The organism is Allobosea sp. P4_E12, from assembly GCF_056401655.1.
On record NZ_JBFUIY010000003.1, the window covers coordinates 1 to 57,671 of the forward strand.

49 protein-coding genes (1 of these 49 running past the window's edge) are annotated in these 57,671 nt (G+C 65.9%); 27 read left to right on the top strand and 22 right to left on the bottom strand.

From position 1 onward, the window contains the following. The 5 genes from AC1DW9_RS03820 to AC1DW9_RS03840 all read left to right on the top strand — a co-directional run. On the top strand, positions 1-159 hold a 159-nt coding region (locus AC1DW9_RS03820), incomplete at its 5' end, for an aldehyde dehydrogenase family protein (RefSeq protein ID WP_476855047.1). 102 nt (positions 160-261) lie between these two features. Further along, complete coding sequence (locus tag AC1DW9_RS03825) at positions 262-1,281, top strand: putative 2-aminoethylphosphonate ABC transporter substrate-binding protein (protein ID WP_441509085.1); 1,020 nt, start codon at positions 262-264, stop codon at positions 1,279-1,281. A 156-nt stretch (positions 1,282-1,437) separates the two neighbouring features. Further along, on the top strand, positions 1,438-2,529 hold the full coding sequence (locus AC1DW9_RS03830) for a putative 2-aminoethylphosphonate ABC transporter ATP-binding protein (RefSeq protein WP_441509086.1): 1,092 nt from the start codon (positions 1,438-1,440) through the stop codon (positions 2,527-2,529). Next, positions 2,526-4,241: a putative 2-aminoethylphosphonate ABC transporter permease subunit gene (locus AC1DW9_RS03835; RefSeq protein WP_441509087.1), complete on the top strand. Its 1,716-nt coding sequence runs from the start codon at positions 2,526-2,528 to the stop codon at positions 4,239-4,241. The genes AC1DW9_RS03830 and AC1DW9_RS03835 overlap by 4 nt, the downstream gene beginning before the upstream one ends. Positions 4,242-4,426: 185 nt before the next feature. After that, positions 4,427-6,091, top strand: coding sequence for a Na/Pi cotransporter family protein (locus AC1DW9_RS03840; protein ID WP_476775933.1), 1,665 nt, complete (start codon positions 4,427-4,429; stop codon positions 6,089-6,091). A gap of 338 nt (positions 6,092-6,429) precedes the next feature. Here AC1DW9_RS03840 and purU read toward each other — a convergent pair whose 3' ends face one another. The 3 genes from purU to AC1DW9_RS03855 form a co-directional block, all read right to left on the bottom strand. Further along, the gene (gene purU, locus AC1DW9_RS03845) at positions 6,430-7,332 is read right to left on the bottom strand and encodes a formyltetrahydrofolate deformylase (protein WP_441507402.1); all 903 of its coding nucleotides are present in this window, start codon (positions 7,330-7,332) and stop codon (positions 6,430-6,432) included. Positions 7,333-7,336: 4 nt separating this feature from the next. Next, positions 7,337-9,766 (bottom strand): GcvT family protein, encoded by a 2,430-nt coding sequence (locus tag AC1DW9_RS03850; RefSeq protein WP_476855033.1) that lies wholly within the window; start codon positions 9,764-9,766, stop codon positions 7,337-7,339. A 73-nt stretch (positions 9,767-9,839) separates the two neighbouring features. Next, on the bottom strand, positions 9,840-10,610 hold the full coding sequence (locus AC1DW9_RS03855; RefSeq protein WP_441507400.1) for a DeoR/GlpR family DNA-binding transcription regulator: 771 nt from the start codon (positions 10,608-10,610) through the stop codon (positions 9,840-9,842). A gap of 473 nt (positions 10,611-11,083) precedes the next feature. Between AC1DW9_RS03855 and AC1DW9_RS03860 the strand changes: the two genes are divergently transcribed. The 3 genes from AC1DW9_RS03860 (at position 11,084) to AC1DW9_RS03870 (ending at position 14,528) form a co-directional block, all read left to right on the top strand. After that, the gene (locus AC1DW9_RS03860; protein ID WP_441507399.1) at positions 11,084-12,028 is read left to right on the top strand and encodes an ABC transporter permease; all 945 of its coding nucleotides are present in this window, start codon (positions 11,084-11,086) and stop codon (positions 12,026-12,028) included. After that, positions 12,025-12,894 (top strand): ABC transporter permease, encoded by an 870-nt coding sequence (locus tag AC1DW9_RS03865; protein WP_441507398.1) that lies wholly within the window; start codon positions 12,025-12,027, stop codon positions 12,892-12,894. Before AC1DW9_RS03860 ends, AC1DW9_RS03865 begins: the two co-directional genes overlap by 4 nt. 74 nt (positions 12,895-12,968) lie before the next feature. Continuing rightward, the gene (locus AC1DW9_RS03870) at positions 12,969-14,528 is read left to right on the top strand and encodes an ABC transporter substrate-binding protein (RefSeq protein WP_476775934.1); all 1,560 of its coding nucleotides are present in this window, start codon (positions 12,969-12,971) and stop codon (positions 14,526-14,528) included. Here AC1DW9_RS03870 and AC1DW9_RS03875 read toward each other — a convergent pair. Then, positions 14,506-15,432 (bottom strand): LysR substrate-binding domain-containing protein, encoded by a 927-nt coding sequence (locus AC1DW9_RS03875; protein ID WP_441507396.1) that lies wholly within the window; start codon positions 15,430-15,432, stop codon positions 14,506-14,508. The genes AC1DW9_RS03870 and AC1DW9_RS03875 overlap by 23 nt on opposite strands. A gap of 211 nt (positions 15,433-15,643) precedes the next feature. Between AC1DW9_RS03875 and AC1DW9_RS03880 the strand changes: the two genes are divergently transcribed. Further along, positions 15,644-16,711, top strand: coding sequence for an NAD/NADP octopine/nopaline dehydrogenase family protein (locus AC1DW9_RS03880; RefSeq protein WP_476775935.1), 1,068 nt, complete (start codon positions 15,644-15,646; stop codon positions 16,709-16,711). 203 nt (positions 16,712-16,914) lie between these two features. Here AC1DW9_RS03880 and AC1DW9_RS03885 read toward each other — a convergent pair whose 3' ends face one another. Further along, complete coding sequence (locus AC1DW9_RS03885; protein WP_441507394.1) at positions 16,915-17,253, bottom strand: carboxymuconolactone decarboxylase family protein; 339 nt, start codon at positions 17,251-17,253, stop codon at positions 16,915-16,917. A gap of 147 nt (positions 17,254-17,400) precedes the next feature. Between AC1DW9_RS03885 and AC1DW9_RS03890 the strand changes: the two genes are divergently transcribed. The 8 genes from AC1DW9_RS03890 (at position 17,401) to mnhG (ending at position 24,582) form a co-directional block, all read left to right on the top strand. Next, a complete protein-coding gene (locus AC1DW9_RS03890; protein ID WP_476775936.1) occupies positions 17,401-17,634 on the top strand; it encodes a TRIC cation channel family protein in 234 nt (77 codons plus the stop codon). Positions 17,635-18,039: 405 nt separating this feature from the next. Next, positions 18,040-18,585, top strand: coding sequence for a GreA/GreB family elongation factor (locus tag AC1DW9_RS03895; RefSeq protein WP_476775937.1), 546 nt, complete (start codon positions 18,040-18,042; stop codon positions 18,583-18,585). Then, positions 18,585-21,491, top strand: coding sequence for a monovalent cation/H+ antiporter subunit A (locus AC1DW9_RS03900; RefSeq protein WP_476775938.1), 2,907 nt, complete (start codon positions 18,585-18,587; stop codon positions 21,489-21,491). The genes AC1DW9_RS03895 and AC1DW9_RS03900 overlap by 1 nt, the downstream gene beginning before the upstream one ends. After that, positions 21,482-21,823, top strand: coding sequence for a Na+/H+ antiporter subunit C (locus AC1DW9_RS03905; RefSeq protein WP_476775939.1), 342 nt, complete (start codon positions 21,482-21,484; stop codon positions 21,821-21,823). The genes AC1DW9_RS03900 and AC1DW9_RS03905 overlap by 10 nt, the downstream gene beginning before the upstream one ends. Then, positions 21,823-23,457 carry a monovalent cation/H+ antiporter subunit D gene (locus AC1DW9_RS03910; protein ID WP_476775940.1) on the top strand — a complete coding sequence of 545 codons (1,635 nt, stop codon included), beginning with the start codon at positions 21,823-21,825 and terminating at the stop codon, positions 23,455-23,457. The genes AC1DW9_RS03905 and AC1DW9_RS03910 overlap by 1 nt, the downstream gene beginning before the upstream one ends. Further along, entirely contained in the window at positions 23,454-23,939 is a 486-nt protein-coding gene (locus AC1DW9_RS03915; protein WP_476775941.1) for a Na+/H+ antiporter subunit E, read from the top strand. Before AC1DW9_RS03910 ends, AC1DW9_RS03915 begins: the two co-directional genes overlap by 4 nt. Then, positions 23,936-24,217, top strand: a complete 282-nt coding sequence (locus tag AC1DW9_RS03920) for a K+/H+ antiporter subunit F (RefSeq protein WP_441491347.1) — start codon at positions 23,936-23,938, stop codon at positions 24,215-24,217. Before AC1DW9_RS03915 ends, AC1DW9_RS03920 begins: the two co-directional genes overlap by 4 nt. Next, positions 24,214-24,582: a monovalent cation/H(+) antiporter subunit G gene (mnhG, locus tag AC1DW9_RS03925; protein WP_441507389.1), complete on the top strand. Its 369-nt coding sequence runs from the start codon at positions 24,214-24,216 to the stop codon at positions 24,580-24,582. The genes AC1DW9_RS03920 and mnhG overlap by 4 nt, the downstream gene beginning before the upstream one ends. Before the next feature lie 186 nt (positions 24,583-24,768). On the opposite strand, the gene AC1DW9_RS03930 is transcribed toward mnhG, so the two are convergent. Genes AC1DW9_RS03930 through AC1DW9_RS03945 form a run of 4 tightly spaced genes read right to left on the bottom strand, consistent with a single transcriptional unit; the run spans position 24,769 to position 29,670 of the window. After that, positions 24,769-25,605, bottom strand: coding sequence for an ABC transporter permease (locus tag AC1DW9_RS03930; protein WP_441491345.1), 837 nt, complete (start codon positions 25,603-25,605; stop codon positions 24,769-24,771). Then, complete coding sequence (locus AC1DW9_RS03935) at positions 25,602-26,582, bottom strand: ABC transporter permease (protein WP_441491344.1); 981 nt, start codon at positions 26,580-26,582, stop codon at positions 25,602-25,604. Before AC1DW9_RS03935 ends, AC1DW9_RS03930 begins: the two co-directional genes overlap by 4 nt. 58 nt (positions 26,583-26,640) lie before the next feature. Then, complete coding sequence (locus AC1DW9_RS03940; protein ID WP_441491343.1) at positions 26,641-28,251, bottom strand: ABC transporter substrate-binding protein; 1,611 nt, start codon at positions 28,249-28,251, stop codon at positions 26,641-26,643. A gap of 48 nt (positions 28,252-28,299) precedes the next feature. Then, a complete protein-coding gene (locus tag AC1DW9_RS03945) occupies positions 28,300-29,670 on the bottom strand; it encodes a M20/M25/M40 family metallo-hydrolase (RefSeq protein WP_441491342.1) in 1,371 nt (456 codons plus the stop codon). A 115-nt stretch (positions 29,671-29,785) separates the two neighbouring features. Between AC1DW9_RS03945 and AC1DW9_RS03950 the strand changes: the two genes are divergently transcribed. Next, a complete protein-coding gene (locus AC1DW9_RS03950) occupies positions 29,786-30,685 on the top strand; it encodes a LysR substrate-binding domain-containing protein (protein ID WP_441491341.1) in 900 nt (299 codons plus the stop codon). A gap of 32 nt (positions 30,686-30,717) precedes the next feature. On the opposite strand, the gene AC1DW9_RS03955 is transcribed toward AC1DW9_RS03950, so the two are convergent. Beyond that, the gene (locus AC1DW9_RS03955) at positions 30,718-31,728 is read right to left on the bottom strand and encodes a 2-hydroxyacid dehydrogenase (RefSeq protein WP_476775942.1); all 1,011 of its coding nucleotides are present in this window, start codon (positions 31,726-31,728) and stop codon (positions 30,718-30,720) included. 34 nt (positions 31,729-31,762) lie between these two features. Beyond that, positions 31,763-33,124 carry a (R)-1-hydroxy-2-aminoethylphosphonate ammonia-lyase gene (gene pbfA / locus AC1DW9_RS03960; RefSeq protein ID WP_476775943.1) on the bottom strand — a complete coding sequence of 454 codons (1,362 nt, stop codon included), beginning with the start codon at positions 33,122-33,124 and terminating at the stop codon, positions 31,763-31,765. A 206-nt stretch (positions 33,125-33,330) separates the two neighbouring features. On the opposite strand from pbfA, the gene AC1DW9_RS03965 reads away from it, so the two are divergent. Both AC1DW9_RS03965 and AC1DW9_RS03970 read left to right on the top strand, forming a co-directional pair. Then, on the top strand, positions 33,331-34,194 hold the full coding sequence (locus AC1DW9_RS03965; protein ID WP_476855034.1) for a LysR substrate-binding domain-containing protein: 864 nt from the start codon (positions 33,331-33,333) through the stop codon (positions 34,192-34,194). A 114-nt stretch (positions 34,195-34,308) separates the two neighbouring features. Further along, a complete protein-coding gene (locus AC1DW9_RS03970; RefSeq protein ID WP_476775945.1) occupies positions 34,309-34,845 on the top strand; it encodes a hypothetical protein in 537 nt (178 codons plus the stop codon). A 219-nt stretch (positions 34,846-35,064) separates the two neighbouring features. Here the strand turns inward: AC1DW9_RS03970 and AC1DW9_RS03975 are convergent, their stop codons facing one another. The 11 genes from AC1DW9_RS03975 to AC1DW9_RS04025 form a co-directional block, all read right to left on the bottom strand. Continuing rightward, positions 35,065-35,616: a cysteine hydrolase family protein gene (locus AC1DW9_RS03975; RefSeq protein ID WP_476775946.1), complete on the bottom strand. Its 552-nt coding sequence runs from the start codon at positions 35,614-35,616 to the stop codon at positions 35,065-35,067. A 65-nt stretch (positions 35,617-35,681) separates the two neighbouring features. Then, a complete protein-coding gene (locus tag AC1DW9_RS03980; RefSeq protein ID WP_476775947.1) occupies positions 35,682-36,617 on the bottom strand; it encodes a pyridoxal-phosphate dependent enzyme in 936 nt (311 codons plus the stop codon). Between the two features lie 66 nt (positions 36,618-36,683). Further along, positions 36,684-37,733 carry a LacI family DNA-binding transcriptional regulator gene (locus AC1DW9_RS03985; protein ID WP_476776027.1) on the bottom strand — a complete coding sequence of 350 codons (1,050 nt, stop codon included), beginning with the start codon at positions 37,731-37,733 and terminating at the stop codon, positions 36,684-36,686. Between the two features lies 1 nt (position 37,734). Then, positions 37,735-38,946 carry an alanine racemase gene (gene alr, locus AC1DW9_RS03990; RefSeq protein ID WP_476775948.1) on the bottom strand — a complete coding sequence of 404 codons (1,212 nt, stop codon included), beginning with the start codon at positions 38,944-38,946 and terminating at the stop codon, positions 37,735-37,737. Next, positions 38,943-40,802, bottom strand: a complete 1,860-nt coding sequence (locus tag AC1DW9_RS03995; protein ID WP_476775949.1) for a hydantoinase B/oxoprolinase family protein — start codon at positions 40,800-40,802, stop codon at positions 38,943-38,945. The genes alr and AC1DW9_RS03995 overlap by 4 nt, the downstream gene beginning before the upstream one ends. Before the next feature lie 4 nt (positions 40,803-40,806). Beyond that, entirely contained in the window at positions 40,807-42,915 is a 2,109-nt protein-coding gene (locus tag AC1DW9_RS04000; RefSeq protein ID WP_441491333.1) for a hydantoinase/oxoprolinase family protein, read from the bottom strand. Further along, positions 42,912-43,904 (bottom strand): ABC transporter ATP-binding protein, encoded by a 993-nt coding sequence (locus tag AC1DW9_RS04005; RefSeq protein WP_476775950.1) that lies wholly within the window; start codon positions 43,902-43,904, stop codon positions 42,912-42,914. The genes AC1DW9_RS04000 and AC1DW9_RS04005 overlap by 4 nt, the downstream gene beginning before the upstream one ends. A 1-nt stretch (position 43,905) precedes the next feature. After that, a complete protein-coding gene (locus AC1DW9_RS04010) occupies positions 43,906-44,787 on the bottom strand; it encodes an ABC transporter ATP-binding protein (RefSeq protein WP_476775951.1) in 882 nt (293 codons plus the stop codon). Between the two features lie 64 nt (positions 44,788-44,851). Then, entirely contained in the window at positions 44,852-45,817 is a 966-nt protein-coding gene (locus AC1DW9_RS04015; protein ID WP_476775952.1) for an ABC transporter permease, read from the bottom strand. Then, on the bottom strand, positions 45,810-46,745 hold the full coding sequence (locus AC1DW9_RS04020; RefSeq protein WP_476775953.1) for an ABC transporter permease: 936 nt from the start codon (positions 46,743-46,745) through the stop codon (positions 45,810-45,812). The genes AC1DW9_RS04015 and AC1DW9_RS04020 overlap by 8 nt, the downstream gene beginning before the upstream one ends. A gap of 11 nt (positions 46,746-46,756) precedes the next feature. Beyond that, on the bottom strand, positions 46,757-48,325 hold the full coding sequence (locus AC1DW9_RS04025) for an ABC transporter substrate-binding protein (RefSeq protein WP_476775954.1): 1,569 nt from the start codon (positions 48,323-48,325) through the stop codon (positions 46,757-46,759). Positions 48,326-48,773: 448 nt separating this feature from the next. Between AC1DW9_RS04025 and AC1DW9_RS04030 the strand changes: the two genes are divergently transcribed. From AC1DW9_RS04030 to AC1DW9_RS04060, 7 genes are all read left to right on the top strand, one after another. After that, positions 48,774-50,024, top strand: coding sequence for an MFS transporter (locus AC1DW9_RS04030; protein WP_476775955.1), 1,251 nt, complete (start codon positions 48,774-48,776; stop codon positions 50,022-50,024). An 11-nt stretch (positions 50,025-50,035) separates the two neighbouring features. Beyond that, a complete protein-coding gene (locus AC1DW9_RS04035; RefSeq protein WP_476775956.1) occupies positions 50,036-53,209 on the top strand; it encodes an amino acid adenylation domain-containing protein in 3,174 nt (1,057 codons plus the stop codon). Further along, positions 53,194-53,967: a 4'-phosphopantetheinyl transferase family protein gene (locus AC1DW9_RS04040; RefSeq protein WP_476775957.1), complete on the top strand. Its 774-nt coding sequence runs from the start codon at positions 53,194-53,196 to the stop codon at positions 53,965-53,967. Before AC1DW9_RS04035 ends, AC1DW9_RS04040 begins: the two co-directional genes overlap by 16 nt. Positions 53,968-54,183: 216 nt before the next feature. After that, positions 54,184-55,020, top strand: coding sequence for a DeoR/GlpR family DNA-binding transcription regulator (locus AC1DW9_RS04045; protein WP_476775958.1), 837 nt, complete (start codon positions 54,184-54,186; stop codon positions 55,018-55,020). A 19-nt stretch (positions 55,021-55,039) separates the two neighbouring features. Continuing rightward, on the top strand, positions 55,040-56,089 hold the full coding sequence (locus AC1DW9_RS04050) for an ABC transporter ATP-binding protein (protein ID WP_476775959.1): 1,050 nt from the start codon (positions 55,040-55,042) through the stop codon (positions 56,087-56,089). 40 nt (positions 56,090-56,129) lie between these two features. Continuing rightward, positions 56,130-57,428, top strand: coding sequence for an ABC transporter substrate-binding protein (locus AC1DW9_RS04055; RefSeq protein ID WP_476775960.1), 1,299 nt, complete (start codon positions 56,130-56,132; stop codon positions 57,426-57,428). 34 nt (positions 57,429-57,462) lie between these two features. Beyond that, positions 57,463-57,671 carry the beginning of a carbohydrate ABC transporter permease gene (locus AC1DW9_RS04060; protein WP_476775961.1) on the top strand. Its footprint extends 667 nt past the window's final position, so the window shows 209 of its 876 coding nt (coding positions 1-209); it begins with the start codon at positions 57,463-57,465; its stop codon lies off the right edge, out of view.

Sequence of the window (57,671 nt, forward strand, 5' to 3'; positions counted from 1 at the left end):
GTCGGCACCGTCAACCTCTGGGAGGTTCCCGGCTACCGCATCGAGATGTCGCCCTTCGGCGGCATCAAGGATTCAGGCCTCGGCTACAAGGAGGGCGTCGTCGAAGCCATGAAGAGCTTCACCAACGTCAAGACCTGGTCCCTGCCCTGGACCGCATGACGAAGAAGACCAGCACAGGCGGAGCGATCCGCCTGTGTTTTACGATCTCAGGGGAAAACGCCGAAAGAGCGCTCTAATCGATCACCACGAGGGGATGAGAAGATGAAGAACTGGCTTGCTTCCTGCGTCATCGGGGCATTCGCGCTCGCACTGCCCGGCGTCGCCCTGGCGCAGAAGACGAAGGTAACGATCTACACAGCACTGGAGAACGACCAGCTCGGACCGTTCAAGGCCTCGATCGAGAAGGCCGTGCCGGACGCAGAGGTGGTCTGGGTCCGCGACTCCACCGGCGTCATCACCGCCCGCTTCCTGGCCGAAAAGGACAATCCGCGGGCTGATATGGTGATGGGGCTCGCGGCGTCCAGCCTGCTGATGTTCGAGAAGGCCGGGCTGCTGGAAACCTACAAGCCGGCCGGCGCCGATGCGCTGAAGCCGGTCTTCCGCGATCCCAACAGCCCCTATACTTGGACCGGCATGGACGCCTATCTCGGCGTCGTGTGCTACAATACGGCCGAGGCCAAGGGCGTGCCCGTGCCGGCCTCGTGGAAGGACCTGCTCAACCCGGCGTTCAAGGGCAAGATCGTGATGCCCCATCCGGCCTCCTCCGGCACCGGCTATCTGATGGTCGCCGGCTGGCTGCAGAGCATGGGCGAAGCCGAAGGCTGGAAGTTCATGGACGGGCTGCACGAGAATATCGGCGCCTATCTCCATTCCGGTTCCGCCCCTTGCGTCCAGGCAGCCCGCGGCGAGCGCACCATCGGTCTGGCGCTCGACATGCGCGGCGCGTCCGAGAAAACCAAGGGCGCACCGATCGAGGTCGTGATTCCGAAGGAGGGCGTGGGCTGGGAAATGGAAGCCAGCGCCATCGTCAAGGGCAGCAAGAACCTCGCCGTCTCCAAGAAGATCGCCGACTGGTCGACGACCAAGGCGGCGAACGAGCTCTACTCGCAGACCTACGCCATCGTGGCTGCGCCGGGTGTCGAGAACAAGCCGGCCAACTATCCCGTCAATGCCGAAGCGGGGATGATCAAGAACGACCTCAGCTGGATGGCCGATAATCGCGAGCGCGTGCTCGCCGAATGGTCGAAGCGCTACGAGTCGAAGTCGGCGCCGAAGAACTGAGCCTTTGCCACGCCGCCGGCCCGCGCGAGCGGCCGGCGGCGTGGTCTGTGCAAGACGCAAGTCCGTGCACGAAGCAAGTCCGTGCACCACGCAAGAGTGCGGCCTCGCCGTTGCCGGCGAGCCTGATCACTGCCTGTTCAGATGAAGGTCGGCATCATGTCCACGACTGCGCCCCCGTTTCTCTCGATCCGCGACCTCGCCAAGAATTACGGCGCGTTCCGGGCGTTGCACGATATCGATCTCGACATCCGCCGCGGCGAGTTCGTCTGCTTTCTCGGACCGTCGGGCTGCGGCAAGACGACATTGCTGCGGGCCATCGCCGGCCTCGACCAGCAGGATGGCGGCACCATCCTCATGGGCGGGCGCGACGTGTCGCGGGCCAGCCCGTCGGAGCGCGACTTCGGGATCGTCTTCCAGTCCTACGCGCTCTTCCCCAATCTCACCGTCACCGACAATATCGGCTACGGCCTCGTCAACCGGCGTCGCTCGTCTGCCGAGATCGCGCGCCGCGTCGAGGAGCTGCTGACGCTCGTCGGCCTGCCGGAGCAGGGCAAGAAATATCCGGTCCAGCTTTCCGGCGGGCAGCAGCAGCGCGTGGCGCTGGCGCGCGCGCTTGCCACCTCGCCGGAGCTGCTGCTGCTCGACGAGCCGCTTTCGGCCCTCGACGCCAAGGTCCGGGTGCGCCTGCGCGACGAAATGCGCTCGCTGCAGCAGCGGCTCGGCGTGACCACGATCATGGTGACGCATGACCAGGAGGAGGCGCTCGCGATGGCAGACCGCATCGTCGTGATGCGGGACGGTGAAGTCGAGCAGGTCGGCACGCCCGAAGAGATCTACCGGCGCCCCGCCACGCCCTTCGTCGCCGACTTCGTCGGGCACATGACCTTCATGGATGCGATCGTGACCGGGCCGGGCCGGGTCCGTGTCGACGAGCTCGACCTGCTCGTCGCCAATGCCACCCCCTTCGCCGTGGGGACGCCGGTGCGGCTGGCCATGCGACCGGAGGAGGTTCGCACCCGCAGCATCGGTGAGGATACGCCCAACCGATTCGAGGCGCGGATCGGGGATCTCGCTTTCCTCGGCTCCTATTGCCGGGCGCATCTCGAGCCGACCAGCTCCCGTTCGACCCGGATCGCGGCCGATTTCTCGACCAATGCGATGCGCGATCTCGGCATCACGGCGGGACAGGTCTGCACCGTCGCTTTTCCGCCCGAGGCCCTGCATGTCTTTGCGGGGGGCGCACGATGAGCGACCTCGCACCACGGCTGACGATGATCGATGCGTCCGTGAAGGTATCGCCGGTGCGGATTAGCGAGCGCCATGTCGCCGGGGTCCTGATCGTCGCGCTCTGCGCGGTCCTGGTCCTGATCATCGCCCTGCCGCTCTGGGCGCTACTCTCCAAGAGTCTCGAGGATACGCACGGGAACTTCGTCGGCCTGGCAAATTTCGTCAGCTATGCGACGACGCCGACGCTGTTCTTTTCGCTGCTCAACAGCCTCGCGGTCGCCAGTACGACCACGGTCATCGTGGTGCCCCTCGCCTTCCTCTACGCCTATGCGCTGCGCCGCAGCTGCATTCCCGCCAAGGGCGTCTTCTATGCGGCGGCGATGATCCCTGTCTTCGCGCCGTCCCTGCTGTCGGGCCTCGCGCTGATCTATGTCTTCGGCAACCAGGGACTGCTCAAGTCCTGGATGATGGGCGCCTCGCTCTACGGCCCGGTCGGCATCATCGCGGCGGAGACGCTCTACAGCTTTCCGCACGCCATGCTGATCCTCGTCACGGCGCTCGCCCTTTCGGACGGCCGGCTGCGCGAAGCGGCCGACGCGATGGGCACCTCGCGCTGGCGCATTTTCCGGACGATCACCCTTCCCGGCGCACGCTACGGCGTGATCAGCGCCGTCTTCGTCGTCTTCACGCTGGTCATCACCGATTTCGGCATTCCCAAGGTGATCGGCGGGCAGTTCAACGTGCTGGCGACCGATGCCTACAAGCAGGTCGTCGGCCAGCAGAATTTCCCGATGGGCGCCGTGGTCGGCATCATCCTGCTGGTGCCGGCGGTGCTGGCCTTCTTCGTCGACCGCGTGGTGCAGCGGCGCCAGGGCGCCATGCTCTCGGCCCGCGCCGTTCCCTATGTGCCGCGCCCTGACCGGCGCCGCGATCTCGCCCTGCTCGGCTTCGTCGGCGTGATCGCCTTCGCGATCGTCAGCCCCTACGCGATCGCCTTCTGGGGCTCCTTCGTCAAGTATTGGCCCTACAACCTGTCCCTGACCTTGAGCAATTACAACTTCGCCGCGGTCGAGCCGGATGGCTGGAAGACCTATGCCAACTCGTTGCTGCTCGCGTCCCTGACGGCGGTGATCGGCACGGCACTGATCTTCACCGGCGCCTATCTGATCGAGAAGGTGAAGCTCTACCCGCGGCTGCGCGCCTTCGCCCAGTTCCTGGCCATGCTGCCGATGGCCGTGCCCGGCCTGGTGCTCGGCCTGGGCTATGTCTTCTTCTTCAATGCGGGCTGGAATCCGCTCGGCTTCCTGTACGGGACGCTGACGATCCTCGTGATCAACACCATCGCCCATTTCTACACGGTCGGGCACATCACGGCGCTGACGAGCCTGAAGCAGCTCGACAGCGAGTTCGAGTCGGTTTCCGCCTCGCTCAAGGTGCCGTTCTGGTCGACGTTCCGCCGGGTGACGGCGCCGATCTGCATGCCGGCTATCCTCGACATCGCCGTCTATGTCTTCGTCAACGCATTGACCACGGTCTCCGCCGTGATCTTCCTCTATGGCGCCGACACCAAGCTCGCCTCGATCGCGATCGTCCATATGGATGAGGCCGGCGCCATGGCGTCGGCGGCGGGCATGGCAAGCATCATCATGTTCACGGCCATTGCCGTGAAACTCGCCCATGCCGGCCTCGACCGCCTGGTCTTCGGCCGCCTGCAGCACTGGCGGCAACGCTAGATCATCGGGCCGGATATCGTATCCGGTCCGATGATCCAGCCTTCTGTGGCGCATCGGCTTTCCCGAAAACAGCAATCCACTTTTCGGGCCGATGATCCAGCCTTTCTGTGTTCGCATCGGCCTTCCCGAAAACTGCAATCCACTTTTCGGGCCGATGGTTTAGCGGCGCGCGGGAGAACGTGATCATGGCAGCGCAGACGCCAACCCAGATCCTGCTCGCGCTCGCCGGCGAGGTCGCCCTGCTGCTCTGGAGCGTGCAGTTGGTGACGGCAGGCGTTTCGGCCGCCTTCGGCAGCCGCTTGCGCGCGTTGCTGGCGACAGGTCTCGACAGTCGCTGGCGGGCCTTCGGCGCGGGTCTCATGGTGACGGCCGGCCTGCAATCCAGCACGGCGACCGCGATGATGATCGCCTCGTTCTCCGGCGCCGGTTTGATCGCGCTGGCGCCGGCCCTGGCGATGATGCTCGGCGCCAATGTCGGGACGACGCTGATCGTCCAGTTCGTCGGCTTCGACACCAGCATGATGGTGCCGCTCCTGCTCCTCGTCGGCTATCTCGGCATGCGCCGCTTCGGCCGGTTGGCCGCCAATGAAATGGCGAAGGCGCTGTTCGGGCTGGGCCTGATGCTGCTGTCGCTTCGCCTGATGCAGGCCACCATGGCGCCGGTCGAGCACTCGCAGGTGCTGCGCGCGGTTCTCGGCGCGCTCTCGGGCGATCCGCTGATCGCCCTGCTCCTGGCCGCGGTGCTCAGCTTTGCCGCCCATTCCTCGCTTGCGGCGATTCTGGTCGTGATGAGCCTTGCCGCGACCGGGGTCGTGGGAACCCAGACCATGCTGGCGATGGTGATGGGCTGCAATCTCGGCACGGCGCTCAATCCCCTGGTTCAGGCCATGAACGGGAATGCCGCGGCCAGGCGCGTGCCGGTGGGCAACCTCGCCAACCGCATCCTGGGCTGCACGGCCGGCCTGCTGCTTCTGCCCGTGCTGACACCGGTCGTGCAGCGGTTCGCGAGCCATCCGGCGCAATCGGCGGCGCTGTTCCACCTTGCCTTCAACATCGTGATGGCTGTGCTCTTCCTTGTCCCGCTGCCGGCTTTCGCGGGCATTCTGACACGCCTGCTGCCCGATCCCGCGCCGGAAGCCGACCCCTCGCGCCCGCGCTATCTCGATGCCGCAGCGCTCACCACGCCGACGCTCGCGCTCGCCAATGCGACCCGCGAGGTGCTGCATATGGCCGATGTCGTCGACGGGATGCTGAAGACGTCGCTGATGGCGTTCGAGGGCGACGATCCGGCCCGGGTGGCCGAGGTCAGCCGTGCCGACGACGTGCTCGACAACCTCTATAACCAGATCCAGCTCTATGTCGGCGCGATCGCGCATGAGACGCTGTCGCAATCCGACGAGCACCGGCTCTCGGAGGTGCTGACATTGGCGATCAATCTCGAGCATATCGGCGACATCATCGAGAAGAACCTGATGCAGATGGCCGGCAAGCGCATCCGCGACCAGCGCCGGTTGCCCGAGGACGCGCTTGCCCGCATCGCCGATACCCATGACCGGTTGCGCGATCACCTGCGCCTGGCGCTCACGGTCTTCATCTCGCAGGACGAAGCCACCGCGCGCCGGATCGTGCGCGAGAAGGAAACCTTCCGCGAACTGGAGCGGGAAGCGATCGAGGCCCATCTCGCCGAGATGCGCACCGGCAGCCGCGAAGCGGTGATCGTCAGCGCGCTCCAGCTTGATATCGCGCGCGATCTGAAGCGCATCGACGCCCATATCGCCGCCACCGTGCACGGACTTCTCGAACAGCGGGGAGCCCTGATGGGAAGCCGCCTGATGCGGGCGGCCGAGTGAGCGCACTTGCGGCTTGCCCACTCTTCGGGTGCGATGAAATCATCCTGTTCCCGCACTCCACCGTGTTCACAAGCAGCATGGTGACCGTTACCGGACCGCCGACGCCCGGAACGGGCGTGATGGAGGGGCTCCTGGAGCAATGCCAGCAAGACTGCGTCGCGGCTTTGCCTCCGGAATTGCGTGAAGACAAAGAGCTAAGGGATTGCAGGTGAATCCGATTTTCACCGGAAACGCTCTAGATCATCGGACCGGATATCGTATCCAGACCGATGATCTAACCCTTTGTCTTTGCATCGGCTTTGCCCCGAAAACCGCAATCCACTTTTCGGGCCGACGCTCTAGCGGAAGATGACGGTCCGGCGGCCGGCCAGCATCACCCGCCGCTCGATATGCAGGCGCAGCGCGCGTGCCAGGACGACCGCCTCGATGTCACGCCCGACGCTGACGAGATCGTCGGGAGCGAGCGAATGATCGGCGCGCGCGACGTCCTGGTCGATGATCGGGCCTTCGTCGAGATCCGGGGTGACGTAATGGGCCGTCGCGCCGATCAGCTTCACGCCGCGGTCATAGGCCTGATGGTAGGGCTTGGCGCCCTTGAAGCTCGGCAGGAAGGAATGGTGGATGTTGATCGCCCGTCCGTCGAGCGCGCGGCAGAGATCGTTGGAGAGCACCTGCATATAGCGGGCGAGCACGACGAGCGACGCATCGGTCTGCGCCACCAACTCCAGCAGCCTTGCCTCCTGCTCTGCCTTGGTCTCCGCCGTGACCGGCAGATAGTGGAACGGGATGCCGTAATTCTGCGCCAGCGGCTCGAAATCCCGGTGGTTCGAGACGATCGCGGGAATCGTGATGTTGAGGTTCCCCGTCGCCTGGCGGAAGAGCAGATCGTTCAGGCAATGGCCAAAGCGTGACACCATCAGCAGGACGCGGGCCGGACGGGCCGTATCGACCGCGTCCCAGCTCATCTGAAAGGTGCCGGCCACGCCGTCGAACTCACGCCGGAACGCCGTGTCGTCGAAGCGGTCGCCGGCGGCGAAGGCGACGCGCATGAAGAAGCGGGCATCGCGCGGATCGCTGAACTGCGCGCTTTCCAGGATGTTGCAGGCGTGCCGATAGAGCACGCCGCTGACGGCATGCACGATTCCCGGCCGATCCTCGCAGGCGAGGTTGAGGACACGGGCGGGCGTGCGCAGGACGATATCCCTGGGAATGGCGGGGGCCAGCGGCGTGAGATCGGTCATCCCCTCAGGCTCCGCGCGCCTGCCCGCGGTCGAGCGGTGCGGCGAGGCTCGCCGTCACGGGGATCGCCGTGCCCGCGAGATCGATCGTCCAGTTGCGCGCGTCGAGCCAGGCCTGGTCGATCGGCTCGTGACTTTGGGCCCAGCCGAGTGCGACGATTCCGCCGAGGGTTGCGCCGAAGGCCGCGGAGGTGATCTCGCCGACCGGCCTGCCATCGGCCAGGATCGCCTCGCCGCCCCAGGCCATCTGACCGTTCGGACGGGGGCCGACAAGCGCGACCAGCCGCTTGGTGCGCGGCGCCGCGCGGGCAATGGTGAGGGCGTCGCGGCCGATGAAATCGCCCTTGTTCAGCTTCACCGCGAAGCCGAGGCCGGCCTCGTAGGGATTGATGTCGGGCGTCAGCTCGCGTCCCCAGGCGCGGAAGCCCTTCTCGATGCGCAGCGAGTCGACCGCATAATATCCGACATCGACAAGCCCGAGATCGGCTCCGGCCGCGTGCAGCAGATCGTAGATCGCGGCTGCGAATTCCGCGGGCACGTAGAGTTCGAAGCCCTCCCCCAGATAGGAGCGGCGGCAAGCCCAGGTCGTGGCATAACCGATGGTGATCTGCCGGATCGCGTTGGCGGGGAAATCGACGGGATCGAAGGAGACGGGCGAGACGCGAGCGAGGATCTCGACGACCTTCGGGCCGGCCAGCGAGAGCACGGCATAGGCCGATGTCACGTCCGTCAGCGTCGCTCCCTCCGGGAGCTGGCGCCTGATCCAGTGCGCGTCGCGCGTCACCTGGGCGGTGCCGGTCAGAAGCAGGTAGGTGTCGGGCGCAATGCGGGCGGCCGTGAGGTCGCTTTCGAAGGTGCCGCGCGCGTTGAGCAAGGCCGTGTAGACCGAGCTGCCCACCGGAACCGCGACATCGTTGGCGGAGAGGCGCTGCAAGGCCGCTTCGGCCTGCGGACCCTGCAGCAGGAATTTGGCGAAGCTGCTCATGTCCACGAGCCCCGCCGTCTCGCGGCAGGCTCGATGCTCCGCAGCGACCGTTTCGAACCAGTTCTGCTGCCCGAAGGAATAGCGGATCGTGCGCTCATCCTCGGTGCGGGCGAAATAATTCGCGCGCTCCCACCCCATCTTGGAGCCGAAGACAGCCTGTTTGGCGGCCAGGCGCTCATAGAGCGGCGAGCGGCGGAAGGGCCTTGCGGTATCGAGTTCGCGGTTCGGCCAGGGCATGGCGTAGTGAAGGCCAAGCGTCTCCTTGATGCGATCCTTCAGCCAAGCCGGATTGTTGTTGAAGCTCGCGAAGCGGCGAATGTCGACGGGCCAGAGATCGCTCGTGGCCTCGCCCGCGACGATCCATTCGGCCAGCGCGCTGCCGGCGCCGCCGGCAGAGGCGATCCCCATCGAGTTGAAGCCGGCGCCGATATAGACACCCGCCACTTCCGGAGCCTCGCCCAGAAGGAAATTGTTGTCCGGCGTGAAGCTCTCGGGACCGTTGAGGAAGGTCTTGATCTCGGCCGTCTCCAGGGCCGGCACGCGCTGCAGCGCGTTTTCCATCAGGATGGCGAACTGGTCCCAGTCATCGGGCAGGAGCTGGAACTCGAACGGATAGGGGATGCCGTCCATGCCCCAGGGTTTCGCSTCGGGCTCGAASCCGCCCATCACCAGGCCGCCGACCTCCTCCTTGTAGTAGGTGTAGCCATCGGGATCGCGCATCACCGGCAGGTCCGGCGTCACGCCCTCGATTTTGCCGGTGACGATGTACATGTGCTCGGCCGAATGCAGTGGCACGGACACGCCGCACATCTGCCCGACCGCGCGTGACCATTGTCCCGCGCAGATGACCAGGACCTCGCATTCGACCCGGCCCTGATCGGTCTGCACCGCCCTCACCCGGCCCTTCTCCGTCTCGATGCCGGTCACGCGGATCCCCTCGCGCACGATTGCGCCGCGGCTACGGGCGCCGCGCGCCAGCGCCTGGGTGATGTCGGACGGGTTCGCCTTGCCGTCGCCGGGGAGCCAGACGCCGCCGACGAGATCGTCGGTGCGCATCACCGGCCATTTCTCGCCGGCCTCCTTCGGGCTCAGCTCCTCGATCTCCACCCCTTGAGCGCGCGCCGCCGAAATGGTCCGGCGCAGCTGTGTCATGCGTTCGGGCGTGCGAGCGACCGAAACCGAGCCGCAGCGTTTCCAGCCGGTGGCGAGCTCGGTCTCCTGCTCGAGCGAAGCGTAGAGCTCGGTGGAATAGCGGATCAGGCGCGTCATGCTCGACTGGCTGCGCAGCTGCCCGACCAGGCCGGCCGCGTGCCAGGTGGTGCCCGAGGACAGGCGCCCCTGCTCGAGCAGGAGCACATCGCGCCAGCCGAGCTTGGTCAGATGATAGGCGACGGAGCAGCCGACGATACCGCCGCCGATGATGACGACACGAGAGTGGGTGGGAATGGACATGAGCGCCTCCGCGATGGAGGCAGCCTAGCAGGCAAAATCCACAAAACAACAAAAAACCACAAAACGGGCAAAATCAGGAAACGAGCAGGCGCACTCCGTTCCTGGTCAGGTTCGCCGCGATCGGGTCCGGCGGAAGCCGGTCGACCAGCAGTCCCGCGCAAGCCTCGTCGCCGCCGATCCGGCTGGGAAGGACGAGGCCGAACTTGCTGCTGTCGGCCATCAGGAAGCCTTGCTCCGCCGCGTTCAGGAGAGCGCTTCGGATGGCCGCTCCGGCGCGCGTGTAGTCGGTCAGCCGCCCTTCCATGTCGACACCGCCGACGCTGACGAAGGAGACATCCGCCGAAAGGCGCCCGATCGCCCGCAGGGCCTCCGTGCCCGAGGTCGCATCCTCGTTGGGGTCGAATTCGCCACCGATCAGGAAGACGCGGGCGCCCGGCAGCCGGCTGGCCAGCCGCGCATTCTCGAGCGAGGTGGTATGCACGACCAGCCGCTTCCGGTCCGACCGCGCCAGCGCGCGCACCACGGCCTCGGTCGTGGTGCCGGAATCGAGCAGAATGGTCATGCCGTCGCCCAGCATGGAGGCGGCGAGCATGGCGATCAGGTCCTTGCCTGCGCGGTTCACGGTCCGGCGGCTGGCGAAGGAGGCTTCCGAACGCTCGGCCCGGATCGCTCCGCCATGAACGACAGCGAGCAGCCCCTCGGCCGACAAGGCCTTGAGGTCGCGCCGGATCGTCTCGCGGGAGACGTCGAGCGACAGGGCCAGTTCCTCGACGCTGATCGATTCCTGTCGTTCGAGACTGTCGAGGATGATGCGATGCCGTCGCGCAGCGATGTCGCGGGTCATGGAAACGGAGCCAAAAATCCTGGTCGGCGGAAGAAGCCGTCCCAATCTGCCACATGTCGTCGATTCGCGCTTGGCAATCGAACGGGGATGGCCGGGTTCCACTGTGGCCCGGCCGGACACGCTGAATCACGATCCGGCTGATGTGGAGAGTGGCCGCCAAGGCAGAAGACACCGCGCGGATGCCATAGCTTTGCAGAATGGCTTAGGCAGAAAAACGACTTTGACGAATAATCGACTCCCCTCCAAAGTTCGCTGACACGGTGCAAGCTCAGGTATGGATCGATTTTGGAACCGCTGATCACGAACGGGCATGCGCCAAGGGCGTGTTCTTCCCGATGGGCCGGGCCGCTAAGCCTCATGCATTTTCCGGGCACCATCGGAGCGATTCAAGACGTGGCCTTGCTCTCGCGACCGGGGCGCGGACCGCTGTTTTCCACCAGGTCGCAGCCTTCGACCGAGATCGATCCATCGCCATGACGGGCTTCGTCCTCAGGCGCCTGCTGTTCGCCATCCCGACGTTGCTGGTCATGTTGACGGCGATCTTCGTCCTCGTCCGGATGGTTCCCGGCGATGCCGCGCAGGTCGTTCTCGGCGACCAGGCCAGTGCGGCCTCGCTCGCCGCGCTCCGGGCGAAGCTCGGTCTCGACCAGCCGGTCTACGTCCAATACGTCTCGTTCCTGCTTAACGTCGCCCGCGGCGATCTCGGCCAGTCGTTGAGCAGCGGTCGCAGCGTCATCGAGGAAGTCAGGCAGGTGCTGCCGTCGACGATCGAGCTGACGGCAGCCGCGATCGTGATCGGCCTCCTCTTCGGCCTGCCTCTGGGCGTGGCGGCGGCACTGAGCCGCAACGGCTGGCTCGACTACGTCTCACGCGTCGTCTCGCTGATCGGCCTGTCCTTTCCCGCCTTCGTCTCCGGCATCCTGATGCTGATCGTATTCGCGATCCAGCTCGGCTGGTTCCCCGTGCTCGGCGGTTCCGGCGGCCGTCAGAGCTTCGCCGAGCACCTGCGGGGCCTGGCGCTGCCGGCGCTCAATCTCGGGTTGATCATGACCGCCTATGTCATGCGGGTGACGCGCGCTGCGATGCTGGGTGTCCTCACCGAGGATTACATCCGCACCGCCCGCGCCAAAGGAGTCGGCCCGGTCCGGCTCGTCGCCCGGCACGCGCTGCGCAACAGCCTGATCCCGATCATCACCGTGGTCGGTCTCTATTTCGGCACCCTGATCGGCAATTCGGTCCTGACCGAGATCATCTTCAACCGCCCCGGGCTGGGGAAGCTGATCCTCGGCGCTCTCAACTCGCGCGACTACACGCTGCTTCAGGGGCTGATGATCATCTTCGCCATCAGCGTCATCGCCGTGAACACGCTGACGGACCTGGCCTATGGCCTCGTCGATCCCAGGGTGAAATACTCATGAGCGCCGCTGCGGCTCCTTCCCTGGAAAGCAGGCCCGGCCGCCTGTGGCTGGCGCTCTCGCAGAACAGGCTGGCCTGGATCGGGCTCGCCCTGCTGGCGCTGATCGTCCTGGTCGCGCTGCTCGCCCCCTGGCTCGCGCCTTACGACCCGCTCGAACAGAACATCGCCGCCCGCCTCGAACCGCCCTCCGCCGAATACTGGCTCGGCACCGACAGCTTTGGCCGCGATGTCCTGTCCCGCCTGATCTACGGGGCAAGGGTCTCGCTCTTCGTCGGCTTCGCCGCGATCCTGGTCGCCATGCTGGTCGGGACGACGATCGGCGTGATTTCCGGCTATATCGGCGGCCTGTTCGATCAGATCGTGATGGGCGTGCTCGATGTCATGCTCGCCTTCCCGACCCTGCTGCTTGGCCTGATGATCGCCGCCATGCTGGGCGCCAGCCTGGAAAACCTGATCATCGCGATCGCGGTCACCGAGATCGCGCCCTTTGCCCGGGTCGCGCGGGCTCCGACCATCTCGCTGCGCGAGCGCGATTTCGTCGAGGCCTGCCGCTCCTATGGCTGCGGACCGGTCCGGATCATGACGCGCCATATCCTGCCGAACATGATGTCGGACGTGGTCGTGATGAGCTCGCTCTGGCTGGCGTCGGCGATCCGCACGGAGGCGTCCCTCAGCTTCATCGGGCTCGGCGTTCCCCCGCCCACCGCGACCTGGGGCGGCATGATCCGCGAGGGCTTCGAGAACATCCTCGACGCTTGGTGGCTCGCGGTGTTTCCGAGCCTGGCCATCCTGGTGACCGTGCTGGCGCTCAATCTGCTCGGCGACGCCCTGCGCGATGCCTCCGACCCACGGACCCAGTCCCGATGACCGAAGCCGCCACGCAGAAGAACCGCGCCCGGCGACCGGCGGCACCCATTGCAAGACCTAGGAGGACGACAGGAATGAAAGCCCGGATCATGGCCGTGACGCTGGCGACGGCCGCAGCCTTCTCGGTCGCGCCCTTGCAGGCCCCCTCTCAGGCCGCCGTGCTGCGCATCAGCCCCAACGGCACGGACATCGCGACGCTGGACCCGCACCGCGCCGTGTCGACGACGGATCAGTCCGTCGTCGCATGGATCTTCAACGGCCTGGTCCGCTTCAAGCCCGGCAGTGCGGACTCCGCCGATCTCGAACCCGACCTTGCCGAGCGCTGGGAGGCCTCGGACGACAAGACGGCCTGGACGTTCCACTTGCGCCGCAACGTCAAGTTCCATGGCGACTGGGGCGAGCTGACGGCCGACGACGTGGCCTTCTCGCTGAAACGCGCCGCCAGCCGCGACACCTCCACCTTCGCAGCAAGCCTCGCCAATATGGTCGGCGTCGAGGCCCTCGATAGCCATACAGTGAAGGTCACGCTGCGCGAGCCGGACGCGTCTTTCCTCAATCTGGTCAGCAATTATCGCGGCGGATACATCGTCAGCCGCAAGGCGGTCGAGGCGCTGGGCAACCGCTTCGCCACCAGCCCCGTCGGCACCGGGCCGTTCAGCTTCGTCGAGCACATCACGCAGCAGCGCGTGAAGCTCGCCGCCAACACGGCCTATTTCCGCGGCCAGCCGAAGATCGACGGCATCGACTACCGCTTCATCCCGTCCGACAGCAGCCGCGAACTGGCCTATTCCTCGGGCGAGCTCGACATCTTCTACGCCAAGCGCGAGCAGAAATGGGTCGATCAGGCCCGCCGTCGCGGTAATGTCGTCGTCGACATCTTCCGGCCTGGCGAATACCGCACCCTCCACATCAACCGCACGGTCGCGCCGCTGGACGACCTTCGCGTGCGGCAGGCACTCGCCCATGCCATCGACACGGCCCAGATCGAGCGCTTCGTCGGCGTCGATGTCGGCCCGCGCGGCTGCTCGGTCGTGCCGGACGGCTATCTCGGCTCGGATTGCTCCTATGGTGCCTACACGTTCGATCCGGCCAAGGCGGCCGCCCTGCTGAAGGAAGCGGGACATCCCAACGGCGTCACGATCCGGGCGACCACCTCCAACATCTCGGCCCATCTGCCGGCCATGGAGATCATCCAGGCCCAGTTGGCCAAGGTCGGCATCAAGCTTGAGCTCAACGTGGTCGACCATCCGACCTATCACGACCAGATCCGCAAGAATGCGAGCGCCCTGGTCTTTTACGGCGCGGCCCGCTTCCCGGTGGCCGATACCTATCTGTCGGAGTTCTACGCCTCGAAATCGGCGGTGGGCAAACCGACTGCGGTGGCCAATTTCTCCCATTGCGCGGTCGCCGATGCCGAGATCGACGCCGCGAGGCACGAGCCCGATCAGGCGAAGCAGATCGCCCTCTGGCATGAGGCGCAGCGCAAGATCCACGAGGATGTCTGCTCGGTGCCGATCAACGACATCCTCCAGGTCTGGGGGCGCAGCAGCAAGGTCGACTATGGCTATCCGCTCAAGGGCGCCTTGAACCTGTCGCTGCCGATCACCGAGGTCACGACCCTGGCAGAACGTTGAAGACCTCGCCCATCATGGCCGCGATCGCCTCCTGCGCAACGCGAAGGAAGGTCTCCACGAAGATCTTGTTTCGCGCCTCGCGTGGGTAACAGAGCCAAAGGTCGGTCTCGATCTTGAAGGAAAGGCGCCGGATCTCCACGCGGTCACGGACCGCGTGGGCGAACACCGGATCGAGGATCGAGATCCCCAGCCCCGAGGCGACGAGCTCGCAGATCGTGCCGGTCAGGTTCGCATCGGCAACGATACGGGGCTGGACGCGGTGCTCGGCCAGCCTGGCTTCGATCTGCACCCTCGTCTTGTTCTCCGACGCCAGGGCGATGAACGGAGTCCCCGCGATATCCTGAGGAGTGACGACATGCTTGCTGGCGAGGCTATGGCCGCGCGGCATGATGCAGACGAGCGGATGCGTCGTCAGCGGAACCGCATTCAGATACGGGTTCTCCATCGGCGCGCTGACGATGCCGACATCGATCTGCCGTCTGACGAGCCAGTCGATCACGACCTGCGAGCTGCGGCCCAGGATCGACACATAGGCGTCCGGATGCTTCGCGAGGAACCGGCTGGTGGCCTGCTGCGTCAGGTGGCCCGTCAAGGCCGGAAGCACGCCGACGGACAATTGGCCGATGTCTTCGCGCTGGATGGAATCGATGGCGCGCTCGATCTGCCGCAAGCCTGCGAAGGTCCTGTCGACCTCCTCGTAGAGGCGGATGCCCCTCTCCGAAGGGACCAGGCGCCCGCGCAGGCGCTCGAACAACTGCAGGCCCGCATCCTCTTCGAGATGGGAGATGAGCTTGCTGACGGAGGGCTGCGAGATGCCGAGGACATTGGCGGCCGCCGTCACCGATCCCGTCTCCACGACGGCCTTGAAGGCCTCGATTTGCCTGAGCTGCAGGGGCCGCTTCATCGCCTCGCCTCGTTGCCTTCCAGCGCTCCGTCCGGAGCGGGCCGGCGCGAATCCCTGCCGCCAGAAGAATGGGTTTCGGCTCTGAAGGTCAACGCCGAGGCTGGTTTCCACGCGGCTTGGGATCGCGCTGCCGATCTTCCATGCCCATCCGCGCCCGGCACAGGCATGGGCCGGGCCGTCTCGTTTCATTCGATCACATTGGAATAATCAGATGCGTGTCGCCATCATCGGCTCGGGCGGAATCGGGCGCGGCTATGCCGCCTACCTGTCGACCCATGGCCACCACCCCGTGCTCTTGTCGCCGAGCGGGGCGGCCCAGGCCGAATTCGCAGGGGCGGCGCTGCTGTCCGTGACGGGTAAGATCGAAGGGGAGTTTCCGCTCGCCGTGGCACGGAGCTGCGCCGAGGCCGTGGCCGGCGCGGATGCGGTGATCATCGCCGTGCAGGCCAACGGTTTCCGCAAGGTGTGCGATGCACTCGCGGCGCATCTGCGAGAAGGTCAGGCCGTCATCTTCAGCGCCCATTGCTCGTTTGCGGCGCTCTATCTGCATCGCCTGCTGGAGCGGCGCGGATTGGAGCTTCCGATCGCCGCCTGGGCGACCACGGCCCTGACCGCTCGGAAGAGCGGCCCCCGCAGCGTGCATGTCTCCGGCATCCGCAAGCGGCTGGACGTCGCCACCCTGCCCGTTCGGCATAGCGCAGCCGGACTGGCACTCTGCGAAGCACTGTTCGGGCATCGCTTCCAGCCGCGCGAGGACCTGCTGGCGATCATGCTCAGCAACCTCAATCCGCCCGCGCATATGGCCAACATGCTCGGCAATTTGACGCGGGCGGAACGCGGCGAGGACTGGCCGAATTACGGCTCGATCACCTCCGGGGTCGGGCGCATCATCGAGGCTCTCGACACTGAAAGGCTGGCCCTGGCCAACGCCTTCGGCCTCAGCGTGCGCAGCGTGCAGGAGCATTATGCGCTGTCCTTTGGCGTCGAGCCCGGCCCGGTCGGAGACATGGCTGCAGCGGTCTATCGCCTGCGGCCGGAGCTGGCCGGGCCCAAGACGCTCGATACGCGCTTCATCACCGAGGATGTGCCGTTCGGCCTGGTTCCCCTCGAATTCCTCGGTGCGATCTGCGGACTGCCCCTGCCGGTCCATCAAGCCGGGATTGCCCTGTTCGACGCAATCGCCGCTCGTGATTTCCGGGCCGAGAACGACCTCCTGCCGGCGCTCGGTCTCGCGGCGCTGAGCCCTGCAGAGCTGCACCATGAGCTTCGGAATGGCTAATTGTCCCGCCGGCATTCAAGACGTCCGCACCCGGTAAATTTCGGCAGCAGACAATACTGATGTCTGCCGCCGCCCCTGACTTGATTGGCCATTCTGCGAGTCGTCGCTTTTGAAATCGCCTTCAGTGCGATGCCCGTCTCGGCGAGCAACTTGAGCTTCTCAAGCTCCTCACGTGTCCAGGGTTCCGATTTTGGAAACCATCATTACCCCTCGGAATGACCCACCGAATTTGGCACGGCCTGATCAAAAGCTTCGAGCGCCACCGGTAGAGCTTGGATCACGATATTACCGACGGCGGGCATCCCTGCGAGAATCGCGCTGATCACCTCTTCTCTGCTCGCGCCGAACGCTTTCGCTTCGGCGACGTGGAAAGCAAGTCCGCTCTCCAAACGAACGGCTGCGAGAATGCCGATATAGACCAAGGCGGCCGTCTTCCGATCGAGCTGCGATGCCGCGCCGAGTTTTTGCACAGCCTCGAGCCACACGCTCTGATGCACCGGCGCTTCCTGGAGGAAGGTCTTGAAAGCGTTGCTGATCAGCATTGTATCGGTCACTCGCACTTGTCGTTCCGGGCCACTCCCGAAATACGCCATCTATAACTGCTGGTGCGGGATTCGCCCAAGAATTGCCGCAACCATCAGCGGCAATTGGCAATCCCCGCGCGGATGTTGGCCGATATCGGCGGGGGCATGACGCGCGACGTCCTTCTCGCTGAGATTCCACAGGTATTGCGATCGAATCTATATGCCGTTGCGGCACTCGCCGGCGCGTCCATCGTCGTCATCGGTGATCAAATTGGTTTTTCCCATGGCGCCTCGGCCCTGGCCGGAGCGGCTTTATGTCTCGGGCTTCGCTCCATGGCGATGAGACATGGTTGGCGGTTGCCGATTGCCACCTCTCCGCGCGAGGGCGCGCGACAATAGATGCCTCTGGAGATGAGAGAGGGTCGTGAACTTGCTGATGCCGAGAACTCAGCGTTTTAAAAAATAATATCGCCTTATAGAAGAATATTTTTGGATGACCTTTGCAATAGAAAGCGCCGCAGATCGACATCACAAGAGCATCGTCTCGTCAAATATCATTTGACGGGACGGATATGACTTACTCACGTCCGATATCGGCTCCCTTGACTTCCCCACGGCGACATTCCACGTAGGTGATATGCGGATCGACGTCCTCACTCTTCACTTCGAGCGGGAGTGCCCCATCACAGGGGACTGACCCCGACCCGGCTGCGTCGCGGCCCGGTCCGGGCAGAGGCTGGCATTCCCGCGTACCGCGGGTTGCGCAGGTCACACAGAGCGGCAACCCATTCAGACATTCCTCTCATGACTGCCTGCAACTCGCTGGTGGCAAACATGATTTGCGCATTGAAACGACCAGTCACCGTGCTTCCGGCCAGCGATTATGTGCGGCTGCAAGAGCTGGCGCATTTGCTCGGCGAGCAAATTCATCCGCTCGCGTCCGCGCTTTTGCGCAAGCTGGACCGCGCCGCGTGGCGTGAGGCGGACGATATGCCGGAGCAAACGGTCCTGCTGGATGGTTTCGTCACCTATCGTGTCGGGAGCACGGGGCAGCCCGAACGCCGACGCTTGATCGATCCCGCAGACGGAATGTGGCCGCCCGCTGAGTTATCGGTGATCACGCCTCTGGGCATCACAGTGCTTGGGCTTTCGGTGGGCGATCGGGCCCCGATGATCGGGGCCGACGTTCGCGCGCCGCCATGGGTCGACGTCTTGGCGGTCGACCCTGTGACGACGTCGGGGATCGTCCGAGGGCTGGCCCCCTCGAATGCGCGCACGATCCACTCGTCGTTGGCGGATCAGCCTCGATGGCCTAAGAACGGACGACGCCTCCCAGGCAAAGGAGAATGATGGAACTTTCCCCGCTACTGCTGATCCTCATTCTGCCTTTCGTAGCCAGCCTGGCGGTGGTCCTGTCCCCGGGGGCCTCCCGCGAACCGGTGACCTGGATCACCGGTCTCACCTTGCTGGCCTGCCTCATCATGACCTTGTCGCTCTACCCATCCGTGAGCGGCGGAGATGCCCTCCGGCATCAGATCGACTGGATCCCGTCTCTCGGACTGAACTTCACGCTGAGGATGGATGGCTTCGCCTGGATCTTCGCGGCTCTCGTCAGCGGTATCGGCCTCCTGGTCGTCATGTACGCCCGGTATTACATGTCCGCCGACGATCCGGTCCGGCGCTTCTATCTGTTCTTTCTGGCATTCACGGGCTCGATGCTGGGCGTGGTCCTTTCGGGCAACCTGGTGCTTCTGGTCGTGTTCTGGGAACTGACCAGCATCTTTTCCTTCCTGCTGATCGGCTACTGGCAGCAGAGCCAGGCAGCGCGCGACGGCGCCCGCATGGCCATGACGGTCACGGGCATGGGGGGCCTCGCTCTGCTAGGTGGCGTGCTGATCGTCGGTCATATCGTCGGCAGCTACGACCTCGACGACGTCCTCCGATCGGGCGACCTCATCCGTTCGCACACTCTATATGTCCCGGCGCTCCTGCTGATCCTCCTCGGCACGCTGACGAAAAGCGCGCAGTTTCCCTTTCATTTCTGGCTGCCCAACGCCATGGCGGCGCCGACGCCCGTATCGGCGTTCCTGCATTCGGCCACCATGGTCAAGGCCGGGGTCTTCCTCATGGCGCGGCTGTGGCCGGTGCTCTCCGGTACGCCGGAATGGTTCATGATCCTGGGCATCGCGGGAATGACGTCGTTCGTGCTCGGCGCTTACCTCGCCATGTTCCAGAACGACCTGAAGGGACTTCTCGCCTACTCCACGATCAGCCATCTGGGCCTGATCACGCTGCTGCTCAGCCTCGGCAGCCCGCTCGCCGCCGGCGCGGCCATCTTCCACATGCTCAACCACGCGACGTTCAAGGCATCGCTGTTCATGGCGGCCGGCATCATCGACCACGAGACCGGCACGCGTGATATGAGGCGGATCTCCGGACTGTTCCGGTACATGCCGATCACCGGCACGCTGGCCATGGTGGCCTGCGCCGCCATGGCTGGCGTACCGCTGCTGAACGGCTTCCTGTCGAAGGAGATGTTCTTCGCCGAAGCCGTGGAGACCCACGCCGATTCCTGGCTGGACACCGCCGCCCCCTACGCCGCCGTGCTCGGCAGCGCCCTGGCTGTGACCTATTCCCTACGGCTGATCCATTCGATCTTCCTGGGAGCGCCGCCCGAGAGCTTCCCCCGCGAACCCCACGAGCCGCCGTTCTGGATGCGGTTCCCGGTCATGTTCCTGGTCGTCGCCTGCCTCGTCGTCGGGATCTTCCCGGCCTACACCATCGGCCCGTTCCTGCATGTCGCGGTGTCGTCCGTGCTCGGCGGCGCCGCGCCGGAATACAGCCTGGCTCTGTGGCACGGCTTCAATCTTCCCCTGGCGATGAGCATCGTCGCGCTGGTTGCTGGCGTGCTTTTGTATCGCGTCGCCGGCGCTTACCTCGAACGTTGCGAGCGTCCCCCGCTTTTTGGTCGGATTCAGGGACAGCGCATCTTCGAGCGGGTCATGGTCGCGATTTCGTGGCGATGGGCGCATCTGTTCGAGGGCGCATTCGGCACCAATCGTCTTCAGCCCCAGATGCGCCTGCTGGTGGCGGTGGCTGTCGCCGCAGGGACCGTCCCGCTGCTCGCTTCGGGCCTCTCCTTCGGTCCTTCCGGCAATGGGACGACGGATTTCGCCTTCACCGGCCTTTGGTCCGTCGGCATGATCTGCGCCGTCGCAGCCGCCTATCAGGCCAAGTTCCATCGGCTGGCGGCCCTTGCCCTGCTCGGCGGGACAGGGCTCGTGACCTGCCTGACCTTCGTCTGGCTTTCTGCGCCGGACCTTGCGGCCACCCAGCTCGTCGTCGAGATCGTGACCACGGTGCTCATCCTGCTCGGTCTGCGGTGGCTGCCCAAGCGCTCGCAGGACGTGCCCGAACCGAGGGGCTGGCAACCGCGCCTGCGCCGCTTCCGGGACCTTGCCATCGCCGTCGTCGCAGGCCTGGGCATGACGGCGATCTCCTACGCGGTGATGACGCGGACGCCGCCGGACTCGATCGCGAAATTCTTCGTCGAGAAGGCCTATAGCGAAGGCGGCGGCCTGAATGTCGTCAACGTCATTCTCGTCGATTTCCGCGGCTTCGACACGCTTGGCGAGATCACGGTCCTCGCCGTCGTGGCACTGACCGTCTTCGCGCTGCTCCGGCGTTTCCGCCCCGCACCGGACAGCATCGAGAGGCCCGAGCAGCAGCGCATCCAGCGCTCCAATGACGAGGCTGAGCCGGACACGGAGGTCGGAGCGACCAAGGCGGAATATCTCTACGTGCCGTCCGTCATCATGCAGTGGATGTTCCCGGTCGTGATCGTACTGGCCGCCTATCTCTTCCTGCGCGGTCATGACGCTCCGGGAGGAGGCTTCGCCGCAGGCGTCGCGATGGCGGCGGGCTTCATCCTGCAATACATGGCGGCGGGGACGATTTGGGTCGAGGACAGGCTGCGCATCCTTCCCGTTGCCTGGATCGGCGGCGGTCTCCTGCTTGCGGCGTTCACCGGAGCGGCCTCGATGCTCCTGGGCGATTCCTTCCTCACCTCGTATTTCCGGTATCTGGAGCTGCCGATCGTCGGGAAGGTCCCTCTGGCGAGCGCGACGCTGTTCGATCTCGGCGTGTTCAGCGTCGTGGTCGGAGCGACGGTCTTGATGCTGATCGCGATCGCCCACCAATCCATCCGCCGCCTGCGCGCGGCCCGTCTTGAAGAGGAGCGCCAGCGATGGAACTGACGCTTGCGATCGCCATAGGTGTGCTCACCGGATCGGGAGTCTGGCTGGTCCTGCGTCCGCGCACGTATCAGCTCGTCATCGGCCTTTCGCTCCTCTCTTATGCGGTGAACCTTTTCATCTTCAGCATGGGCCGTTTGCGGGTCGCTGCAGCGCCCGTGCTGGGACCCGGCGGTGCAGGCAATCCGGCGGATCTGGCCGACCCGGTTCCGCAGGCGCTCGTGCTCACCGCGATCGTGATCAGCTTTGCGACGACCGCCCTCCTCCTCGTGGTGCTGCTCGTCGCCCGTGGGCTGATCCGCAACGATCACGTCGACGGGCGAGAGCCGAACTGATGGACTGGACGAGACACCTTCTCATCGTCCCGATCCTGCTCCCGTTGATCACGGGGGCGGCTCTCCTGCTGATCGACGAGCTGCGCCACACGCTGAAGGCGTGTCTCAGCATTGCGTCGGGCGTGCTGCTCCTGGTGACCGCGATCGTTCTGATGCGACTGGCGGACGGGGTTGCCGACGGAGGCGGCGCCCTCTCCTCATCCTATGCCCTCGCCAACTGGCCAGCGCCGTTCGCCATCGTGCTCGTGCTCGATCGGCTGTCGGCGCTGATGCTCGCCCTCGTATCCACGCTCGCGGTCGCCGCGCTTGTCTTCTCGACGGCGCGCTGGCACCGGGCCGGCCCGCATTTCCACACGCTCTTCCAGTTCATGCTCATGGGGCTCGCAGGCGCGTTCCTCACGGGCGACCTCTTCAATCTTTTCGTCTTCTTCGAGGTCACGCTGGCGGCGTCCTACGGCCTGCTGCTGCACGGATCGGGCGCGTTCCGGGTGCGAGCCGGCCTCCATTATATCGCGATCAACCTGGCCGCATCGCTTCTCTTCCTCATCGGCGTCAGCCTGATCTATGGGACCGCCGGAACGCTGAACATGGCAGACCTCGCCGTCCGCCTTGCGGGACTGTCCGCAGATGACCGCGCGCTCCTTCACACAGGCGCCGCGATCCTTGGCATCGCGTTCCTGGTCAAGGCCGGCATGTGGCCGCTCTGCTTCTGGCTGCCTTCCGCCTATATGGCGGCGGCCGCCCCCGTTGCCGCGATCTTCGTCGTGCTCACCAAGGTCGGCACCTATGTGCTTCTGCGCCTCTCCCTGCTGCTTTTTGCCCCCGAGGCCGGGGGCACGGCGGGCTTCGGCGGAACGGTGCTGCTCTGGGGCGGGATGGCGACGATCCTCTTCGCGACATCCGGCGTGCTTTCGTCCCAGGCGCTGGGCCGGCTCGCGGGCTTCAGCGTTCTGATCTCCTCGGGGACCCTGCTCGCGGCCGTCGGCATCGGCAACACTGCGGTCGTGTCGGGCGCCTTGTTCTACCTCGTCAGTTCGAGCCTCAGCGTCGCTGCCTTTTTCCTGCTCATCGAGCTGGTCGAGCGGACACGCGAACCGGCGGCAGACGTGCTGTCGGTCACCATGGAGGCGTATGGCGACGAGACGGACGAGAGCGAGGAGCACGAGGATCAGGAGGTCGGCGTGACCGTACCGGGGGCGCTCGCCATCCTCAGCATCTCGTTTGGATGCGTCGCGCTCCTGCTCGCGGGCTTGCCGCCGCTATCGGGGTTCATCGCCAAGTTCGCGATGCTGACGGGCATGTTGAATCCGGACGGACTCGGCTCTCTCGCCGAGATCCCGGGGCGCATTTGGCTGCTGGTTGCGCTGATCATCCTGTCGGGCCTTGCGACCCTTGTGGCCATGATGCGCAGCGGCGTCCGGATCTTCTGGGCGCCCCTCGAGGAACTCGTTCCGCGCGTGGTCATGGTTGAGGTCGCGCCGATCGTCGCACTGCTGGCGCTCTGCACGGTCCTGGCCGTGTGGGGCGGTCCGATGCTCAGTTACACGGAGGCTGCGGCCCGTTCCCTTCACGCCCCGTCGACCTATATCCAGAGCGTGCTGGGAACAGGTCATCCGCCGGGCGGTGCGCAATGAACCGCCTTCTCCCCTATCCGCTGCTGACCGCGGCACTGCTGCTGATGTGGCTCCTGCTGACCTCTTTCTCGACCGGGCAATTCCTCGTCGGGGCGGTCGTCGCGATCGGAGCCTCCCTTGCGATGGCGGCGCTCCATCCATCCAAGCCCCGGCTGAGGCGATGGCAGCTTCTTCCGAAGCTTCTGGGCATCGTCACGCTGGATATCCTGCAGTCGAACATCGCCGTCGCCGGCATCATCATCCGCGGAGATCGTCGCGACCGCGTCGCGGGCTTCGTCGCCATACCGCTCGACCTGCGCGACAAGACGGCGCTGGCGGTGCTGGCATGCATCGTTACCAGCACGCCGGGGACGGCCTGGGTCGAATATGCCCCCGAATCCGGCGTGCTCCTGCTCCATGTCCTCGACCTCGCCGACGAGGCCGAGTGGATCGCCGTGATCAAGAACCGCTATGAGGCGCTGCTTATGGACATCTTCGAATGACGGCCGCGATCCTCCTCTGGTCGGTGACGGCCGCCCAGGCCATGCTCGTCGTCGCCATGGGGTGCTACGCCTACAGGGTCATCCGGGGGCCGCGAGCGCAGGACCGGGTCCTCTGCCTGGACGCCATGTACGTTACCGCCATGCTCCTGGTGCTGACGATCGGCATCCGCTCGGGAAGCGCGATCTATTTCGAGGCGGCCCTGATCATCGCGGTACTGGGTTTCGTATCGAGCATCGCGCTCGCCAAATTTCTCATGCGCGGCGAGGTGATCGAATGACCCACGCCGAGAACCTCCCCGCCTGGGCGGCCCTGCTGACGGCCTTTTTGGTCCTTCTCGGTTCCGGGCTGACACTCCTCGGAGCCATCGGAACATTGCGCTTTCGCAGGTTCTTCGAGCGGGTTCATGCACCCACGCTGGGCACGAGCTGGGGGACGGGTGCGATCGGGCTCGCGTCCATTGTCTGCTTCTCGGTGCTGGGTTCCCGCCCCGTGGTGCATGAACTCCTGATCGGCGTTTTCATGATCGTCACGACGCCGGTCACCCTCATGCTGCTCGCCCGCGCGGCCCTCTATCGCGACCGAACGGAGGGAAACGGAGAGGCGCCTCCGCGCTCGCTCCTGCGCCGCACGCACGGTGGATAGGCGCTGCGTCGCAACCTGGAGCCGGCGGCCAGCGCAGCCCTCGATGCAGCGAAAGACTATCGGCGAGAGCCCGGCGCGACGCGAAAGATCGCTGCGGTGGCGTCGTCGCTCACCAGCAAAGCGCCGTCCCGAGCGACTTCTGCAGGGTCGCCCCATGCCATACATGCCAGTTCAGCGGGTGTTGCCTCAGCGCTCCTGCAGCTTCGGATTGAGCGCGTCGCTCAGGCCCTCGCCGACGAGATTGATGCAGAGCACCGTCAGCAGGATGGCCATGCCGGGGATCGCCGACATCCACCACGCCGTCCGCAGCATAGTCCGGCCGATGCCGATCATATAGCCCCAGGAGACGACGTTCGGGTCCGAGAGCCCAAGGAAGGACAGGCCGGATTCCGTCAGGATGGCCGTCGCCACGAGCAGGGACGAGACGACGATGACCGGTGGCAGGGCGTTGGGCAGGATATGCCGCGCCGCGATGCGAAAATCGGACATTCCCATGGAGCGGCAAGCCTGGACGTATTCCCGGTCGCGATGGGCCATGAATTCGGCCCGTGCCAGCCGCGCGACCGGCGGCCAGGACACGATCGCGATCGCGCTCATCACGCTGATCAGCGAGGGCCGGAAGATCGCGATGATCACCACCGCCAGGACGAAGGAGGGAATCGTCAGGAAGAAATCGGTGAGCCGCATCAGCAGGATGTCGCTCCCCCGGCCGCAATAGCCGGCGGCCGCTCCGACGACGACACCCAGGATCGTCGCGCACAGGCTCGCCGCCACCCCGATCAGCAGCGAGACCCGGCCGCCATGCAGCAGGCCGGCGAGGATATCCCGTCCGGTCACGTCGGTGCCGAGCGGAAAGCGCGCGGAGGGCGTCTGCGCCGGTCGCCCGATCATGTCGAAGGGATCGACCGTGTAGACCATCGGGCCGAATATCGCCGCGAGCACGATCGCCAGCAGCAGGACGAGGCCGACGACCGCGCCCCGGTTGCGACGGAAACGCCGCCAGAAATGCAAGCTCCGCTTCATCGCGCCAGGATCCTCGGGTCGATAAGGCCATAAACGAGGTCGACGAGCAGGTTGCAGAGCACGACCAGGATCGACGAGATGAACAGGATGCCGAGCAGCAGGTTCAGGTCGCGCTGCAGCAGGCCGTCGAACAGCAGGCGCCCGAGGCCCGGCCAGCCGAACACGGTCTCGACCAGGATCGAACCGCCGAGCATATGGCCGATCTGGACACCGCCCAGCGTCACAACCGGCATCAGCGCGTTGCGGGCTGCATGCGTCAGGCTGATGCGTCCCTCCGACAGGCCCTTGGCGCGGGCCGTCGTGATGAAATCGGATGAATAGACCTCGAGCATCGAGGCCCGCATCAGCCGGGCATAGACCGCGGCATAGAAGAGCCCGAGCGTCAGCGCCGGCAGCACGAGGTGGCGGGCGATGTCGAGGGCGCGGGCCAGCGGCCCCATCTGCGCGCCGATCGTCATCATGCCGCCCGAAGGCAGCACGCCCAGCGTCACCGAAAACAGCACGATCAGCATCAGGCCGAGCCAGAACTGCGGCATCGCATAGCACAGCAGCGCCAGCACCGAGACGATCGTGTCGACCCATTTGCGGTGCCGCATCGCCGCGACGACGCCACAGAGCACGCCGACCACGATGGCAATCCCGATCGCCGTCAGCATCAGCAGGAGCGTCGCCGGCATGCGGTCTGCGATCAGGTCCAGCACCGGCCGCTGCTGGACGTTGGAGACGCCGAGATCGAAGGTCAGCAGCTTGCCGAGATAGATGAAGAACTGCTGGTAGAGCGGCCGGTCGATGCCGAACGAGCGCCGGAGTTCGTCGACGAACTCCTTCGATGCACCGCCGGACTGCGCGCCGATGATCTCGGCCGCGTCGCCGGGCGCGAGGTGGAGCAGCGCGAAGTTCAGCACCGCGATGCCCAGCACGCTCGGAACCACCTGGAGCAGGCGAACGGACACGAAACCGAGTGACAGGGAGGACATCAGGCCGTTTCCCGGAACGAGGAGGTGATGACGGGGCGCGAGCGCATCGGCGTTCCCATCAGTCCTTGGAGACCCCGTCCCAGGATGAATACATCGAGATGCCGTTGGTGATCAGGCCCTTCACCTTGCGGTTCCAGACATGGGTGTAGGACATCTCCATCAGGAAGATCACCGGCAGCTCGTCGTGCAGGATCTGCTGCAGCTCGTCGAACTGCTTCTTGCGGGCAGCCGGATCAATCTCGCGGGCGGCGAGCCCGAAGAGCTGGTCGACCCGCGCATTCCGGTAGCCCATCGAGTTGGTGAAGGTGGCGCCCTTCCTGATGAAGTCGGAATGGAAGGTGCGCTCCACGCCGATCGAGGGATCGGAATAGTTATGCGAGAAGGTGCTGGTGAGATTGAAGCTCCAGTCGGTGTAGACGGCCTTCAGCCAGCCGCCGAGATCGGCGCTCTGGGTCTCGACCGCGATGCCGACCTTGCCGAGCTCCTGGCGGACATATTCGCCGAGCCGGGCCCAGTTCTCGCCATAGGGCAGGAAATGCTGGGTGATCTTGAAGCGGACCCCGTCGGCACCGCGCCGATAGCCGGCCTCGTCGAGAAGCTGGTTGGCCTTGCGCGGGTTGTACTCATAGGGCTTCAGCGCCGTGTTGAAGGCGGAGTTCGTGCTGACGACGGGACCGCGCGCCGGCTTGCCCTGGCCGTACCAGATCACATCGACGATGCGCTCGCGGTCAAGCGCGAGGCTGAGCGCCTGCCTGACCTTGAGATCGGCGAGCGGCTTATCGCGCATGTTGACCTCGAGCCAGAGATTGGGACCGAGCGCCTCGGCTCCGGCCTGCGAGGCCTCCAGCGCCGGGATCTTCTCGAGCCGCTGCACCTCCGCCTCGGGCAGGCTGCTCATCGGGGCGAGATCGACCTCGCCGGTCTCGATGGCGATCGCGCGCGCCGCGCCGTCCGGCATGATCCGCTGCACGACCTGGTCGAGACAGGGGAAGCCCTTGCGCCAGTAGCCTGGATTGCGCTCCAGCGTGATGTGGCTGCCCTTGCGCCATTCCTTGAAGCGGAACGGGCCGGTCCCGACCGGGTTCTGCATGATCGGCGCAGCGCGGACCGCAGCCACCGCCTTCACGTCGACGCCGTCGAAGGCGTGCCTTGGCATGATCGGCGCCTCGCCGGGCTGGAAGACGTTCATGAAGAACGGCACCGGCGCCTTGAGCTTGAACACCACGGTCAGGTCATCGGGCGTCTCGACCGCCTCGACGTCGCCGAAATAGACTTTTCCGCGGGAATGATAGGGGCGGATGATGTCCTCGACGCTGAACTTCACATCCTGCGCCGTGAAGGGCTTGCCGTCATGCCAGGTCACGCCCGGCCGCAGCTTGAACGTATAGGTCTTCTTGTCGTCGGAGATCGTCCAGGATTCGGCGAGGCCCGGCTTCGGCGTCAGGGCCGGGCCCTCATAGGTCAGCAGGCTCTCATAGATCTTGGTCGAGATCAGCGCGACCGGAACGGCCGAGGTGGCGATCGTCGACAGCGAGGTCGGCTCGAGCGAATAGACATAGGTCAGCGTCCCGCCGGTCTTGGGACAGCTCTGTGCCAGCGCAGCGGCGCCGCAAAGAGCGAGCGCCAGCGGCGTTGCTGCGAGGATAGCCGGAAGCCTGCTCATACCCATGTCTGGACATCCCCTTTATGATTGGGCGAACCCTTGCTGGGCCGCCTCCTACCGTTCCGTGCCGCACCACTCCGCGATGAACGCGATCAGGTGTTCGATCGCCGCGAGAAAATCGTCGATCGGAATATGCTCGTCGGGCTTGTGCGCCTGGGCGATGGAGCCCGGCCCGAAGATGATGCTCGGGATTCCGCCCTGGTTCACGAGATGGCGCATGTCGCAACAGAAATGGCCGGGATAGGCCGTGCCGTCTCCCCCCCGTCGCGCCAGCACCTCCCCCATCACACGCGCAACGGGAAGGTCAGCGGGCTGATCCGTGCTGTCGTCATGATGCAGGAATTCGAGCCTGGCGGGATGGCGGCGCAGCCTCTCGTCGGCGGCGTTGGCGCCTGCGATCGCGTCACGGAAACCATCCATGATATCGGTCACGGCACCGAGCGAGGGCGCGAAATAGGCACCGCCCTTGATCACCACCTCCCCGGCCGTAACCGTCTCGTAATGGCCGCCCGCGATCTTGCCCATGGTCAGTGAAAAGGGCGGCTTGGCGCCGGCCGGCGTGCCCTGGTTGTAGCGGCGCTCGAGCCCGAGCAGCGCCTCGATCACCGGCGGCAGCATGTCGACCGCTCCCAGCCCCTCCAGCGTGCCGCCGTTCCAGCGCGCGCCCGGCGAGCGCTGGACCCCGCTCAGCGTGACCTGCCAGTAGAGACCGCCGGGATGGCTGTAGGCGATGGTGTTGCTGGTCGGTTCCAGCACCACGGCCGCATCGGCCGCAGCCCCACGCGTGACGAGGTCGAGCGTGCCGTTGCCGGCATGCTCCTCGTTGACGACGCAGTGCAGCGTGACGTCGCCGTTCAGGCGCGTTCCGGCCTCGCTGAGATAGCGCATCGCCAGCAGCGCGGCCATCAGGCCGCCCTTCATGTCGGAGGTGCCGCGGCCATACATCAGGCCGTCAGTGATCTCCGCGCCGAAGGGATCGCGCGTCCATTGCGCCAGGGGCTCGACGGTGACCGTATCGATATGGGCGTTGAGAATAAGCGAGCGCCCGCCGCCCGTGCCCCGCCAGGTGCCGACGACATTGGGCCTGCCATCATAGTTCAGCACCGGCTCGAGGCCGCTGTCGCGCAGGGCCTCGAAGGTCGGGAGCCCGGCATAGGGCAGGATCAGGTCGTGCTGCCAATGCGTCGGATACTGCGCGACATCGGGGAAGGCCTTGAACATCGCCTCGACATCCGGCTCGGCCTGCGTGACGGCAGCCCCGGCGGAAGACAGGATCTCGACCATGCGCCCCTGCGCCGCCCCCTCCTCTCCCGTGAGGCTGCGGATCCGGACGATCTCGGCCAGGGCTGCGACGCTCTGGGCGCGCCGGCTCCTGGCCAGCGCGAGTGCTGCTGCTGCCTGCGAATGTGTTTCTGCGCTGTCCACGATGTTCGCCTCGGGTTGATCCATGAGCCGAACGTCGCAGCGCTAAAACTATTAGACAAATTAGAAGTTTTATATCGATACATAGAGAAATTAATGGGTACGAGTGCGATCACCGATGATCTACACGCAGATCCGGGCCTTCGATGCGGTGGCGCGCGAAGGCAGCTTTTCGCGGGCCGCCGAGGTGCTCGGGCTGACGCAGCCGGCGCTGACGATCCAGGTCAAAGCCCTGGAGGAGCGGCATGGCATCAAGCTGCTGCATCGCGAAGGACGGCGTGTCCGGCTCACCGAGGCGGGCGAGCGGCTCTATTCGCTGTCGCGCCAGCTCGCGAGCCTGGACGAGCTGATCGAGGAAACGCTGGCGGCGTCGCAGGAACTGCAGGATGGCAGCCTGCGGCTGGCTGTGGACGGCCCCCATATCGTGATGGGCCTGTTCGCCCGCTTCATGGCGTTGCATCCGCGGGTCAGGCTCTCGGTCTCGACCGGCAACAGCCGGATGGTGCGGCAGGCGCTGCTCGACCGCCATGTCGATATCGGCATCCTGCCCGCCGTCGCGGACCATCCGCATATCCACGCGATGCCGCTCTGGCATCACCGCGGCGTGGTGATCGTCGCCAACAGCCACCGCTGGGCCGGTCGCCAATCGATCTCGCTGTCCGAGCTGGACGGCGAGGCGATGATCGGTCGCGAAGACGGCTCGATGACGCAGAAGCTCGTGGACGCCGCCTTCGCCCGCGCCAAGGCCAAGCCGCGCTATGTCCTCGAACTGGGCAGCCGCGAGGCCTTGTGCGAGGCGGTGGCGGCCGGCCTCGGCCACGGCATCGTCTGGGAGCTCGAAGCCTATGGCTCCGGACGCTTCACCACCCTGCAGCTCAGCGATGGCGAGGTGGCGAGCACGGATTATGTCGCCTGCCTCAAGAGCGAGCGGATGCGTTCCGTCGTCAAAGCCTTCTTCGACGTCACGGCCAAGCTGCCGGACGACCGCAGCGACATCCGCGCGCTGCGGTCGGGATGAAGCCGCCCGGGGGAAGCGGGTACATTTGCGCGTCAGGCGAAGGCGACGTTCTCGCGCTGCGCGCGGAGCCGTGGATCACGCGAGCGCACCTCGACCGGCCGCCCGTCGAGAACCTCGAAGCAGCGGGCGAGCGTATCCTCCGAGAGGCGCCGCATCGCCTCGACCGTGAAGAAGGTCAGGTGCGGGAAGAGAATGACGTCGTCGCGGCCAAAGAGCGGGCTGAGCACATGCCCGGCCTTGGCCAGCGGTTCCGTCGAATAGACGTCGAGCCCGACGCCGCCGAGACGGTCGGCCAGCACGGCCTCGACGAGCGCCGCCTCGTCGATCAGCGCTCCCCTGGAGACGTTGACCAGCACGGCGGAGGGTTTCAGGCAGGCGAGCTCGGCGCGGCCGATCAAGCCGCGCGTCGCCGCGTTCAGCACGCAATGGAGCGAGACGAAATCGCATTGGCGCAGCATCGCATGCAGATCGTCGACCTTCTCGATGCCGGCCTCAGCGAGCGTTGCCCGGTCGACATGGGGATCGTAGCCGAGAACCCGGGCCCGAAAGCCCTGCCCCGCCATCCGGGCCATGCTGCGGCCGATCTTGCCGGCACCGACGAGCCCGAGCGTGGCGCCGGAGATATCGCGGCCGATCCAGCGCTGTTCCGGCCAGATCCAGCCCTCAGTCGCCATGGCGCGGCCGATTTCGGGCAGGCGCTTGGCCAGCGCGATCATCAGGGCGAAGGCGCCCTCCGCGACGGTCTCCTCGGCATATTCAGGAACATTGACGACCGGGATGCCACGCGCGCTTGCGGCGGGGATATCGATCGCATCGATGCCGACGCCGTATTTGACGATGCCCTTGAGCCTGGGCGCAGCCGCGATGACGCGGGCCGTGATCGGCGTGTAGCACATCAGGATCAGCTCGGCGTCGGCGACGGCCTCGATCAGCACGGCCTCCGGGATGCCATCGGGCAAGGTGACGAGCTCGACGCCGCGGGCTCGCAGGCCGGCGTCGATCTCGGGGCATTCCAGTTCACGGTCCGTGCGGACGGCTTTCATAGCGGACCCTTTCGGTCGGGAAGTCAGAGGCGCCTCAGCCGGCCGCGATCGCGGTCTCGACGATGTCGAGCGCGCGGTCCAGGTCGGCTTGCGGGATCACCAGCGGCGGCGAGAGCGTCAGCACGTTGCCCTGGCTGATCTTGAAGCTCAGCCCGGCTTCGAGGCAGCGATAATAGACCCGTTCGGCGAGCGCGTTGTCGGGCGCCATGTCCGCCTTGTCGGCCACGATCTCGACCCCGAACATCAGCCCGCGCCCGCGCACGTCGCCGACATGGGGCGAGCCCTCGCCGAAGGCGCGCAGGCGCGCGATCGCCAGGCCACCGAGCTCAGCTGCGCGCTCCGGCAGACCCTCCTCGCGGATGATCGCGATCGTGGTCAGTGCCGCGCGCGTCGTCACCGGGTTCTTCTCATGGGTGTAGTGGCCAATCGCGAAATCGCCGGCGACATCGAGGTCGCGCCGCGCGATCGCCGCGGCGATCGGCAGGATGCCGCCGCCCAGCGCCTTGCCGACGACGAGAATGTCCGGCGTCACCCCGTCATGCTCGCTGGTGAAGAAGCGGCCGGTCTTGCCGAGCCCGGTCGGAATCTCGTCGAAGATCAGGAGCGTGCCGTGGCGGTCGCAAGCCTCGCGCACCAGTTTCCAGAAGCCGGGCGCCGGCGGGTTCGGGGTCGCCCGCATCGGCTCGGCGACGAGGGCCGCGAAATCGCCCTCCCGGCCGAGCACATAGGAGATCATGCTGGCGCAGGCGCGAGCCGAATCCTCCAGGCTGTTATGGCCATAGGCGCAGTGATGGTTCGCCCAGGGCGCGACATGCTCCGCGCCCGGCAGGAGCGGCCCGGCAATGCCGGAGCGGAAGGTCGCCTCGCCGCCGACGCTCGAGGCGCCGAAGCCCGCACCGTGAAACGCATCCCAGAAGGACAAGGTCTTGAAGCGCCCGGTTGCGGCGCGCGCGAGCCTGAGCGCCACCTCCACCGCATCCGAACCGCCCGTCGTGAACAGCACCTTGCCGAGATCGCCCGGGGCAAGGCGGCCCAGCGTCTCGGCCAGCTCGACCGCGGGCTCGCAGGTGAAGCGGCGCGGCGCGAAGCAGAGATCGTCGATCTGCTGCTTGATCGCAGCCTTCAGGCGGGGATGGCCATAGCCGATATGGTGGACGCTGTTGCCATGGAAATCCATGTAGCGGCGCCCGGCCGTATCCTCGATCCAGATGCCCTCGGCCTTGGCGATCGCCGTGACGCAGGGGCTCGACAGGCTCTGGTGCAGGAAGGCGTCCGCGTCGCGCTTCAGCAGGCTCTGCGTCGCCTTGTCATCGAGCCGCGCCGACCAGGCGCCGCGCGCCGCCGAGGTGTTCGACTCGCCTTCGGTATGCACGAGCTTGGCGGAAAGACCTGACATATCTGAAACTCCCGGGCCAAGGCGACGCGCCGGCGTTGCGGCGGGCGTTCCCCTGGCGACTGCTTTCGACTGGCGACTGCTTTCGATGTCGGCATCATCGCCGGCAATGGAGCATCTGAAAAATCGTTATTTTCGATCGACGCATAAATTGAATCGTTGCATTGATGCGTATCGCCTCCCCGGCTCCACCCTGCCCGGATCCCGCCATGCGCTATGTCCAGCTCCGTGCCTTCCACCAGGTCGCGCTCGCCGGCGGCTTCTCACGCGCCGCGAGCGAGCTGAACCTGACGCAGCCGGCGATCWCCGATCAGGTCCGCAAGCTCGAGGAGGAGTATGACGTGCTGCTGTTCAGCCGGCAGCACAGGCAGATCGCCCTGACCGCGATGGGCGAAAGGCTGCTCGCGATCACGCACCGCCTGTTCGATGCCGAGGACCAGGCGCGCGGGCTGCTCTTAGAGTCGCGCGCCTTGCGGCTCGGGACCCTGCGGCTCGCGGCCGATTCCGTCCATCATGTCCTGCATGTGCTGACGGCGTTCCGCGAGATCTATCCGGGTGTGCGGATCACGGTGAGCGCCGGCAATACCGAGACCATCGTGGCGCAACTGCAAAGCTACGAGGCCGATATCGGCGTCCTCGGCGACATGGCCCCGCACCGCGATTTCGAGTTCGTTGCGCTGAATGCAGCGCGGATCATCGCCGTCGTCGCAGCCGACCATCCCTTTGCCGCGCGCCGGTCGCTGTCGCTGGCGGAGCTTGCCGGCATGGCGCTCGTGATCCGGGAAAGCGGCTCGCGGACGCGCCGGCTGCTCGAACAGCGCGCGTCCGAGACCGGCGTCAGGCTGACCTACGCCATCGAGGTCGAAGGGCGCGAGGCTGCGCTCGACATCGTGGCGGCGAGTGGCGGCATCGGTTTCGTCTCGGAGGCCGAGCTGCGCGGCGATCGCGGCCTGGTGCGCATCGCCCTCGACGGGCCGCCGATCCTGATGGAGGAATCCCTGATCTGCTTGAGCGAACGCCGGGACAACAAGGCGATCAAGGCCTTTCTGGACGTCGCGCGGGATCTTTCTTGATCAGGCTGGACTAAACCCGCCCCGTTCCGTCTCGCACCACGCCCGCGCGCGCCAAGGGCTGACGGCAACGCAGCCGGTCCAAATCGTTGCTTTGAATGCAGCATCGGAAACCCGGTGGCGACTCTCTGCGAATCCGGCAAACCTGCCTTAACTACGATCCCGCATCCCATACACAAATGGTCGACGTCACTTGAAAGTATATTTGAAGCGGATGTCGCTTCGTGTCAGTATTCCCAGCAGAAATTGCGACACTCGATATCGCTGCCGCCTTCCGCCCTTGCCTATGCGTTCCTTGCCTATGTCTTCTGGTGGGTTCACGAGGGGCGTACCATGTCGGCTCAAGAACGCGGGCTTGCCCGTCTCATGCTTAAGATTCCTGCGTTCCGCAATCGCTTCGCACGAATGCAGGATCTACGGTTTCGCAGCGTCTGCGAGGAGTACGATCTCGTCTGGGAGGTGATCACCCAGTGGTCCCAGGACGGGCGCTGCGCGATGTTCAACTTCGACGATTACCGCCGCCTCGCCGCCTCGATCGAGAGCGACGCCATTGCGATGGCCGAGGCCGTTCCGGACCCCGGCACCATCGCCAAGGCGGCCAGTCCGCAGCTAACGCCATCGGCATCCTCGGAGTCCGACAAGCCGCCCCGCTGACAGACAGGCAACGCCTGTCAGCATCCGCCAAGCCTGGCACACTCTACCGGGGTCTTGCGGTGTCCGCTCGCGGTTCCCTTCCCCGCGAAATCCGGGCACAGGGCGCGCCAGTTGGGATTGTCGGCATGACGACGCTGCCTGTGATCCTGCGCGTCGGCCCCTCCCTCCGCGTCCTTCGAACGGCCCAGCGTCCCGCCGCAGGTCAAGCTGCATTCCGCCTCACAGGACCAGGACGCGTCCGCCGAACCCGGAGCGGAACAGGGCGTCATGGGCCTCCTGATCCGGATCAAAGCAGCAGTCCTGGACCAGACGCAGATCGTAATCCGCATCACAGGCCCAGGCGACGCTGGACAGGACCACGCCGGTGGTGCTGATCCCGGCCATGACGAGCGTGCTGACACCGCGCGTGCGAAGGTCGGCGTCGAGTGACGTGCCGTGGAAGACGCTGGCGCGCGGACAGGCATAGACGAGGTCACCCGGCTCGATCGCGAGGCCCGCGACGGGCAGACCGGTGCGAAATCGTCCGCTCGGGAGATAGGGCGTGATCTGGCGGTTGGTTCCCGGCGGGGCATGTTCATAGTCTGCGCCCAGCGAAAAATTCGGGAACAGCACCGGCCGGCCCGTGGCGCGCCAGCGCCGGATCAGTGCGTTGCACCGATCCAGCAAGGGCGATGGCTTCTCTCCGAACAGGATCTCGAACACGTCGACCTGATAATGCATGACGACGAGGGCCGCTCTCTCGATGTATTCGCCCCGAATATCGACCGACATCACAATCACCCCAAGTTGAATTTCAAGCGTTGTTTGACACGCGCTGCGGAAACACAGGCCTCGTCCTAGATTTCACTTTCTGATGAGAGACTGTGGCGCCATACAGTCAATTGCTCCACCGTCGATGTCGCCCCGCCGCAGACGATGACCAGGATGTTCTGGTAATCGGCGAGTTCCGCGACATTCTGGTAGAGCGTGGCGATGCTCGCCCCGCATGCCGGTTCGACGAGGATGCGATGGTCGTCCAGGAACCGCAGGCACGCCTCCACCGCCTGAAGATCCGAGACCACGGCGCAGTCGATGCGATGCTGTGCAAGAAGAGCAAAGGCATGCTCCGAGACCTGGCGCGCACCGAGCGAGGTGGCGATGCTCTCGATCGCTGGCAGAACGATGCGCTCGCCCCGGGCAACCGACTGGGCAAAGGAGGACGCGCCCGTCGTCTCCACCGCAAGAACGGGACAGTTCAGCGTGTGGCGCTGCAAGCCTTCGATGACGCCACTGAGCAATCCGCCGCCGCCGACGGAGAGAACGACGAGGTCGGGCTGCACTCCATCCTCGACCACCTCATCGATGATCGTCGAGTGCCCCCGCCACACCACCGGGTCGTCGAAGGGGTGGATGAACGCATCGCTCTCACCCAGCATCGCAAGCGCGCGCTCGTTTGCCTCCTGCCAGGACGCACCGTGGATCAGGACATCGGCCTTCATGTCCGAGATCAGGCGACAGGCTCTTGGCGATGTCGTCTCGGGGACGACAACCGTGACGGGGATGTCGAGCTCACGCCCGGCATAGGCGACGGCGATCCCGGCATTGCCGCCAGACGAGCTGACGAAGCGTTTCACGCCGCGCCTGGCATGGTCCTGACACGCAAGGCCAATTCCGCGGAGCTTGAAGGACCCCGAGGGCTGAAGGGATTCAAGCTTCAGCCACACCCTTCGCCCGCTCGCCCGGGAGAGAGCAGACGAGTGGTGTGTCGGTGTTCTGACATGGAGGGACATCATGACTTTCCTCTCCACCACCGTGGAGCCGAGACGATCGATCAGTGATCAGCAACGATTTTGCGGACGCTAAACATGCTCGCCGCCGCCATCGTTCAAAGGCGCCGTGGAATGCCGGACCTTGAGTTGCATGCCGACGGATAAGCGCTCCGATGCCGTTTCCGGCTGCTTGTCGGACATTTTCTTCAGCAGAAGCGTGGCTGCGAGCTGGGCTACTTTCGTGCCGTTGCCGCGCACGGCCGTGATCGATGGCGTCATGACTTCCAGGATACTGGCGTCACCGATCGACACGATCGACATGTCGCGCGGCAGCACGAGGCCGCGTTTCGCGCAGAAATGCAGGATACCGGGGATCTCGTCGATATTGGCGATGATCGCCGTGATCGGCCGCTCGCCACGGCATAGGGCCTCAAGCTTGCGGGCTCCGAATGCGCCCACCTCGAAGATACGACCTGCCGGCGGCTCCAGCCCCCGGTCTGCGAACGCCGCATCGAAACCGGCCCGCTGCTCCCGCCCGACCCAGGTGTCGAGGTGGCCGGCGACGAGCGCGATCTCGCGATGCCCCAGCGCGAGCAGATGCTCGGTTGCCCTGCGGGCGCCGACGCGATGCTCCGTCAGGACGGTATCGAAACCGCCATCGGGGCTGCGCTCCCAGAGCACCATTGGAATCGAGATGGCGGTAAGCCGCCGCGCCGTCTCCGGATCATTGTCGCGATTGACCGCCAGGAGCATGCCGTCGACGACGCGGTTCTGCAGCAGCGACAGGATCTCGGCCTCGCGGCTGTCGTCGAAATGCGTGCTGGCAACGATCAGCGTGTAGCCGGCGCGACGCAGGGTATTTTCCGCGGCGGCGATCATTTCAGCCGCTATGGGCTGGCGGATATCCGTGACGAGGCAGCCGACGGCGTAGCTTTTTCCGAGCCGCATGGAGCGCGCCACGGAATTGGGGTGATAGCCCAGGTCCTGGACGGCTTTGAAAACCTGCTCGCGCAAATGAGGCGCGACATTCTCGTTGCCATTGAGAACCCGTGAAGCGGTGCCGAGCCCGACACCGGCCCGGCTCGCGACGTCCTTGATCGTGATCGGCCTGGGCTCGTCCGCCGACTGCCTCGTCCCCATCTTAGCCACGCCAACCGTCCCTCTCCTGCCCCTGGCCGACATACACGTGCGGCAAGGAGCGCGCGAGCCGCGGGACCAGTTCGATGACCGTGATGCCGATCGCCTCCGCGAGATCATGGATCGAGATCTCGTCGGTGCCCTGCCGCCCCAGGACCACGACCTCATCGCCGGGCGCGACCTCGGAGATCCCCGTCACGTCGATGACCGAATGCTGAAAGGTCCGGCGCCCGAGCACGGGGCAGCGCCGGCCGTGGATCAGAACCTCGCCGAGCGGCGGAACATGGTTCAGCCCATCCCAGAAGCCGATCGGCGCGACCGCGGTCCGCATGCCGCGTTCGATGGCGATCGGCGCGCCATAGCCGATCCCCAGCACCGTTCCCGGAGGATGCTCCTGGACCTGGATGATCCGGGATTTCACGGCGGTGAGCAGAGGCGAGAGGCCGCCGCTCTCCATCCAGTTCTCGTCAAGCCCGCCGCCATAGATCAGGCGCCCGGGGTCGACCGCATTGAAGAGCATGTCGGGATAGGCCAGCACCACCCGGCTCGACGCCAGCATGAGGATGAGATCGTCGTGGCCGGCTGCCGCAGCATCGGCTGCCGCCTGCCGGAAGAGCTCTGCCTGGCGCCTGCTGATATCGGGATCATCGGGCGTGCTGAGATGCGAGTACAGGCCGCGCACCCTGACATGATCGGCAGCACGAAGGCGCTGCAGCACGCCGGGCCATTGCTCGGGGCGCAGGCCGTAGCGGCCAAGTCCGCAATCGACCTCGACAAAGACCTCGATCCGCTCGCCAGCCGTCAGCACCGCGTCCATATCGGCCATGCTCTGGACCGTGACCGTGGCGCCGAGCCTGGCGGCGGCCGGCAGATCGCCCGGCGTGGTCGACGCGAACAACAGGACGGGAAGCGTCGTGCCGGTGCTGCGGATCGAAACGACTTCGTCAGGGCTGCCGGCGCAAAAGCCGTCGACGCCGGCCCGTTCCGCGGCCTTCGCGACCGCGGCGGCGCCAAAGCCGAAGCCGTCGCCCTTGCAGACGAAGTAGATGCGAACATCCCGTCCGACCAGACTGCGCGTTGCCGCGACATTCCGGCTCAATGCACCGAAATCGAGCTCCGCCCAGCTTGGGCGCAGGAGCCGGGCGAGATCGTGCCGGCGGCAATCGGTCCGGTTGTGGCCCGGATCGATTGCCGAGAGTGCGACTTGCGCCGTCATGCCAGCTCTCCCTCATATTCCGGGCTCAGCGCCGCCCGGCCCTGATCCCCTTCCATGAAGAGACGGAGCTGCGCTTCCGCCAGTTTCGGCAAATCGGACGCCAGGCCATCGCGACGAATGTCCGTTGCGACCCGGTCTGCGCGACCGTTCGCTCCGGTGACGACACCATAGACGTCGCGGGCGAACTCCCTGGTGAAGCGGCCGTCGCGGACATCGGCTGCGACATGGTCCGGGTCACGCTCGAGCGGATCGCCATTGCCTGCCCCACCCGGGGCGACATGGGTGAAGAGATCGCCCTTGCTGAGAGCGAGCGTCCGCATCGGCATCACCGGGAGCAGTTCAGTCGTGCCGTTCCGATCGATGATATTGAGCGATGGAGAGCCCGGACATCCGCCGAAGAGGCCCGGCGGCAGATGCGCGCGCCGGTCGGAACGGATTGTCAGCTGCGCGTCATCCCCGAGGATACGGTACGAGCGCGTGATCGCCATGCCGCCACGGCGGCGGCCGGCACCGCCTGAATTGGCAACGAGACCATAGCTCTCGATCCGCAAGGGATAGCGCGCCTCGATCAGTTCGATCGGCATGTTCGAGAGGTTCGCGCCGGGGTTGGCGATACCGTCGACCCCGTCCTTCGTGGCCCGGCCGCCCCAGCTTCCGAGAATGCCATCGGTGATCAGCCAGGTCTTCCCCTCGTGGATGCCGCTGAGCGACACGGCGGAGGGCCCGCCTTCGCCGGCGGCAGGCATCCGGTCCGGCACGATCTGGGCAAACGCATTGAACAGCACATCGAGCATCCGATAGGCCATGACGCCGCGGGCTGCGCAGGCCGCCGGCGGACGCGGGTTGACGATGGTGCCGAGCGGAGCCACGACCCGAACCGGCCGCGTATAACCCTCGCAGTTTGGAACCGCCGCCTGGACGGCGCAGCGCAAGGCGGCATAGGCGACCGAATAGGTGATCGCCACGGGTCCGTTGATGGCGCCCGGCACCTCCCCGCTGGTCCCCGTCCAGTCGATCTCAAGCTCGTCGCCCGCAACCGTGATCGTGACCTTGAAGCGGATCGGCCCGCCGCCCTCGCCGAGGCCGTCGATGAAATCCTCGGCCTCATAGACGCCGTCAGGCATCGCGCGGATCTCGTCGCGGACGAGCTTTTCCGCGTAATCGTGCAGTTCCGCCAGCATTCCGCGCATGGCCGGCGCGCCGTATTTTTCGAGCACCTTGCCGAAGCCGCGTTCGGCGGCGGCGCAGGCGGCGATCTGGGCCCGAAGATCGCCCAGAACCTGTTCCGGAACGCGGGAATTGACCTCCAGGAAAGCCAGGAGGTTCTCGTCCATCCGGTCTTCCTGCATCACCTTGATGAGCGGGATCCGCAATCCTTCCTGGAAGATCTCGGTGGCATGCAGGGCCATGCTGCCCGGCGCCATGCCCCCGAGATCAGTGTGGTGGACGAGGCTCGCAACGAAGCCTTCGACATGGCCGGCGTGGAACACGGGCTTGACCAGATAGACGTCCGGCAGATGCATGCCGCCGGCACCGTAGGGGTCGTTGGTGATGTAGCCGTCGCCCGGCTGCATCGTCCCGCCGAAGCGTTTCAGGATGTTGACCATCACACTCGGGAACGAGCCGAGATGCACCGGATTGGTCAGGCCCTGGGCGATGATCAGGCCGTTTCGATCGCAGAGCGCCGTCGAGTAGTCCATCGAGTCCCGGACGATCGGCGAATAGGCGCTGCGCAGGATGACCAGCGCCATCTCGTCGGCGATGGAGGCGAGCGCGTTCTTGACGATCTCCAGGGTCACCGGATCGGAGCGCGACATTTCGGGGGCAGAATGGGGGGCACTATGAGGGGCGAGCATGACGTCACCTTTCCGAGGCTGTGAGTACGAGATTGCCCAATTCGTCGAGACCCGCCGTCCAGCCAGGAGGAACCACGCAGGTGGCGTCGTATTCCTCGACGATCAGCGGGCTTTCCCGGTCGCCGGCCGCGAGGTCGAGACGCGTGATGATCGGCGTCTCCAGGTGCCCCCAGTCCTGCCCGAACCAGCAGGTCCGCATCGACGGAGAACCCGCCACCCCCGTTCGCGCGTCCGGGGCTGACGGCCGATAGGCGTCGGTCCTGTCGCTGCGGGGACGGCCGGTCACGCGGATATTGACGATCTCGAGCGGATCGCTCGTCGATGCATGGCCATAGGTCTGCTTGTGCTCACGGTGGAAGGCCGCGCCCATGGCGGCGATGTCGATGGGGTCGCCCGGACGGTCTGTCAGCCCGATCGTCAGCTCATAGGCCTGCCCGGCGTAACGCAGGTCGGCAAGGCGGTCGATTTCGATGTCCGCTCTGGTGAAGCCATCGGCCTCGAGGCCGGCGAACATGCTGGTCTCGAGCTTGCGGTAGGCCGTATCGAGCCTGTCGGAATCGATCGCCTCAAGCGCGCAGAAATAGGTCTGCATCAGGTCGTGCTCGGTCGTCGAGTAGAGCAGGCCAAGCGCGCTGAAGACGCCGGGATGGGACGGGACGACGACACGCTTCATGTCGAGGAGACGCGCGATCTCGGCGGCCACCGCCGGACCGTTGCCGCCGAAGGCGAAGAGGGTGAAGTCGCGCGGATCGCGGCCGCGATAGGTCGAGACCGCCTTGACGGCTCGCATCATCGTCGAGGCCGCGATGGCGTAGACGCCATGGGCGGCCGTCTCGAGGTCGAGCCCCGTGGGGGCGCAGACCTGCTCGCTGATCGCACGCCGCGAGCGCTCCGCATCGAGGCGCACGGCGCCGCCGGCGATGTATTCCGGATTGATGTAGCCGAGCACGACGAGCGCGTCGGTCAGCGTCGGGCGGGTTCCGCCCGTGCCGTAGCAGGCCGGGCCCGGGACGGCGCCGGCACTGTCGGGACCGACCTGGATCAGGCCGCCGGCATCGACCCGGATGATGCTGCCGCCGCCGGCGCCGATCTCGGAGACGTCGATGAAGGGCAGCTTCACCGCGTGCCCACCGCCCTTGATCAGCTTGCTCGATATGTTGATCCCGGCCCCGACCTCGTACTCCGTCGTGCGCGCGGGCTGGCCCTGCTCGATGATCGCGGCCTTGGCGGTCGTCCCGCCCATGTCGATCGTGATGATATCGTTCGAACTTCCCGCCGCGCCGATGCGGGCGGCGGCGATGACGCCGGCAGCGGGACCGGACTCGATGATGCAGGCCGGCTTCTCGCTCGCGGACAAGGCACTCATCACCCCTCCGCTCGACTGCATGACCTGCAGCGGTGCGTGAATGCCGGCGTCGCGCAGCCGCGTCGACAGGGCACGCAGATAGGAGCGCACGACGGGCCCGAGATAGGCGTTGACCACCACCGTGCTCGTACGCTCGTATTCGCGGATCTCCGGCAGGACATCGCTGGAGCAGCTGACGAAGACCTCGGGGCCGAGCATCCCGGCGAGAATCTCGCAGGCCCGCCGCTCGTGCTGCGGGTTGGCATAAGCGTGCAGGAAACTGACCGCGACCGCGCGTGTGTCGCTCGCCGCGATGCTGCGCGCCGCCTCGACGACGCTGTCCTCGTCCAGGGGCAGGACGATGTCGCCATGGGCTCCCATGCGCTCGGCAATCTCGTAGCGCCGATGGCGCGGCACCAGCGGCGTCGGCTTCTCGTAATTCAGATTGTAGAGCTCGGGCATGCGCAGCCGGCCGAGCTCGAGGACGTCGCGGAATCCGCGCGTCGTCAGCAGCGCGGTCGTGGCGCCCTTGCCCTCCAGGATCGCGTTGGTTGCCACGGTCGTGGCGTGCACGACCTCCTCGATCTCGGTCGGCTTGCCGCCGATGCGAGCCAGCAACGCAAGCACGCCCTCGACGATGCCGCGGCTGTAGTCGTCGGGCGTCGACGGTCGTTTGAACGAATGGACCGTCTGACCGTTCTCCAGGAAGGTGATATCCGTGAAGGTGCCGCCGATATCGGCACCCACTCGAAACGAGCGCGCTGTCATAGGTTGGTCTCCGCTAGGTTTTGGACCGAGATGGGCGCTGCGTGACAACGGACGAGCCGATCGCCGAGGTGAACCTCGGGTGGCTCGCTTTGCGCACAGATCGGAATCCGGTTGCTGCAACGGGGTTCGAAGGGGCAGCCGCCATGGCGGGCCGCTTCGGGCAGTGGCGGTTCGGCCGGGCGATTGCGCCCGGCGAGCCCGCGCGGAATGGCGGCGACCAGGCGCTGCGTATAGGGATGCGCCGGCGCCGCCAGAATCTCTGCGGCAGGACCCATTTCGACGATACGGCCGGCATGCATCACCAGCACGCGGTCGCAGAACGCCCCGACGAGCCCGAGATCGTGGCTGATGATCACCAGCGTCAGGTGCCTGTCGCGATGCAGCTGCTGAAGCAGCGCAATGATCTCGTTCTGCACGGAGACGTCGAGAGCCGATGTCGGCTCGTCGGCGATCAACACCTCCGGCTGTCGGGCGAGCGCGCGGGCGATCCCGATCCGCTGCTTCTGGCCGCCCGATAGCTGATGCGGCAGCCGATCGAGCAGTTCCGGCCCGAGACTGACCTGCGCCAGCAGGGCATCGAGCGCTCCCGGCGCGAGCGGCCCGCCGAAGGCTTCGCTCAGGCTGCGCGCGACGGTCTTGCGCGGGTTCAAGGCCGTGTGAGCGCCCTGGAAGACGAACTGCACGCGGTTTCGGAAACGCTGCCAGTCCGCGGCCGCAAAGCTCGCAAGATCGCGTCCTTCGAACGAGACCTGACCGCTGCTCGGGCGGTCGAGCCCGACGAGAAGCCGCGCGAGCGTCGACTTGCCGCTGCCGCTTTCGCCGACGATGCCGAGCACGTCGCCGGCCCGGACGTCGAAGCTCGCCCCGAGCAGAGCCGACGTCGTCCTCCGGTCGAGCAGGCGCGCCAGCGCCGAACGCGCCAGGGGGTAGCGCCGGCTTGCGCCTGCGGCGGCAAGGAGCGGCGGCGGGACTGTTTCGGCTTGGCTCATCTCAGGCGCTCCGCCAGCAGGCGCTGACATGGCCGCCCTCACCCCGCAGGCTCGGCCGCAAGTTGCAGTCCGTGTCAGCCAGAGGGCAGCGCAGCAGGAAATCGCAGGCGCCTTCGCCGGGGTTCCCGGTCAGGCGACCGGGCTCAGCGGCGCGCAGCGGGCGGCCTGGCCTTGGCACGGAGTCCAGCAGGAGACGCGTGTAGGGGTGACGCGGAGACGTGAAGATCGCCTCCGTGCTGCCGGATTCGACGATCCGGCCGCGATACATCACCGCGATCTGGTCACAGAACTCCGCGACCAGATCGAGATTATGCGAGATGAACAGCAGGGTGATCCCGAATGTCGCGCTGATGTCGCGCAGCAGCGCAACCACCTGGGCCTGAACGGTGACGTCGAGCGCCGTCGTCGGCTCGTCTGCGATCAGCAGGCGCGGCCGGCAGGCGATGGCCATCGCGATCAGCACGCGCTGGCGCATGCCGCCGCTGAGCTCATGGGGATATTGGCCGCTCCGGCGGCGCGGATCGTCGATACCGACCTTGCCGAGGAGCTGTTCGGCCTCCGACCAGGCCGCCCCGGGGCCCGGATCGTCATGGCTGCGAATGGCGTCGACGAGTTGCCGGCCGATCGTGAAGGCGGGATTGAGGGCGGTCATCGGATCCTGGAAGATCATGGCCACCTTGCGGCCACGCAGATCGCGACACGCGCTCTCGGGAATGGCCGTGATGTCCTGCCCTTCGAGGCTCATCGCGCCCCCCACGACCCGGCCCGAGCGCCCAAGCAGGTGCATGATCGCCAGCGCGGTGACGCTCTTGCCCGAGCCCGACTCGCCGACGATCGCGAGTTTTTCGCCGGCCCGCACCTGGAGGGTGACGCCGTGAACCACCGTCCGGGCCGCGGCGCCCTGACCAAAGCGATGGACAGGTCATTCAGGGACAGCATGGGCGCGCTCATAGTGCCGGTCCCCCATCACGCCGCCGGGGATCGAGCACCGTCCGCAGGGCGTCGCCGACCAGGTTGAAGCCGATCACGGTGAGGAAGATCGCCAGGCCCGGCCAGGTCGCGACCCACCATTCGTCGGAGAAGGCGAGCGAGCGCGCATCGGCCAGCATTCCGCCCCAGCTCGGGGTCGGTGGCTGCACGCCGAGACCGATGAAGCTGAGCGAGGCTTCGATGATGATGCCGATGCCGATCAGCACGCTCGCCTGGACGAAGATCGGCGAGAGGATGTTGGGCAGGATATCGCTGGCCATGATGGACCAGGACCCCGCGCCCTGCAGGCGCCGCGCTGCGACGTAATCCGCCCTGGCCTCGGCCAGGGCCAGGCCATGGGCGACGCGCGCCAGCCCGGGGATGAACAGCAAGCCGACGAGGAGAATGATCTTGGCTTCGTTGGGGAGCACGAGCGGCCCCAGCTGCACCGACCCGGTGCCGAAGATTCCGACGATCGCGATCGCCCAGACGAGCAGCGGGATCGCCGCGAAGATATCCATCAGGCCGAGCAGGACGGTCTCGACGAGCGTGCCGCTGTAATACCCGGAGAGGATACCGACCAAGAGCCCGCCGGAGAGGCCGATCGCGACGGTCAGTACACCGATCATCAGGGATCCACGCGCGCCCCAGACGAGCCGGGCGAGGATATCGCGGCCGACCTCGTCCGTGCCCAGCAGGAATGACGGACCCGGAGGCTCCAGCCGATGCTCCATCATCAGATCGAGGGGATCGTGCAGAGGGAGCCAGGGGGCGAGAAGCGCAGCCAGGACGACGAAGCCGACGATGACCAACCCGACCAGGCCGATGCGCGTCTGAGCAAGGCGGCGCATCGTGCCGGTGAGCCCGGACAGCCGGGGCACGGCGCGGATGCCGGCGGCCGCTGCCACGGGCGGAGATGCTGTCGAACGCGCGGCGTCAAGCATGTCTCAGCCTCGGGTTGATCAGCCGCTGGACAAGATCAGCAGCGAGATTTGAGAGGATGAACATCACCGTGACGACCAGAACGGTGGCCTGGATCATCGGATAGTCGCGTTGCGTGATGGCGGTCAGCAGGGCCCGCGAAAGACCCGGTATGTTGAAGACCAGCTCGATGATGATCGCCCAGCCGAACATGTAGCCGAACGACATGCCGGCGACGCTGACGAAGGGTGGAAGTGCGTTCTTCACCACGTAGCGCGCGACCAGACTGCGTCTCAAGCCGAGAGCATGCGCGGTGCGGACGTAGTCCTGGCCCAGGATCTCGATGACGGAGGCGCGCATCAGGCGGCTGAGCGCACCGATATAGTAGAGCGCGATCGACAGGGCCGGCAGCACCAGGGAGGTGAGATGRGCGTGCCAGCCTTCCGAGAGCGGCGTGATCCCGATCGGCGGCACCCAGCCCAGCCTGACGGCAAAGACGCGGATCAGGATCAGGGCGAGCCAGAATCCCGGGACCGACACCGCCATCAGGGATAGCACCCTGATCAGGTGGTCCGGCCAGCGGTCTTCCGTCAGCCCGGCGACCAGGCCGAGCGGAATCGCGCCGGCCAGCGTCAGGAGAAAGGTCGCGACCACCAGTTCGACTGTGACCGGCAGGCTCTCGCGCAGCTCGAGGTCGATCGAACGGCCGGTGATATAGGAGGTGCCGAAGCCCGAGCGGGGAAGCTGCGCAACCCATGCTGCGTATTGGGCGGGCAAAGCGCGGTCGAGACCGCGATCGCGCTCGAACTCATGGATCTGCTCGACGGTGGCGTCCGTGCCGAGCACGATCCGCGCCGGCGAGAGCGGGGTCAGCCGCGTGAGCGCGAAGAGGAGCGCGCTGACCACGACGAGCACGGCAAGACTGCTGAGAATGCGACTGGCAAACCACATGGTTTCTCGCCTCAGCGGAGATCGGCCACGGCCGCGTCGGTCAGGCGCAGCGTGATCCCGGTATTCGGCTCGAAGCCCTGCACATTGCTGCGCCAGAGGTTGAAGCTGTGGACGGCTCCGATCCAGGTCGACGGCGAGTCCGCCGCCAGGATCGCCTGCATATCGGCCAGGATCGGTCCCAGAGACTTTTCGTCGTCGACACGGAAGCTCTCGGTCAGAAGCGTATTGAGCCGCTCGTTGCTGTAGCCGGAGCTGCGCGTCATCACCTGGTTCGGTGTATAGATGCCCTGAATGATGAAGGTGGGATCGGAGGGACCGATGACCGCCATGAGCGCGGAGGTCTGGTTGCCGCCAAAAACCTGCTCGATGAGTTGGCCGGTCTCGAGCGGCTGGAGTTTGACCTTGATTCCGAGCCGGGCCAGCGATGCCTGGATGAAGAGGGCCGCGTCCGCGACGTCCAGCAGATAACCCTGCGACGAATAGAGCAACTCGAATTCGGCCCCGGACGCATAACGGGATTTGGCGAGATGAGCCTTCGCTCTTTCCAGGTTGAAGGCCAGGTCTTCAGCCGCCTTGGCATTGTACCACCAGGCCGAGGCGGGAGCGGGCACAGCCGAGGGCTCGACCAGACCGTTGAAGATCTTCTCGGCGATGGTCTTGCGATCGGTCGCCAGCGAAACCGCCTTGCGGAAATCGGGGTCGTCGAACGGTGGCTTTCGGGTGTTGTGGATCATCAGCATCATGCTGCCGAGCGCCGGACGGCTCGCCCCGGTGATGCCCTGCGCCTTGGCCTGCCGCAGTCGCAGATAGTCGCGGACCGGCGGCGCCCCGATGATGTGGACCGATTTCGACATCAGCGACGCGATGCGGGCCGCCTCCTCGGAGACGATCCGCACGCGCAACCGGTCCCAGCCCGGGAGATCCTTGCGCCAGTAATTCGGGTTGCGGCGGAACTCGACGACATCGTTGGACCGCGCGGAGACGAAGATGCCGGGCCCGGTTCCCAGGCCCTCAGGCCTCTGCTGGAAGATCTCGTTGCCGTATTTCTCGCGGCTCCCGGCCGGAAAGATACCCATGTATTTGGTCATGTAGTCGAGGAAGGGCCGGAACGGCGCCTTCATCTTGAAGCGCACCTTGTGGCGCGCCAGGATCTCGACGGATTCGATATTCGTCCAGACCGAGCGCCGCAGCGCCTTGTTGGCCGGGTCGAGAATATAGTCGTAGCTGTACTTCACGTCCTCGGCCGTGAAGGGCTGTCCGTTCTGAAACGCGACGTCGTCCCGCAGCTCGAAGATGTATTCGGTCCGGTCTTCGGAGATCGCGGGCAGCGACTTTGCAAGCAGTGGCCGCCGCCGCCCCTCCCCGTCGATCTCGATCAGATTCTCGAAGATGAGCTGATTGACCACCATGGCATCGTGGTTGCCCTGGTTGATCGGATCGAAGGTCGACGGGTTCGAAGGGATAGCCACGACCAGGGATCGCTCATCCGCCGCCTGCGCCGGGAATGGCAGCCCCAGCCCGCCAACGGCTGCCGCCCCGCCCCGGAGGAAAGCACGGCGATCGAGAGAGTCATAAATCATGGCAATTCCCTCGTGGAAACGTTTCCATCATTAGTGGAAACGTTTCACCAAGAATCTTCCTTGTCAAGTGGCCTACCTCGCGGGTCAGCACATGTGCTCGAACGGCCCATGCCCGCCACGGGCGCGAGCAGCCAATCCCGATCGCAGCACAACCAGAGCAAAAATCGACGGAGCGACAGCTCCGTAACGGTTCAGGCGAACCGAGCCAGCCCTCTCAAGACAGCCACCCTTGGGAGTGCGGCTCGGCTGGAGTTTGCGCCTTGACCTTTCCGGCAGATCACAACAGATGGGCGTGTGAATGTTTTCATGACGTAACGTTTCGAACATTCGGTAGTTCAGGCGTTGCCGGTTCCGGATGGATAGGCAGATTTGACGTCATGATCCTTGGCCGGGACGAGCCCTCCCCTGCACGATCCCGGCACGGGGCGCGGCCGTCGCGAGTGCCGGCATGACGACGCTCTCCATGATCCTGCGCGTCGGCCCCCTCCTTGCCATCATCCTGATCGACAGCATCGGCTACACGATCGTCGTGCCGGTCCTTGCCGCGGCGCTCATCGGCGATCAGCCCCTGATGATGGCGGCAGCGCCTGCCGGCCTGCGCTATCTCGTCTATGGCGTCGCGCTCGGCCTCTACGAACTCGTCATGCTCTATGCCGCGCCGGTGCTCGGAGAGATCTCCGACCGCATCGGGCGAAAGCGGATCCTGATCCTTTGCATGCTCGGCATGGCCTTGAGCTTTGCGCTGATCGGCGGCGCCATCGCCTATAACCTCGTCGCCCTGCTGCTGATCGGCCGCTTCATCGGAGGGGCCACGGCAGGCAGCCAGGCCGTCGCACAGGCCGCTGCCGTGGATGCGAGCAGCAGCCAGACGCGCGCGCTCACGCTCAGCCTCTGCCTGTTCGCGTCGTCGCTGGGCTTCATCGTCGGCCCGCTGATCGGCGGCGCGTTCTCGCATGATGCCGCTGCTGTCCTGAGCGATTTCATCCTTCCGATGGCCCTGACCGCCGGTGGCGCCCTGATCGGCCTCGTCCTGATCGCGACGACATTCCAGGAGGCACGCGAACCTCCCGCGCAGGCCGACCCGACGCCGATCAATCTGCTGATGGGAGTGGCGGGGTTTCGCGCGGCGCTGCGCGATCCTGCCATCCGCCATCTGATGCGGGTGTTCGGCCTGATGCAGACCGCCTGGGGAACCTATTTCCTGTTCCTGCCCAGCCTGGTGCTGAACCGGTTCGGCGAGGATGCGGGCACCATCTCATTGCTCATGGCCACGCTCGGCATCGGCTTTTGCATCGCCTACGGCCTCTGTCTGCCCGTGCTCGAGAAGCGGTTCGACCCGCGCGCCATCGCGACATGGTCCTTATGGAGCACTGCCGGGCTGATCGCGGCCTCGCTCGCCGTCCCCCGCCTCGACCTGCTCTGGATCATCGCCTTTCCCACGGCGATCACCGTATCGGTCGCCTATGGTGCGATCATCACCCTGTTTTCCCGGGCCGTCAGCGATGATCGCCAGGGCTGGGTCCTCGGGATCGCGATCGCGATCAATGCGCTCGTCTGGGGCCTGTCTTCGATTCTCAACGGCGCCCTGAGCGCGATCAGCTATCTCGCGCCGTTCGGGCTGTGCCTCGCCACGCTGGCTGCCAGCGCGTTCCTGATGTCATCGCCAAAGGCATCGCCTGCCGCTGCGCGCCAGATTTGACGGGGATTTCCATGTTCCACCGCATTTTCGAGGATACGGCGCGGCGCCTGCCCACGGCACTGGCGATCAAGGCCGGTGAACGGCGGCGGAGCTATGCCGAGCTCGATGCCTGGGCCCACGAGATCGCCACAGCCATCCGTCAGTTCCTGCCCGCCGGCGAGAGCACATCCGAGGCAAGGCTGATCGGCCTGTGCATGCCACGCGGCATCGCGGCTGTCGCGGGCATCCTCGGCATTCTCAAGGCGGGATGCGCCTGGGTGCCGCTTGATCCGTCCTATCCCGAGGACCGCCTGCGCTTCATGCTGGAGGACGCAGCCGCGCCCGTGGTGCTGACGCTGGACGCGACACATGATGCGGCCTTCCTCCGCGAATCCGGCTGCGCGCTCCTGAATCTCGACAGGCCCCTGCCGGCAGCGGGCAGCATGCCGGCGGCACCGCCCGATGATCCCGAGCGCACGGCCTACGTCGTCTACACCTCTGGTTCGACCGGCCGACCCAAGGGCATTCTCGGCTCGCATTCCGCGATGCTCAGCCGCTTTGAATGGATGTGGCAGGAATTCCCGTTCGAGAGCGGCGAAATCTGCTGCAGCAAGACCGCGCTCAATTTCGTCGACTCGATCTGGGAAATGCTCGGCGGCCTGCTGAAGGGCATTCCCAGCGTCGTCGCCGATGATGCGACAGCGCGCGATCCGTTCCAGCTGCTGCAGCTTCTCGCCGATGAGCGCATCACGCGCCTCATCCTGGTGCCATCCCTGCTGGCGGCCCTGATCGAGGCTGCCCGCGCCACCGGCACTCGCCTGCCCCGTCTGCGCTATCTGACATCGTCAGGCGAACTGCTTCCGAGCGACCTTGCCCGCCAGGTCACGGAACTCGGCGAGAGCGTCACGCTGATCAATCTCTACGGCTCCTCGGAGATGGCGGCCGACGCCACCTGCTGCACCGTCACCCCCGCTGCATTGACGGGCAAGATCGTCTCGATCGGCAAGCCGATCGGGCGGATGCGCATCCATGTCGTCGACGACCATCTCCAGCCCGTCGGTCCCGGCGTCGCGGGCGAACTCTGCGTCTCAGGCCCAGGGCTTGCGAAAGGCTATCTCGGACGCCCGGACCTGACCGGCCAGGCCTTCATTCCCAATCCGTTCGCAGAGCCCGGTGAACGCGAGCATGCGCGGCTGTTCCGGTCCGGAGACATGGTCTCGACCCGGCCCGATGGCGAGCTCGACTATATCGGCCGCAAGGATTTCCAGATCAAGATCAGGGGCTTCCGCATCGAGCCCGGCGAGATCGAGACGACGCTCGCAGCCCATCCGAAGATCCGTGCCTGCGCCGTCAGCGCCGCGGAAACGGCGGGAGGACGGCAACTCGTCGCCTTCTGCGTCTTGCCGGCTGCCGACAGCTTCGACAGCACCCTGTCCAGTGAATTGCGCCGATTTCTGCTGACGCGCCTGCCCGACTACATGGTGCCTTCGCGCTTCATCCAGATCGGGGCGCTGCCGCGGCTTCCCAACGGCAAGCTCGATCGCAACGCCCTGACGGTGAGCGACGAGGCCCCCGTCGTGGAGGAAGCCGACGCGACCTCGACCGAGATGGAGCGCCGCCTTCTGGCGATCTGGAGGGCGGTGCTCGGGCAGTCCCGCGTCGGCATGGACGACAATTTCTTCGAGATCGGCGGCGATTCCATCCAGGCTTTTCGCGTTGCGGCGCGTGCGCGAGCCGATTCCGTCGTTCTGACGCCGGCCGATATCCACGACTATCCGACGATCCGCGCTCTCGCCGCCCTGCTCCAGGGCAGGACGAGCGTTGCCAGCGCATGGACCACCCCCGGCGCGGTCTCGCCGCTCAGTCCGATGCAGAGCTATTATTTCACCTGGGCCAGGCCGAACCCCGACATGTTCAATGTCGGCTTCATCACCCGTCTTGGCGCCATGCTCGACCCGTCCCTGCTGCAGGGCGCACTGAACGACGTCGTCGCCCATCACGATGCGCTGCGCCTGCGCTTCACGAAGAGCGCTGATGGCCACTATGCGCAGCACTATATCGCGCTGCCGGAGGCCCAGCGCGTCCCGGTGCACGTGCTTGCCTTGCCCGTAGCGCCCCTTGAGACGCAGCTCGGCTTCATCGGCAGCGAGATCGAGCGGCTGCACGCGACGCTCGACATTGCAAACGGCCCCGTGATGACGGTCGCCCTGTTCGCCGATCCCGATGGCAGCAACCACCATCTCTTCCTGACGATGCATGAGCTCGTCACGGACGCCCTGTCCCTGCAGGTCACGCTCGAGGATCTGCGCACCGCCTATGATGCCCTCGAAGCCGGCAAGCCCGTCGTGCTGCCTGCCAAGACCACGCCCTATCACCAATGGGTGGAGCAGGTGATCGCCTATGCGCGAAGCCCGCAGGCCGAGGCGCAGCTCGATTACTGGATCGGCGAGGCGAGCGACGCCCTGCCCTTCCCGGAGGATGCGCAGGTCGAGGGAGCGTTGCAGCGTGACATCGACAGCCACGGCTTCGAGGTTCTCGATGCAGGCGAGATGGCAGGCCTGCGCGAGCGGCTGGGCGGCGCGGCTCAATCGACCCTGATTCACGCCATCGTCGCCAGTCTCGCCGTCACGGCCAACCGGTTGTCGGGCCAGCGCAACCTGATCTTTCACAAGGTCGCCCATGGCCGGGAGAGCTGCATCCGCGCTGCCGATCCCTCGCGCACGGTCGGCTGGTTCATCACCCACACGCCGATCACCGCCCGCCTGCCCGATGGCGAGCTCGACAGCGAGCCGGCGCTCGCCGCAGCGCTCGAGGCGGTCGCGGCGCAGTACCGCGCCATCCCCGACAATGGCATCGGACACAGCGCGCTGCGCTACTATTCAAGCGATTCGCGGGCCGAGCTCCTGGCGCGCGAGGACAAGGTGCGCACGTTGTTCCAGTATATCGGCAATGTCTGGGAGGATAATTACGACGGCGTGCGCTTCCTCCCGCCTCACCCGTCGCTGATGGACGTTCCCGATACGGTCGCGGCAGGCAACCTCGCGGATTACCATCTGCACGTCTATGCCTATGTGATGAATGACTGCTTCCGCATGAAGTTATTCTATACGCGCCCGAATTACCGGAGCGAGACCATCCTTGCGATGGCGGAGATCTTTACCGGATCGATGAAAGCCATGCTGGTGCCGGGATGGCGCGCCAACTGACGCTGGCGAGCGACATCGCGGACGGGCACCTCCTGCTCGCCCGGGCACAGCTGCCCGAATTGACGGATGCGCTGCCAAAGGGCACGCAAGGCAGCGTGCACCTGCTCAGACTGGCGCAGATCGCTCGTCGCGATTGGGCCTTGCTGTCAGGGTTGCTGGACGCGGCGGAAAGGCAGCGCGCGGCACGTTTCCGGTTCGAGGCCGACCGGGACGCTTATATCGCGGCCCATGGCCTGCTGCGGCTCGCCATCGCGTCCCGGCTGGGAGCCAACCCGGCGGAGCTGCACATCAGCCACCGGGCAGGCAAGAAACCCGCCCTGACCACGAAACCCGCCCTGATCGAGCATCGATCCGATGCTGGGGTTCCGCCGATCGATTTCTCGCTGTCGCACACACGCAGCTGCGTCGGCTGCATCATTGCCGACGGGATCAGCGTCGGCATCGACATCGAACCGACGCGCGATCCGCCCTCCGAGGGTGAAGGCCCGCTCTCGCCCCACGAGATCGCGTGGCTGCGCACAAGGCCGCCCCGGTCTGCCGCAGCCGAGTTCACCAAGCTCTGGTGCCGCAAGGAGGCGCTGCTGAAGTCGCTCGGGTCGCGCGAGCCGATGAGCATGAGCAGGTTTTCCGCCATTCCAGGGCAAGCCATCGCGCTTCCAGCGGGAAGCGGTTTTCCCGCCCAGGACATCAGCGTCACATCGCACCTGACAGATGACGGCATCCATATCGCGATCGCAGTGCGATCCGCCGTCCGCTAATCTGAGGCCGATCAGCGTTTCCAGGACGCGTGCCCTTGCCGTCCCGGCTCGCAGCGTGCGAGCACGCGCCGTCTCCCGACGACAGCTGGTCGCCTGCGCATTGCTCCGGGCGCGGGTTGGCACGAGATCGGCACTGAGGCTGCGCGCTTGACGTGATCGATATCAATCGTATTGTGATCGAAATCGCTCAAGCCACATTTTCTCGCCGAGGCCAGGTTGCAGCACGCCTCTTTCCCTCCTTCGGACGACGACGATCCCGAAGGCGAAGACGTCGCCTCGGAACGCGTCCCTTCCGCTCCCGAGCGCCAGGCGCTGGTCCTGCAGCATTTGCGAACGCATCTCTTCGTCGACGTTCAGGCGTTGCGGCGGGAGCTTTCAGCCTCCACCGCCACTATTCGCCGTGATCTGACCGAGCTGGAGGCACGCGGCTTGCTGCGACGGACCCATGGCGGAGCCGTCAGCGTCAATCAGGTCACGTTCGAAAACACCAATTCCGTCCGGGCGCAGAGCCATGCGGATGAAAAGGGGCGCATCGCCGAGATCGCGGCCGGGCTCATCGTCGATGGCGACGCGGTGCTCATCGATAGCGGCACCACCGCGCTCGAGGTCGCGCGCCGGATCGCGGGCAACCCGACACTGACCTTCGTCACCAATGGAGCGGACGTGCTGGCGGTCCTTGCCGCGGCCGGCGCCCGGCAGATCCATGTCATCGGCGGCGAATATGTCGACATCAATCACTCCTTCGCGGGTTCGCTTGCGGCCGAGATGGTCCGAAAATTCAACGTCGACAAGGCGGTGCTCAGCGTCTCCTCGGTCGATCTGAAGCGCGGCCTGATCTGCACGCAGCAGCCGGCAGTGGCCGCGGTGCAGCAGGCGATGATCGATATCGCTCAGACGGTGATCGTCGTCGCCGACCATTCGAAATTCGAGCGGACGGCACTGTCGGTGATCGCGCGGCTCGATCGGATCGATCACGTCGTCACCGGAAGGGAGGCGCGTCCCCACGTCGCCGCACTGCCGGACAAGACGATCAGAAAATTCATATTCGCCTGAACCGGCGCCGGGAGGACGAATGGCCGATATCAGGGTCGAGAACCTCGTCAAAAGCTGGGGCGGGCTGCGCGCGGTCGACGACATCAGCTTCGACACCAGGGCGGGCGAATTCGTCGCCCTGCTCGGGCCGTCGGGTTGCGGCAAGTCGACGACGCTCAGGCTGATCGCCGGGCTGGATGCGGTCAGCGCCGGGCGCGTCGTGCTGGCGGGACGCGACGTCACCGCCCTGCCCGCATCGAAGCGCAACCTTTCGATGGTCTTCCAGTCCTACGCGCTGTTTCCGCACCTGAACGTCGCCGAGAACGTGACCTTCGGCCTGTCGGTGCGCGGCGTTCCGAAGGCGGGGCAGGCAGCGCGGTTGAAGCACGTCGCCGAGCTGCTCGGCCTCGCCGCCCTCCTCGACCGCCGGCCGAGCCAGCTCTCCGGGGGTCAGCAGCAGCGCGTCGCGCTCGGCAGGGCCCTGATCGCCGAGACGCCGATCTGCCTGCTCGACGAGCCGCTCTCCAATCTCGATGCCCAGCTGCGCTCCGAAATGCGCAACGAAATCCGTTCTTTGCAGCAGCGGCTCGGGATCACCATGGTCTTCGTCACCCATGACCAGACCGAGGCGATGAGCATGGCCGACCGGGTCATCCTGATGCGCCAGGGCCGGATCGAGCAGAACGGCGCGCCGGCGGATCTCTACGAAAGGCCGGCCTCGGTCACTGTGGCAAAATTCATTGGAACGCCGCCGATGAACATCCTGGCGCTCGATGCTCGCGAGGGCGGCGCGGTCGTCGCCGGCAGCAAGGGACCGGTCGTGGGGCCGTCTGGCGGGAGGCCGGTCGTCCTCGGCATCCGCCCGGAGCATGTTGCCCTGGGATCCGAGGGGCTGCCGGCCACGGTGGAGACCACCGAGTATTTCGGCGCGGATTCGATCATCGCCTGCAGGGCCGGTTCGCAGCGCGTGCTGGTCCGCATCCCGGGCAAGCCCAGCCTCGACAAGGGCACGGCGGTCCATCTGAGCTGGCCGCCCGCCGCGGCGCATATCTTCGACCAGGAGAGCGGCCTGCGGCGCGACGCGGCCTGACGACAGCGACGTTCAACACACAAAAAAGGGAGGAAGAGCAATGCAGCATTTCAGGATGACGGGCTTCAGGGCGGCCGTCGCGTCGCTGGCGCTGGCTGGGCTCACGGCTGTGGCCGAGGCCAAGACGCAGGTGACCTTCTACTATCCGGTGCAGGTCGGCGGCCCGCTGGTGCAGGTCATCGACGGCTATGTAGCGAAGTTCAAGGCGGCCAATCCGGAAATCGACGTCGTGCCGGTCTATTCCGGCAACTATAACGACACGACGACCAAGGCGTTGACCGCAGCCAAGAGCGGCAAGCCGCCGACCACGGCTGTGCTGCTCGCCACCGACATCTTCACGCTGATCGACGAGGACGTCGTCCAGCCGGTCGACGACTTCGCCAAGACGCCGGAGGACAAAGCCTGGATCGCCGGCTTCATGCCGGCCTTTCTCAAAAGCGCGCAGGTCGAGGGCAAGCTCTGGGCCGCGCCGTTCCAGCGCTCGACCGCGGTGCTCTACTGGAACAAGAAGGCCTTCGCCGAGGCCGGCCTCGACCCGAACAAGCCGCCGACCACCTGGGACGAGATGGTCGCCTACGGCAAGGCGGTGGTGAAGAAGGACGCGTCGGGCAAGGTGACGCGCTGGGGCGTCGGCATTCCCGGCAATGTCGGTTCGGCCCAATGGCTGTTTGGCGCGCTCGCCGCCCAGAACGGCGCCAGGCTGATGAACGACGCCGGCACCGAGAGCTATCTCACCGATCCGAAGGTCGTCGAAGCGCTCAAGTTCTGGGTCGATCTCGGCAAGGTCCATGGCGTGCATCCGCCCGGCATCCAGGAATGGGGCACGACCCCGGCCGACTTCCTTGAAGGCCGCATCGCCATGATCTGGACGACGACCGGCAACCTGACCAACATCGCCAAGAACGCGACGTTCGACTTCGGCCTGGCGCCCTATCCAGGCAAGGTCGCGCCCGCTTCGGTGCTCGGTGGCGGCAATTTCTATATCTTCTCCGGCGCCCCGAAGGAGGAGAAGGAAGCGGCCTTCAAGCTGATCAAGTTCCTGACCTCGGACGAGATCCAGGCCGACTGGGCCATCCAGACCGGCTATGTCGCCCCGCGCGACGGCGCCTGGAACCAGCCTAACCTGAAGGAGTATGTCGCCAAGCTCCCGGCCGCCGAGGTGGCGCGACGGCAGATCGCGGCTTCGGTGCCGGAATTCTCGACGCATGAGAACGCCCGGACCACCAAGGCGCTGAACGACGGGCTCGCCGCCGCACTGACCGGGGCGAAGACGCCGGAGAAGGCCATGACCGATGCGCAGGGCGAAATCGAGCGCATCCTGAAGCCCTACAAGAAATGAACCCTCCGAGCGTAGCCAGGATCGGAGCAGGACGATGACCGCATCCCGCAATGCGTTGTACGGCGCCTTGCTGCTCTTGCCGGCAGCCGTCCTGCTCTGGGTCTTCACCTATCAGCCGATCCTGGCGACGCTCAGTAACAGCCTCTACTCGACGCCGCGCGGGCGCCGGGCTTCCGTCTTCATCGGCCTCGATCACTACCAGACGATGATCGCGGACCCGGTGTTCTGGAAGGCACTGAGCAA

Coding starts and splice junctions, on each gene's coding strand:
- AC1DW9_RS03825 (WP_441509085.1), top strand. CDS start 262: ATGAAGAACTGGCTTGCTTCCTGCGTCATCGGGGCATTCGCGCTCGCA.
- AC1DW9_RS03830 (WP_441509086.1), top strand. CDS start 1,438: ATGTCCACGACTGCGCCCCCGTTTCTCTCGATCCGCGACCTCGCCAAG.
- AC1DW9_RS03835 (WP_441509087.1), top strand. CDS start 2,526: ATGAGCGACCTCGCACCACGGCTGACGATGATCGATGCGTCCGTGAAG.
- AC1DW9_RS03840 (WP_476775933.1), top strand. CDS start 4,427: ATGGCAGCGCAGACGCCAACCCAGATCCTGCTCGCGCTCGCCGGCGAG.
- purU (WP_441507402.1), bottom strand. CDS start 7,332: ATGACCGATCTCACGCCGCTGGCCCCCGCCATTCCCAGGGATATCGTC.
- AC1DW9_RS03855 (WP_441507400.1), bottom strand. CDS start 10,610: ATGACCCGCGACATCGCTGCGCGACGGCATCGCATCATCCTCGACAGT.
- AC1DW9_RS03860 (WP_441507399.1), top strand. CDS start 11,084: ATGACGGGCTTCGTCCTCAGGCGCCTGCTGTTCGCCATCCCGACGTTG.
- AC1DW9_RS03865 (WP_441507398.1), top strand. CDS start 12,025: ATGAGCGCCGCTGCGGCTCCTTCCCTGGAAAGCAGGCCCGGCCGCCTG.
- AC1DW9_RS03870 (WP_476775934.1), top strand. CDS start 12,969: ATGAAAGCCCGGATCATGGCCGTGACGCTGGCGACGGCCGCAGCCTTC.
- AC1DW9_RS03875 (WP_441507396.1), bottom strand. CDS start 15,432: ATGAAGCGGCCCCTGCAGCTCAGGCAAATCGAGGCCTTCAAGGCCGTC.
- AC1DW9_RS03880 (WP_476775935.1), top strand. CDS start 15,644: ATGCGTGTCGCCATCATCGGCTCGGGCGGAATCGGGCGCGGCTATGCC.
- AC1DW9_RS03885 (WP_441507394.1), bottom strand. CDS start 17,253: ATGCTGATCAGCAACGCTTTCAAGACCTTCCTCCAGGAAGCGCCGGTG.
- AC1DW9_RS03890 (WP_476775936.1), top strand. CDS start 17,401: ATGACGCGCGACGTCCTTCTCGCTGAGATTCCACAGGTATTGCGATCG.
- AC1DW9_RS03895 (WP_476775937.1), top strand. CDS start 18,040: ATGACTGCCTGCAACTCGCTGGTGGCAAACATGATTTGCGCATTGAAA.
- AC1DW9_RS03900 (WP_476775938.1), top strand. CDS start 18,585: ATGGAACTTTCCCCGCTACTGCTGATCCTCATTCTGCCTTTCGTAGCC.
- AC1DW9_RS03905 (WP_476775939.1), top strand. CDS start 21,482: ATGGAACTGACGCTTGCGATCGCCATAGGTGTGCTCACCGGATCGGGA.
- AC1DW9_RS03910 (WP_476775940.1), top strand. CDS start 21,823: ATGGACTGGACGAGACACCTTCTCATCGTCCCGATCCTGCTCCCGTTG.
- AC1DW9_RS03915 (WP_476775941.1), top strand. CDS start 23,454: ATGAACCGCCTTCTCCCCTATCCGCTGCTGACCGCGGCACTGCTGCTG.
- AC1DW9_RS03920 (WP_441491347.1), top strand. CDS start 23,936: ATGACGGCCGCGATCCTCCTCTGGTCGGTGACGGCCGCCCAGGCCATG.
- mnhG (WP_441507389.1), top strand. CDS start 24,214: ATGACCCACGCCGAGAACCTCCCCGCCTGGGCGGCCCTGCTGACGGCC.
- AC1DW9_RS03930 (WP_441491345.1), bottom strand. CDS start 25,605: ATGAAGCGGAGCTTGCATTTCTGGCGGCGTTTCCGTCGCAACCGGGGC.
- AC1DW9_RS03935 (WP_441491344.1), bottom strand. CDS start 26,582: ATGTCCTCCCTGTCACTCGGTTTCGTGTCCGTTCGCCTGCTCCAGGTG.
- AC1DW9_RS03940 (WP_441491343.1), bottom strand. CDS start 28,251: ATGGGTATGAGCAGGCTTCCGGCTATCCTCGCAGCAACGCCGCTGGCG.
- AC1DW9_RS03950 (WP_441491341.1), top strand. CDS start 29,786: ATGATCTACACGCAGATCCGGGCCTTCGATGCGGTGGCGCGCGAAGGC.
- AC1DW9_RS03955 (WP_476775942.1), bottom strand. CDS start 31,728: ATGAAAGCCGTCCGCACGGACCGTGAACTGGAATGCCCCGAGATCGAC.
- pbfA (WP_476775943.1), bottom strand. CDS start 33,124: ATGTCAGGTCTTTCCGCCAAGCTCGTGCATACCGAAGGCGAGTCGAAC.
- AC1DW9_RS03975 (WP_476775946.1), bottom strand. CDS start 35,616: ATGTCGGTCGATATTCGGGGCGAATACATCGAGAGAGCGGCCCTCGTC.
- AC1DW9_RS03980 (WP_476775947.1), bottom strand. CDS start 36,617: ATGATGTCCCTCCATGTCAGAACACCGACACACCACTCGTCTGCTCTC.
- AC1DW9_RS03985 (WP_476776027.1), bottom strand. CDS start 37,733: ATGGGGACGAGGCAGTCGGCGGACGAGCCCAGGCCGATCACGATCAAG.
- alr (WP_476775948.1), bottom strand. CDS start 38,946: ATGACGGCGCAAGTCGCACTCTCGGCAATCGATCCGGGCCACAACCGG.
- AC1DW9_RS03995 (WP_476775949.1), bottom strand. CDS start 40,802: ATGCTCGCCCCTCATAGTGCCCCCCATTCTGCCCCCGAAATGTCGCGC.
- AC1DW9_RS04000 (WP_441491333.1), bottom strand. CDS start 42,915: ATGACAGCGCGCTCGTTTCGAGTGGGTGCCGATATCGGCGGCACCTTC.
- AC1DW9_RS04005 (WP_476775950.1), bottom strand. CDS start 43,904: ATGAGCCAAGCCGAAACAGTCCCGCCGCCGCTCCTTGCCGCCGCAGGC.
- AC1DW9_RS04015 (WP_476775952.1), bottom strand. CDS start 45,817: ATGCTTGACGCCGCGCGTTCGACAGCATCTCCGCCCGTGGCAGCGGCC.
- AC1DW9_RS04025 (WP_476775954.1), bottom strand. CDS start 48,325: ATGATTTATGACTCTCTCGATCGCCGTGCTTTCCTCCGGGGCGGGGCG.
- AC1DW9_RS04030 (WP_476775955.1), top strand. CDS start 48,774: ATGACGACGCTCTCCATGATCCTGCGCGTCGGCCCCCTCCTTGCCATC.
- AC1DW9_RS04035 (WP_476775956.1), top strand. CDS start 50,036: ATGTTCCACCGCATTTTCGAGGATACGGCGCGGCGCCTGCCCACGGCA.
- AC1DW9_RS04040 (WP_476775957.1), top strand. CDS start 53,194: ATGGCGCGCCAACTGACGCTGGCGAGCGACATCGCGGACGGGCACCTC.
- AC1DW9_RS04050 (WP_476775959.1), top strand. CDS start 55,040: ATGGCCGATATCAGGGTCGAGAACCTCGTCAAAAGCTGGGGCGGGCTG.
- AC1DW9_RS04055 (WP_476775960.1), top strand. CDS start 56,130: ATGCAGCATTTCAGGATGACGGGCTTCAGGGCGGCCGTCGCGTCGCTG.